General features: G+C 46.6%; 29 protein-coding genes. 17 read left to right on the top strand and 12 right to left on the bottom strand.

Annotated features, from left to right (window positions below):
- The first annotated feature begins 449 nt into the window (after positions 1-449).
- The 8 genes from BC792_RS17335 (at position 450) to BC792_RS17300 (ending at position 13,667) form a co-directional block, all read left to right on the top strand.
- Positions 450-1,667, top strand: a complete 1,218-nt coding sequence (locus tag BC792_RS17335) for an ATP-binding protein (protein WP_148910286.1) — start codon at positions 450-452, stop codon at positions 1,665-1,667.
- A gap of 1,108 nt (positions 1,668-2,775) precedes the next feature.
- The gene (locus BC792_RS17330; protein WP_148910285.1) at positions 2,776-3,975 is read left to right on the top strand and encodes a FecR family protein; all 1,200 of its coding nucleotides are present in this window, start codon (positions 2,776-2,778) and stop codon (positions 3,973-3,975) included.
- 179 nt (positions 3,976-4,154) lie between these two features.
- A complete protein-coding gene (locus BC792_RS17325) occupies positions 4,155-7,691 on the top strand; it encodes a SusC/RagA family TonB-linked outer membrane protein (protein ID WP_211357574.1) in 3,537 nt (1,178 codons plus the stop codon).
- Between the two features lie 21 nt (positions 7,692-7,712).
- Positions 7,713-9,734, top strand: a complete 2,022-nt coding sequence (locus tag BC792_RS17320; RefSeq protein ID WP_148910284.1) for a RagB/SusD family nutrient uptake outer membrane protein — start codon at positions 7,713-7,715, stop codon at positions 9,732-9,734.
- A 103-nt stretch (positions 9,735-9,837) separates the two neighbouring features.
- On the top strand, positions 9,838-11,181 hold the full coding sequence (locus BC792_RS17315) for a DUF5126 domain-containing protein (RefSeq protein WP_148910283.1): 1,344 nt from the start codon (positions 9,838-9,840) through the stop codon (positions 11,179-11,181).
- 22 nt (positions 11,182-11,203) lie between these two features.
- A complete protein-coding gene (locus BC792_RS17310; protein ID WP_170250074.1) occupies positions 11,204-11,905 on the top strand; it encodes a DUF4998 domain-containing protein in 702 nt (233 codons plus the stop codon).
- Positions 11,906-11,931: 26 nt separating this feature from the next.
- A complete protein-coding gene (locus BC792_RS17305) occupies positions 11,932-12,942 on the top strand; it encodes an MBL fold metallo-hydrolase (protein ID WP_148910281.1) in 1,011 nt (336 codons plus the stop codon).
- A gap of 116 nt (positions 12,943-13,058) precedes the next feature.
- Entirely contained in the window at positions 13,059-13,667 is a 609-nt protein-coding gene (locus BC792_RS17300) for an RNA polymerase sigma factor (RefSeq protein ID WP_148910280.1), read from the top strand.
- A gap of 1,424 nt (positions 13,668-15,091) precedes the next feature.
- Here the strand turns inward: BC792_RS17300 and BC792_RS17295 are convergent.
- The 8 genes from BC792_RS17295 to BC792_RS17260 form a co-directional block, all read right to left on the bottom strand.
- Positions 15,092-17,887: a hypothetical protein gene (locus BC792_RS17295; RefSeq protein WP_148910279.1), complete on the bottom strand. Its 2,796-nt coding sequence runs from the start codon at positions 17,885-17,887 to the stop codon at positions 15,092-15,094.
- A 38-nt stretch (positions 17,888-17,925) separates the two neighbouring features.
- Complete coding sequence (locus BC792_RS17290; RefSeq protein ID WP_148910278.1) at positions 17,926-18,996, bottom strand: hypothetical protein; 1,071 nt, start codon at positions 18,994-18,996, stop codon at positions 17,926-17,928.
- Positions 18,980-19,798, bottom strand: a complete 819-nt coding sequence (locus BC792_RS17285) for a fimbrial biogenesis chaperone (RefSeq protein WP_148910277.1) — start codon at positions 19,796-19,798, stop codon at positions 18,980-18,982. Before BC792_RS17285 ends, BC792_RS17290 begins: the two co-directional genes overlap by 17 nt.
- Before the next feature lie 197 nt (positions 19,799-19,995).
- Entirely contained in the window at positions 19,996-20,586 is a 591-nt protein-coding gene (locus BC792_RS17280; RefSeq protein ID WP_148910276.1) for a hypothetical protein, read from the bottom strand.
- A gap of 856 nt (positions 20,587-21,442) precedes the next feature.
- Positions 21,443-21,970 (bottom strand): hypothetical protein, encoded by a 528-nt coding sequence (locus tag BC792_RS17275; RefSeq protein WP_148910275.1) that lies wholly within the window; start codon positions 21,968-21,970, stop codon positions 21,443-21,445.
- A 91-nt stretch (positions 21,971-22,061) separates the two neighbouring features.
- Positions 22,062-22,892: a helix-turn-helix domain-containing protein gene (locus tag BC792_RS17270; protein WP_148910274.1), complete on the bottom strand. Its 831-nt coding sequence runs from the start codon at positions 22,890-22,892 to the stop codon at positions 22,062-22,064.
- An 871-nt stretch (positions 22,893-23,763) separates the two neighbouring features.
- Positions 23,764-24,387, bottom strand: coding sequence for a LuxR C-terminal-related transcriptional regulator (locus BC792_RS17265; protein WP_148910273.1), 624 nt, complete (start codon positions 24,385-24,387; stop codon positions 23,764-23,766).
- A 347-nt stretch (positions 24,388-24,734) separates the two neighbouring features.
- Entirely contained in the window at positions 24,735-25,334 is a 600-nt protein-coding gene (locus tag BC792_RS17260) for a helix-turn-helix domain-containing protein (protein ID WP_148910272.1), read from the bottom strand.
- Positions 25,335-26,081: 747 nt separating this feature from the next.
- Between BC792_RS17260 and BC792_RS17255 the strand changes: the two genes are divergently transcribed.
- The 3 genes from BC792_RS17255 to porM all read left to right on the top strand — a co-directional run bounded on the left by BC792_RS17255 (position 26,082) and on the right by porM (position 30,332).
- A complete protein-coding gene (locus tag BC792_RS17255; RefSeq protein WP_148910271.1) occupies positions 26,082-27,398 on the top strand; it encodes a glycoside hydrolase family 28 protein in 1,317 nt (438 codons plus the stop codon).
- Positions 27,399-27,953: 555 nt separating this feature from the next.
- Positions 27,954-28,769 (top strand): type IX secretion system motor protein PorL/GldL, encoded by an 816-nt coding sequence (gene porL, locus BC792_RS17250; protein ID WP_148910270.1) that lies wholly within the window; start codon positions 27,954-27,956, stop codon positions 28,767-28,769.
- A gap of 30 nt (positions 28,770-28,799) precedes the next feature.
- Positions 28,800-30,332 carry a type IX secretion system motor protein PorM/GldM gene (porM, locus tag BC792_RS17245; protein ID WP_148910269.1) on the top strand — a complete coding sequence of 511 codons (1,533 nt, stop codon included), beginning with the start codon at positions 28,800-28,802 and terminating at the stop codon, positions 30,330-30,332.
- A 942-nt stretch (positions 30,333-31,274) separates the two neighbouring features.
- Here porM and porN read toward each other — a convergent pair.
- The 3 genes from porN to BC792_RS17230 are packed head-to-tail and all read right to left on the bottom strand — an operon-like array spanning position 31,275 to position 34,455.
- Positions 31,275-32,387: a type IX secretion system ring subunit PorN/GldN gene (porN, locus tag BC792_RS17240; protein ID WP_148910268.1), complete on the bottom strand. Its 1,113-nt coding sequence runs from the start codon at positions 32,385-32,387 to the stop codon at positions 31,275-31,277.
- A gap of 53 nt (positions 32,388-32,440) precedes the next feature.
- Positions 32,441-33,727: a T9SS ring complex lipoprotein PorK/GldK gene (porK, locus tag BC792_RS17235; protein ID WP_170250073.1), complete on the bottom strand. Its 1,287-nt coding sequence runs from the start codon at positions 33,725-33,727 to the stop codon at positions 32,441-32,443.
- 44 nt (positions 33,728-33,771) lie between these two features.
- Positions 33,772-34,455, bottom strand: a complete 684-nt coding sequence (locus BC792_RS17230) for an outer membrane beta-barrel protein (RefSeq protein ID WP_148910266.1) — start codon at positions 34,453-34,455, stop codon at positions 33,772-33,774.
- Between the two features lie 573 nt (positions 34,456-35,028).
- Here BC792_RS17230 and BC792_RS17225 point away from each other — a divergent pair.
- Positions 35,029-36,216: a glycoside hydrolase family 76 protein gene (locus BC792_RS17225; protein WP_148910265.1), complete on the top strand. Its 1,188-nt coding sequence runs from the start codon at positions 35,029-35,031 to the stop codon at positions 36,214-36,216.
- A gap of 1,163 nt (positions 36,217-37,379) precedes the next feature.
- On the opposite strand, the gene BC792_RS17220 is transcribed toward BC792_RS17225, so the two are convergent.
- The gene (locus BC792_RS17220; RefSeq protein WP_148910264.1) at positions 37,380-39,782 is read right to left on the bottom strand and encodes a TonB-dependent receptor; all 2,403 of its coding nucleotides are present in this window, start codon (positions 39,780-39,782) and stop codon (positions 37,380-37,382) included.
- 250 nt (positions 39,783-40,032) lie between these two features.
- Between BC792_RS17220 and BC792_RS17215 the strand changes: the two genes are divergently transcribed.
- The 5 genes from BC792_RS17215 to BC792_RS17195 all read left to right on the top strand — a co-directional run bounded on the left by BC792_RS17215 (position 40,033) and on the right by BC792_RS17195 (position 43,288).
- Positions 40,033-40,467, top strand: a complete 435-nt coding sequence (locus BC792_RS17215; RefSeq protein WP_170250072.1) for a TlpA family protein disulfide reductase — start codon at positions 40,033-40,035, stop codon at positions 40,465-40,467.
- A 142-nt stretch (positions 40,468-40,609) separates the two neighbouring features.
- On the top strand, positions 40,610-41,074 hold the full coding sequence (locus BC792_RS17210) for a S24/S26 family peptidase (RefSeq protein WP_148910262.1): 465 nt from the start codon (positions 40,610-40,612) through the stop codon (positions 41,072-41,074).
- 7 nt (positions 41,075-41,081) lie between these two features.
- Positions 41,082-41,351 carry a PqqD family protein gene (locus BC792_RS17205; protein ID WP_148910261.1) on the top strand — a complete coding sequence of 90 codons (270 nt, stop codon included), beginning with the start codon at positions 41,082-41,084 and terminating at the stop codon, positions 41,349-41,351.
- A complete protein-coding gene (locus BC792_RS17200; protein WP_148910260.1) occupies positions 41,351-42,460 on the top strand; it encodes a nucleotidyltransferase domain-containing protein in 1,110 nt (369 codons plus the stop codon). Before BC792_RS17205 ends, BC792_RS17200 begins: the two co-directional genes overlap by 1 nt.
- Positions 42,461-42,469: 9 nt before the next feature.
- On the top strand, positions 42,470-43,288 hold the full coding sequence (locus BC792_RS17195) for an ABC transporter transmembrane domain-containing protein (protein WP_148910259.1): 819 nt from the start codon (positions 42,470-42,472) through the stop codon (positions 43,286-43,288).
- Positions 43,289-43,352 lie beyond the last annotated feature (64 nt).

Genomic DNA, 43,352 nt, shown 5'->3' with positions numbered 1-43,352 from the left:
TCCTCTTTGAAGCGTTCAAAATCAAATTCCTCTTTTTCCATTTGCTGTGTCTAATATAAAAATTCTTTATTTGACACAGTTTACTTTACACCCTCAAGTTAAGATCTAACACCTAACCTAACTCCTAACTCCTAATTTCTGACTTCTAACTTCTCACTTCTAAAATGTAAAGTCGTTGATTTGTAAAGTCGCATATTCGCAAAGTTGCAAATCCGCAAAGTCGCAAATAGCGAATAGCCGATGACTATTAGCCGTGGGTCTAAGTATCCCTAACCCCTAATTTCTCACTTCTGACTTCTGACTTCTAACTTCTCACTTCTCAAATACTCACTACTACCCCTAACCCTACCCTCTAATTATAGCTATAATATTCTTTCAAATATTAAAAAGTTGTAGGTATGTTTATAATTTGCTAAATTTGCTAGGAAAGTTCAACGTATAACTATAAAATGAAATCGTCACAAACGGATATTATTTCCAGGCCGATATATCTCAACCGAATCAAACCTTTTATCGGAAAAAACCTAATTAAGGTCTTGACTGGACAAAGACGCGTCGGAAAGAGTTACCTTTTGTTTCAGCTCATGGACGAGATTAAAGCCACGAATGCCGATGCCCACATCATATATATTAATAAAGAAGATTTAGCCTTTTCGGATATTAAAACCGCTAAAGACTTGAATGACTATGTTTTGCAAAATAAGTCATCAGTAGGAATGACGCACCTATTTATCGATGAAATTCAAGATATAGAAAACTTTGAGGTTGCACTACGGTCTTTACTGCTGGACAAAAACTTGGATATCTACTGCACGGGGAGCAATGCCAATATACTCTCGGGGGATATTGCAGGTCAGCTTAGCGGAAGATCAATAGAATTTACGGTATACAGCTTGAGTTATCGGGAATTCTTAACGTTTCATCAATTAGAAGATTCCGGTGAGGTACTCGAGAAGTATCTTCAATATGGAGGACTACCTTATTTGAAACATCTTCCTTTTCAGGAAGACATCGTTTTCGAATATCTTAAAAATATCTATTCGACCATTGTTTTCCGGGATGTCATCAATCGGTATGGCGTACGAAATACAGCTTTTTTAGAGCAATTGGTGTTTTTTTTGGCGTCTAACACAGGAAGTATTTTTTCGGCTAAAAAAATCAGTGATTTTTTAAAGTCTCAAAGAATAAATATTCCGCCGAATCAAGTTCAAACGTATATTCAGCATTTGGTCAATGCCTTTTTAATCCACCAGGTAAAACGATATGATTTGGAAGGAAAGCGTCTTTTTGAGATTGGTGAGAAATATTATTTTGAAAACCTAGGGATACGTAATGCCTTATGGGGATACCGTTTGCAGGATCGTGGTAAAATTATGGAAAATGTTGTTTATAACCATCTTTTAATAAAGGGATATACCGTTTACGTAGGCATCATGGGACCAAATGAGATTGATTTTGTCGCTGAAAAGCGGGGCGAGAAACTGTATGTCCAGGTGGCATTGACACTTAATGAGGAAAAGACGATAGAGAGAGAGTTTGGTAATTTGTTGAAGATTAAAGACAACTACCCTAAAATGCTCATTACGATGGATTCCTTTTCGGGGAATACAGTAGAAGGGATTATCGCATTAGATTTAAGAAGTTTTTTAAATGATAAATGGGGGTAGTACTTAAAGTCGTCGATTTATGAAGTCGTGAAGTGAGTGGCTAATAGCGGATGGCTAATGACAGATGGCTATTAGCCGTAAAGTTGTTGATTTGTAAAGTCGTGAGGTGAGTGGCTAATAGCTATTGGCAGATAGCAAATGGCTAATGGCATACTAGGTTGGCTAATAGCCGTAAAAGCAACAATTGACCTCGTAGAGGTCATATTTCAATAGAAAACCGTGTGCCCAATTACACGACCCTGAAGGGGTCGAATATATAGGAAGTGAGTCGTAAAGTCGTTGATTTGTGAAGTCGTGAAGTGAGAGGCTAATGGCTAATAGCAGGTGGCAGATAGATAATAGCAAATGGCAGGTGGCATATAGCAGCTATAAGCGATACTCGCTACTCAAATCTCACTTCTAATGTCTGATCTCTCACTTCTTTATAGCCCCTCAACCCGGGGCGGGGTTTTACTTGGAAGGTCGGAAAAAGTAAAAATTAAAATGTAAAAATTAAAAAGGAAGTTGGAAATTAATTTGTGAAGTCTCTAATCACGATCTACCCCCTAACTCCCAACTACCAATCAGTAGAAATGCTGACGCAGTCGAACCAATGCTGGTCCTTTCCCAAGCACAAGGCCGTGGAATCGTGAAGACTACTTCGTAGTTAGATGAGGTTAGATGAGTGAGTAAAGTCGTGGCTCTAAGCGTAAAGATTGACCCCGTAGGGGTCATATATCCATAGAAAAATGTGACATCCATCAGACGACCCCGACGGGGTCGAATATATTCGCGATAAGAAGCGAGTCGTAAAGTCGTTGATTTGTGAAGTCGTGAAGTTAATAGCTAGTGGCAGATGGCTAATGGCGGATGGCTATAAGCCGTAAAGTCGTTGATTTGCAAAGTCGCATATTCGCAAAGTCGCTAATAGCGAATAGCCGATGACTATTAGCCGTGGGGCTAAGTATCCCTAACCCCTAACCCCTACTCCTAACCCCTAACTCCTAACCCCTAACTCCTAACACCTAATCACGAAAAAATTTTCATTTTCTTTCTAAGATTTGTTTTGGTCGTCCGTATATATGCTAACAAGTTTGGAGAAATAGTATAAGTAGAACCCAAGGCAGGCATGGACAATAACGCTGAGATAGTATCTTTAATCAGGAAGAAGATGGATCGAACCATCAGCGATCAGGAGCTGTACTTGCTGCAAAAGTGGGTAGCAGAGGATCCGCTACATGCGGAGCTGTTGAGGAAGGTGGAAGATGATGAAGCTGTATTGGCCGATATAAAAAGTTGGCTGACCCTCCGGTCCGGTCGAACGAAAGAGAGCTGGATGCAGGCTTTTGAAGAAAAGACCATGGCGAAGATATACGGCTCCGATTATCATGCAACGTCCGTGGATAGACCTCCCTTACGACGGTATTTGCCGTATATATCCTACGCCGCCGTGTTCTTGTCGGTTTTGGGTATTACGTTATTTTTATACCTCCGCCAACAGCAGGCGGAACAACCAACCGTTATTAGCGATCTGGCGCCGGGGCGGAATAAGGCTCGGATAACGCTCGGCGACGGCCGCATCATCGAGCTTCGTGAAGACCAAGACGGCATCGTCCTGGGAGAACAGCTACAATACGAAGACGGCACACTGATTCATTCGTTGGAGGGTGACAAAATCGTAGATGCTACTATCTCCACGCCCAGGGGTGGGGAATATCAGATTACCCTATCCGATGGGACAAAAGTGTGGCTGAATGCCGCTTCCAAACTGAAGTATCCTACGTCCTTTAAGGACGATATGCGTATCGTGGAGCTCGAAGGAGAAGCATACTTCGAGGTTGCCACCATGACAAGGCTCGGTAAGAAAATCCCCTTCCGGGTGAAAACGGCGAAACAGGAGGTCGATGTGCTGGGCACACAATTTAACCTGACGGCCTATGCCGACGACGAGAACGACACGCGTACCACGTTGGTAGAAGGATCGGTGTTGCTGCACGCGGACGGCGCATCCCTCCCGCTGGCGCCTGGCGAACAAGGGTTCATCGACGAAGATGGGCTGAACAAAAAGAAGGTGGATGTCAACCCCTACATAGCGTGGAAAGATAACGGATTTGTATTTGAAGAGCTTGAACTGCGGGAAGCACTGAAAATGCTGAGCCGCTGGTATGATTTCGATTTTCAGATTGAGCCAACGGTAAAGCCTACCTATCTCTATGCCAGCATCAGCCGTGGCAAAAGTCTCAAAGAGGTGCTCGCCATCATAGAAAGCAGCGGGATCAGGTTTAGGTTGGAACGCTTTGGAGAAAGAAACAAACTAACAATTTTTTAACGAATAACAGGGGAAGAATTATGAATTAAGACGTATCACAGACAAAAGATAGATCAACATAAAACGGACAGTGCGCCAACACTGCCCGTCATGGTATAGTGGTCTATCGTAATTTTTTATCTCTAGGCAAAGAGAATCTTTATTAACAAATTACAATATGATCTAAACCGTACAAATGTATGAATTTTAGCACAAAACCCGAAGACCCGGAAGGGACTTCCGTAAACCGTTTTCTCCTTATTATGAAATGGACCGTAGTACTTATCTTGGTCAACATGACCGCCGTCATGGCCGATGGGATTGCGCAGAACGTCACCCTGAAAGCCGAAGGGATGTCTTTGGTGCAGGCGATGAAAACCATTCAGCGGCAAACAGGATATGAGTTTTTCATCAAAAGCAGAGAGCTGGCCAAGATTAAGGTCCATGCCGACATTGATGAGCAGCCTATTGGGCCGACGATGAATAGGCTGCTGCAGGGCAAGCCGGCGGCCTGGCTCCTGGAAGGCAACACGATCGTCATTAAGCCTCAGTCCCGTACGAAGGAAACCCGACCGCTGCCCCGAGAGGCGGCAGCAATTGTTAACGAACTTCCCGTCATCCAGCAAAATAAGATCACCGGTAAAGTCACGGACGCCTTTGACGACACGCCTATAGCTGGCGTTTCGATCGTGGTTAAGGGCAACAATGTAGGTACGATGACAGACGCTGATGGTATTTATGAACTCGGGGCTAATCAAGGCGATTCGTTGATCTTTTCGGCTGTTGGCTATCTGGCAGATACCGTGGCCGTCGGTCGGGTTCGGTTGATTAACGCGCGTCTTTCTAAAGATACGGAGGAGCTCGAGGAAACGGTAGTTGTTGCCTTTGGTAAACAAAAGAAGGAAAGTGTGGTTTCTTCTATTACCACTGTAAATGTTAAGGACCTCCGAATGCCTTCAAGTAATTTGACGACTGCCCTTGCAGGTCGAATGGCCGGATTGGTCGCTTATCAGTCGACAGGTGCACCAGGGGAAGAGGATGCACAGTTCTTTGTGCGTAGTGTTACTTCTTTTGGTAGCGGATTGACCGCACCACTTATTTTGATAGACAATATCGAAATGACATCCAGAGACTTGGCCAGGCTCAATCCTGACGATATCGCCAGTTTTTCGATTTTGAAAGATGCATCCGCAACAGCATTGTACGGAGCGAGAGGGGCTAATGGTGTAGTTTTAGTAACGACGAAAGAGGGAGAACGGGGAACAGTGAAGGTTTCCTTCCGGCACGAAAGCTCTCTTTCTACGCCAACAACGAAGGTTGATATGGCTGACCCGATTAGTTATATGGAGTATGCGAATATTGCGAGCATGACGCGTCATGGCGAACTGACGTATCCTCAAAGTAAGATTAATTTTACAAGAGACCCAAATAGAAATCCCAATGTATATCCGGCTGTAGACTGGAAAGATATGCTGACTCGGGATTATTCCCTGAATCACCGTGCTAATTTGAATCTGACGGGAGGCGGGAATGCTGCCACCTACTACCTTGCGGGTTCTTTTTCGCAGGATAACGGTATTCTTAAGGTGGATAAAAAGAACCCATTTAACTCGAATATTAACCTTAAAAAATATTCCGTACGTTCTAATGTGAATCTGAATCTTACCAAAAACCTAGAGGCGAAGGTACGCTTGAGTGCGAATTTCGATGACTATACTGGTCCTATCGGGGAGTCGGGGAGTGGAGGTGCCAACACCTATGGTAAAACCTTATTGGCAAATCCGGTGCTGTTCCCGGCGTATTATGAACCAGATTATAACACACAGCATACAGATAGGATCTTGTTTGGTAATTACGCCGGTAATGATTTTGCGGAAGGTGCGCCCACTTATATCAACCCCTATGCCGATGTGATGCGCGGCTACGAGGACGTACGGAACAATACGCTGCTCACCCAGCTGGAGCTACATCAGGATTTAGGTTCTTTCACGAAAGGTTTAAAGGCTCGGTTTATCGGTAGCATTACGCGTTACTCCGGATTTAACATCAGGCGGAGTTACGAACCTTTTTATTATCAATATATACGAGGAACCTATGATCCTCACAATACGTTTCCTTATCAACTAGGGGTGTTAAATCCAGAAGGAGGCTATGATTTTATTGATTATGAGGCAGGCAACAAATTTGTAGAAGCTAGAGGGTATGCTGAGGGCGCCCTATTATACAATCGTAGCTTTGACGCACATGATGTGGGTGCGCTATTGGTCGGATCCATAAAAGATCGTATGGATGGGAGTCCGAGCAACCTCGACTCATCGCTGCCTTCCAGAAACGTGGCTTTGGCGGGGCGTTTCACCTACGGTTATTCAAACAAATATTTTGCGGAGATCAATTTTGGCGTCAACGGATCTGAACGGTTTGACCCACGCTTTCGATGGGGCTTTTTCCCATCAATAGGGCTTGGCTGGCAAGTTTCGGATGAACCCTTTTGGGACAACTTACGAAATGCCGTGCCTAAATTGAAGCTTCGTGGTACCTATGGGTTGGTCGGTAACGATGTTATTGTGTCGGATCTTGATCGTTTTTTCTTTACTTCCAACATCAACCTTAACGGGCCAAACGCAGGCTATTTCGGGAATAATGTTAACTCGCTTACGAGTCGACCAACGATAGAAGTGTTGCGTTACGCCAATCCGAATATCACGTGGGAGGTTTCTTACAAGACGAATTTAGCTTTAGAGCTAGGTTTATTCAATAACGACTTAGAATTGATTGCGGAAGTGTATCACGAAAACCGGACGAATATTGTGCAGGTACGACAAGATATACCATCGATTGTGGGGCTGACGTCCAGTGTGCGGACTAACTATGGGGAAGCGATAGGGAAGGGGCTTGATTTGACCTTAAATTATAATAAATCCTTGTTCAATGGGATGTGGTATATCCTGCGGGGTAATTTTACCTATGGAACCTCGGAAATCACGGTGTATGATGAATTGGATTACTCCGGTGTTGCACCTTGGCGCTCCGTTGTAGGACGAAAGGTGGGGCAATCCCAAGGATATGTTGCAGAACGTCTATTTATCGATGACAACGAGGTGTTGAATTCACCGGTGCAGATGGTGAATGGCAGCAATGCCTTATATCAGGCGGGCGATATAAAATATAGAGATATCAATAACGACGGCGTTATCGACCAGTTTGATATTGTCCCCATGGGTTATCCAACGAATCCGGAAATCCAATATGGTATAGGTGGGTCTTTCGGTTTCAAAAATTTTGATATATCGGCCTTCGTGCAGGGTTCTTCCCATTTTTCCTTTTTTATGAATGCCCAAGCGATGGCTCCCTTTGTAGCTGTTACATCGGATGGAAATATGGGAAACCGGGCGATGTTGAATTTCATTAAAGAGAGCTTATGGACAGAGACAAATAGAGATCTCTATGCGCAATGGCCGCGCTTATCTCCAGACGCCGGAAGTGACGCGATTGGTAACGCGAATAATTTTGTGAATAGTAACTACTGGCTTCGCTCGGCCAGCTATATTCGCTTGAAATCTGTTGAAATGGGATACAAATTAAACAATATTTATGGCGTGAATCCTCGTATATATGCTAGCGGGACGAATCTATTTACACTTTCTGATTTTAAGCTATGGGATCCAGAAATGCGGGGAAACGGACTTTCCTATCCATTGCAGAAGGTATTTAATTTAGGCATTCAGGTTAATTTTTAAGGACAGATTAGAACGATAGATATGATGATCAAAAATATAATATATGCATCGGCAGTGGTACTGTTAATGACTGTCGCCGGATGTAATAAATACTTGGATATATTGCCGGACGATAAGCCGGTGCTGGAGGACGCGTTTAAGGACCGGTATAACGCGGAGAAATACCTCTTTACTTGCTATGGAAGTATGCCTGCGGTCGCTAATCCCACCAATACTTTGGGGCTTTCTGGCGGTGGCGATGTGGTGTACGATCCGTTGAATGCGCCGGGCGGCAATACCGCACACATAACCAACACCACTTTGATGTTCTTTAATGGCAATAACGCCGCTCAACCTCATATGAATTTCTGGGATGGCGAGAATGGTGCAACGGCCAATATCTGGCAAGGGATAAGGCATTGCAATGTTTTTTTAGAGCATATCGGTCTGGAAGATGGGGGGCCTCGGGATATGGATGAAATGGAGCGGGAGCGGTGGATTGCAGAGGTGAAAACGATTAAGGCTTATCTGAATTTCTATTTGTTTCAGCTCTATGGGCCTATCCCGATTGTGGATAAGGTCATCCCTATTGCGGCGAAGGGAGAGGAACTCGCCCTCTATCGGGAGCCGGTTGATCGGGTGGCCGACTACATCGTTGGCCTGCTGGATGAAGCTATCGAAACATTGCCTGCGTCGGCAGAACTAGACGCCGCCACCGAATTCGGACGATTTACCAAGACCATCGCCCGGTGTATCAAAGCAAAGACGCTGGTTCTTGCTGCCAGCCCTCTTTTTAATAACAACAACTATTACGCCGGATTTAAGGATAAACGAGGTGTCGACCTATTTCCGGCGGGCGACAGCAGGCAGCGATGGCAGCGTGCCTTGGAGGCTGCTGATGAAGCTGTGCGATCCGCAGAGGAAGAGGGGTATAGCATATTCATAAGTACAGATGCTGGATCTGGAGCTATTCCTGATGTGAACAGTACCAATATTAACGATACAACCAAGGCTATGATCAGTCTGCGTCAAGCGGTTACGGAGCCTTGGAATCCGGAAATTATTTGGGGCACGAACGAGAATACACGGCAGCTGCAACGGTTTGCCAGCATGTTAAGCAACTCCGAATGGGAGAATATAGCGGGATCGGGTGCTCCTGATATCGGACAGCGGCATTCGCCGACCCTGAATATGGTCGAATCGTTTTACTCGTCCAACGGCGTGCCAATCGAAGAAGACGCTGAATGGGAGGCAAACGGCTGGTATACGAATCGGTATACGACGAAGTTACCGGAGGCAGACCACACCAAGTTTTTGATAAGAAGTGGACAGGAAACCGCATTATTACATCACAATCGTTCCTTGCGATTTTACGCTTCGGTAGGTTTTGATGGCGGCATCTGGGAGGGAAGATCCCAACAGCTGTCTAATCCGGCCTTCCCCAATTTTATACGCCACATGGGAAGCGGATTTAAGTACGGCGTGGAATACGGCTTTTATCCTTTGTCCGGTTATTTAGCGAAAAAGTTGGTGCATCTCAAAACGACCTATACCGCTACACGGGTAGAACTGATTTACGAGCCTTACACGTTCCCGATTATCCGGCTGGCCGATATGTACCTCCTCTTAGCGGAGTGTCTCAATGAAGTGGACGGACCGAATACGACGGATTCGCAAGGGAATAATGCCTATCATTATTTGGATGCCATCCGTGCCCGGTCAGGGATGGAGGGTGTAGTAGAGAGCTGGCAAAAATACGCTTCAGGTCCGTATAAATCTAAACCGGACAACCAGAACGGACTGCGACAGATTATCCGTCAGGAACGTATCAATGAACTGGCTTTTGAAGGCCATTATTATTATGACGTACGCCGCTGGCTGATGGCCGAGGAGGTATACAACCAGCCCATTCTAGGCTGGAATAAAGAAGGGGAGAATAAAGCAGATTTTTATGTGTTAAAAGTGCTTGTGCAACCAAGGTTTTCGATGAGGGATTATCTCATGCCCATCAAAACCAACACCTTACTTCAGAATAGAAATCTTATACAAAATCCAGGGTGGTAATTAATTGATAAAGACAATGAAACCATCATGATTTATTCAAGCCACACAGGGGAATGAATAAATCTGATAGCTTCATCACCATTAAAAGACAAATTATATACAGATGAAAAAGAATATAATATACGCGATCCTAATACTGGTATGTAGTATGATGGCGGTGTCATGCATGGATTCCTATTTAGGAATCGAACAGCCCGATTTCGGTACGGGCACGCCCGAAAAATTGACAGTGAATAAGGTGGTTCCGATGGCCGGAGCTTTAGAAATACATTTTAGTTTGCCAGCCGGAAATCCAAATCAAGCGCAGGTTGTTGCTAGCTATATCAACAAAGCAGGTGATGAGGTAGAGTTTAAGGTGTCGCGTTATAGCAATACGATCTTGGTGGAAGGTTTTACCGGGACAGACGAAGTAACGGTGGATTTGGCTGTGGTGGATGAAAGTGGCAACAGATCGGATATTACGCAAGTACACGATAGACCATTGTTGTCGCCGGTAGAAATTGCTCGGGAAAGTCTGTTGGCTACGCCGGCATTTGGTGGTGTAAAATTGGAATGGGAAAACAAAGAGGCCTTGCCTTTTGCCATCCATGTGCTGACAGAGGACGAAATACAACTCGGCGTAAAAACGCTGATTGAAGATCCTTCTAAAACCATTTATAGTTCTGACTCCCTCAATACGAGTACCTATTTAAGGCAGTATGATAATGTGGAGCAAATCTTTGGGTTCGTGTTGACGGATAAATGGGGAAATCGGACGGACACCTTAATTGAAAGGATTACGCCTTATAAAGAGGAACTTATCGACCGTACGCTGATAGAAGCTGTTCCTTATTTTAACCCAACTTATGGAACATCGGGTAAGGACTATGCGCAATTTGGCTTTGATCCCGTAACCGGTATTCAGAACGACGGAATCGCGCATAGTGCCAACTTTGCTCCCCATACGATGTTCAACGGCGTGACGACCGGAAACCACTTTCTGGCTTATAAGTTCTTTCGTGAGGAGGCCGGGCAGCGTACGTACGTGCACGATCTTTACGTGACGTTCGACCTGCATCAGGACTTGCGGCTTAGCCGTGTCCAAATCTATCCGCGGACGGGGTCAAGCTATACTTACGCCCGGTCAAGCGTTAAACGGTTTAGAATCTGGGGGACAAATGATGCTAACACCACGCGTTGGTCGAAATTCCCGGAGGGTTGGACCTTAATCGGTGAATATCAAGGCAAGATGCCTGCCAATCCAGCAAGTATTACGCAGGAAGAGATTGATTATTTCAATAACAGGCAGGAATACGCGATCGCAGAAGATAACGTAAACCCAGAAGCTAACCCAACGGAGTCATTCCGTTATATGCGGCTTCAGCTCATGGAAACTTACACACCAACGGAGACTTTCCATACCATCAATGAATTCAGAATGTTTGGAGAAGTTCTTCAAACCTATTAACGAACTGTATTTGACCACAACGATGAAAAATAAGATATTATATGTGATGGGGGCGGTTCTTTCTGTCATGCAGGTAGGCTGCGACAACGCCGACGACCTATTAAACCAATATATTGAAGACGGACCTATTGTATATGCCGGACGAATAGAGGTGCTCGATATTAAGTCAGGCTACCAGAAAGTGGGCGTACGTATTGTTCCGGCCGAAGACGTGAATAGAGCCTACTGTATGTTGCGCTGGAATACGGCATCTGGCGCGGCCGACTCGGTGAAGGTCGACTATACACCCGCCAACTACCACGACGATTTTGAGGGCTATTATACCGTCGTAGACATGCCTGATATTGAAGGTAACGTGTTGATCGAGGCGTGGAATGTGGATGCTTTTGGAAACAAGTCGCTACTGACAGATCAAGGAGGATTTGTGTATGGCCCGAACTATGTACGTACACTGTTGCCTTCTTCGGTTGGTTTTACGGCTGGTAACCAAGCTGTCGAATTTGATAACAGAGTTGGCGCTGTAGATAATTTAGTGAGCTATGAACAGCAAGACGGTCAATTTACCGAGGAAGTGACGGTTGTCGAAAGCCTCGAATTGATTAATCCCAAAAGTGGAGGCGTCGTTCGGAGCAAAACGCGCTACCTGATCAACGAAAACGATATAGACACGCTGGTGACACCCGACTATCTGGAGACGGTGATTCCTCAAGTGGGAGAAAGATGATAAAAGTAACAACAAAAAGTTTCAAGATGAAGAAGATATATATAGTATGGATGGCTCTGCTCGTGGTTATGTTGGCGGGTCATCGTGGGTTTGCGCAAACGGGTGAACAGGATATACGCGATGCAGTTCAAACCATGGAACAGTTTAGAAAAACATCGCCGTTCCGGTTGGATGAGGAAAGATTGATGTTATTAAACAAGTTTCAGGTTTATGCCGATAAGCTGGAGGCGACGACTTTTAAAGCTTATCTGAGCAAGCCGGAAGAGGAAGCGAGGCAAATGGAAAGTACTATTCCCATGATCTATTGCTATCGCGAAGCGTTCGATAAGGTGCTGGAAGAGGTGAAAAATACAAAGGTAAAGAAGGGCACGGCGTTGGTATGGCTACTTTATAACATGGGTTTTATCGTGAAGACGCCTTCGGGTTGTTTTGGTATTGATGTGGAACATCGATTGGCAGAGCAATTAGCTCCCTATCTGGACTTTCTAGCTATCACCCATAATCACGGCGACCATGCGCATGTGAAGCTGATGGAAGCGATGACCAAGGCGGGGAAGCCGGTAATTACAAACTTTTATAAAGCGTGTGCAGACTATATGTCGACAACGGCAACGAGCTATAGAATTGGTGCATTTACCATCCGTACGGATATCTCGAGTCACCTGAGAAGCCCTAAGTTTCCTAACTTCGTGATGTCCTTGCGGATAGATTGTGGCGAGGATGCCGGAAACTTTTCGTTGCTGTCGTGTGGCGATTCGGGCTTTGAAGCGGATCGCTTTGCAAACGTGCAGGGCGATGTTGACATGTTGATACTTCGTTGGGGAGCCCCAAGGGAAAATGATATTATCGGAACGTCGCCGGGACTTGTCAATCCGAGCTATGCGGTATTATCTCATCTCATAGAATTGCGGCACGAGCCTTCGGGCCAAGCCTCGATAACCCAGACACTGAAGCATCTACCGGGGGTAAATTGCAAGAATACCATTCTTCCCTTTTGGGGGGAGAAGTTCGTTTGGAGAAATGGGAAACTACGGTAGGTAAGATACTGGCATAGAGTGTAAAAGGCGAGCGGTTTCGCTACAAAATCTTAACAAAAACATAACGGCACTATGCCACAATGTTCGTATATTAATGGCTACTTTTATGCCATATTGTGAAACAGCCCGAAAGACAGTCTACCCGAGTGGAACAATACCTCCAAATGCTGCAGCTTGGCAATGAGCTGGGGCTACGGTATTTTATGAGGGAGTTTGCCGAGCAGCTCGTATTCTTCGCCTGCGGGATCACCAAAAATAAAGAAGTGGCGGAAGAGATCGTTTCTGAATCCTTTTGTAAGCTATGGCTTGGCCGCACCAAGGCGGTGTCGGTGCAGGCTGTTAAATCCTACTTGTATCTCGTAACCCGGAATGCTTGTTTAGATTATGTGGATTCGGCCTATCATAAGTCGGTAGACCTCGGCGAAGATCAATTGTGGGACAAGATAGAGAGCCGCTCGGATATACTGACACAGATGATCTATACGGAACTCATAGAGCAAATTATGGCAGAGCTCGACCGGCTGCCGGCGTATCAGGCAAAGGTGTTCCGGATGGCTTATCTCGAAGGCATGGATACTCAAGAGATTTGTACAGTACTGGGGACAACGGCCAACAACATCTATTTTGCACGGTCCAAAGCCCTGTCCGCATTAAAGTTGGTCTTTAAAAAGAAAGACATCAGCCTATATGGAGCACTGTTAATGCTTAGTACGGTTTTCTCGTAAAGTTGTTGATTTGTGAAGTCGTGAAGTGAGAGGCTAATAGCAGATGGCAGATAGCTAATGGCAAATGGCAAATGGCCAACACATAAAGTTGTAAAGTCGTTGATTTGTAAAGTCGCGAGGAGGTACGACGAAGCGATCTAACCTGCTAACTATTCTAACTTCTCATTTCTAACTTCTCACTTCTCCATACTCGCTACTCAAATCTCACTTCTAATGTCTGATCTCTCACTTCTTTATAGCCCCTCAACCCGGGGCGGGGTTTTACTTGGAAGGACCCAAGTAAACAAGGTCCTCCGGCCGAGGTTCTTGGTGCTACCGTGCCTTATCCTAGCCTAAACCGTTCCAAACTCACTGCGTTCAGACAAGGAACGGTTCTTAACGGCTAGTATGGCGGCCCGCTGACGCAGTCGAACCGATGCCGGTCCTTTCCTCCGCACAAGGCTGCCTTGGAATAGGGTTTAGGCGTAAAAGTCGTGAAGTGAGAGGCAAATAGCTATAAGCTGTAAAGGTGCTAATTCGTAAAGTCGTAAAGTAAGAGGCGAATGGCAGGTGACAGTTATAACCTATGAAGCAACAGCCATAAGCCTAGGCTACTCAATACTCACTTCTAATGTCTCACATCTAACTTCTCACATCTTTATAGCCCCTCAACCCGGGGCGGGGGTTTTACTTGGAAGGTCGGGAAAAGTAAAAATTAAAAAGTAAAAATTAAAAAGGAAGTTGGAAATTAATTTGTGAAGTCTCTAATCACGACCTAATCCCTAACTCCCAACTACCAATCAGTAGAAATGCTGACGCAGTCGAACCAATGCTGGTCCTTTCCCAAGCACAAGGCCGTGGAATCGTGAAGACTACTTCGTAGTTAGAGGAGGTTAGATGAGTGAGGTAAAGTTAGATAGGTTGTTCGTAAAGTCGTGGCTCTAAGCGTATTAATTGACCTCGTAGAGGTCATATTTCAATAGAAAACCGTGTACCCAATTACACGACCCTGACGGGGTCGAATATATTCGCGATAGGGGGAGAATCGTAAGGTTGTTGATTTGTGAAGTCGTGAAGTTAATAGCTAGTGGCAGATGGCTAATGGCGGATGGCTATAAGCCGTAAAGTCGTTGATTTGCAAAGTCGCAAAGTCGCATATTCGCAAAGTCGCTAATAGCTAATAGCCGATGACTATTAGCCGTGGGGCTAAGTATCCCTAACCCCTAACCCCTAGTTTCTAACGGACGGCTATAAGCCGTAAAGTCGTTGAGTTGCTGATTCGTAAAGTTAAGATCTAACACCTAACCTAACCCTTAACTCCTAATTTCTGACTTCTAACTTCTCACTTCTCCATACTCACTACTCAAATCTCACGTCTGATATCTGACTTCTCACTTCTCACTTCTGACTTCTAATCACGAGTCACCAACCACAAGAAACAACGACTATTTACCGAACCGCTTAACTTCAATTTTCTTCGTTTTGACGTGCAAGACGAACGGTGCAAGATTAAGCGTTTCGCCGATTTCAACTGTTCCGGTTTGTGCTTCTTGATCAATCGTTATTTGTTGCGGGAACTTGGCTACATCAAGATAAAAGCTATATGTTCCCACCGGTAGGCCAAGTTCAAAACGTCCATGTTTGTCTGTCCGGGCTTCTACCGTCGTTCCACTTGCGTCTTTGGCGATTACCGTATAGCGATCTAGACTAAGATCTGTCTCTAGACTTAACCCTGGCGTATAATCCAGCCGGATGCTTCCGCGGACGAGGCCTCCTTTACGGAGGGCTACATGGACGTCTGTGCGCGAGCGCGAAATTTCGACCTCCATCGTCGATCCTAGATATGGTCCGCGCCGCGGAACAAAAACTGTATAGCGGCCGTAGGGGAGCTTCTTAAAGGTGGCCCATCCTTCCTGATCAGTTACGAAGAGGACATCCCGGACAGCAAAGCTGTAGTTGTCCGCAGCCTCGTCGCCTTCGTCGAAGACACCGTTGCTATTGTGATCATAGAAGCAGCGTACCCGAAGGTCGCCGGTTTTTGTACGTGGGCGGTCGATGTTCTGTGCTTTTAAATTCTGTCGGATTCCTATCCTTAGGTTATTAAACTGGTAGCTATTACCCGCCTGGCTAACGTTATAGTGGTATTGTAGCAGGCCGTTAATAATGGTGTTCTTTAATACGCGATAGTTGAAGCTTGCCGTACCGCTGACTCCCCTTCCATATCCGCTATTGTAGTTGGCAGCCGTGTTGACTGTCCAATATAGCTTCTCGTGAAGGAGGTTTCCGTTTAACCTTGCGCCTACGGAGAGGCGGTTGCCAAAAGAGCGCCCCACCAAAGAACCCGCGAGCACGTCCGACACCTGAAATGCACCCCGTTGAAAGGATCCATACAGCCCAGCGCGCCGATAGTTATAATTGACGTCGGTGCGGATGGCCATGTTGTCTTTGCTGTGGCCGTCAATCGAAACGATTCCTGCCTCCATTGTCCAGTTTAAGGTATGTCGCAGGCTGCGGGACCGGTAGCTCGTTGTACTGAGAAGGCGCCACGAGGCTGTAGCCAGTTCGTCCAGACCTGACGGGAGTGCGAAGCTCCCTCTGTCCCGGTTGTAGCTCGGCATAACGGATATATTTATCCGCTGGTTGATCGGCGCGTAAAGATTTAAATCCCAGCGGGAAGACTGGCTGGAATAGCTGAAAAAATGTTCACTGAAATAGCTCGGCTCGTAACGGAAAAACGTATAGCCTAGCCCAGCTGACATTTTGCCCCATGAACGGTTAACGCGTTCGGTAAACTGTAACGCTCCTCGACGGTTTCCGGTATAATAGGGGGTACTGACAAAGTTATCGCTGGTAAATGTCCATTTTGCCCAACGTTGATCGAATCGCAATCCAAGGGCGGCAGAGGGAACAATAGAATCGGTAATAGCCAGCTGACCGTCGTACTGTTGCAGCCCGGCGGCAGCGAAAAGCCGAAGTTGCATTTTGTCCGCGTACTTTTGTTTCAATAGATCGAAGCTGTTGCTCCACAGGAAGCTTTTCGTACTATCGATGTTGTTTCTGTCGTAAAAAAGCTGACTTTCGTATCGGTGCCGTTCCGCCCTGCCTTCGCCCAATACCATGTGGGCAAACGCGGTATATCCCGGATTGAAGGGCGTATGATATCCCAAAAGGTCGGTCGAACGCTGCACGGCTCCCACCATAATAAAACGGGCAGCAGACGTGTCTTGATGGGTAAACTTTGCCCCTCGGCCGTAAAGGGGGGCTTCCATACTTTCCTGAATGTTGCCGATCGTGTACGTGTTCTTGCCTTTGTTAAATTCGGCAAAGGTATTGCTTAACGTCGGGCGGTGTGCGTTGCCTATCTGTGTGAGATAAGATGTATAGCGGAACCGTCCTTCGGCCACTCTATATTCTCCCTCCGCGCGAAGATAATATGTTTGCTGCTCTCCCAACATATTGTCGATCTGTACGTCAATAAAATTCCGGGAATACGCTGCTAGGTTGCCGTCGTTCATGAACATCTGCTGGTAGTTGCGGTTAGCTGTTATGTTGGGCAGAAGAATCGTTGCGTTCCCGAAGACATCGCCGTTTTGAAAAATCCCAGTGACCCGTATGGTATATTGTGCGCGCACGAGCATATACTTTTCGGTGGCGAAACGTAGCGTGATGAGTGTATCCGCTCCTGATGGCAGGAAGAGTGGATGTTCTTGAAACGTTGTATTTCCGACCCTATCGGGCGAAGAAAAAAGTACTTTAATCGGCTCATCTGTGGTGCCTTGGTTGGTTGCCCGGACGCGGATGGCGATTGAATCGCCCACGTGCTTGAGGTACTGCTGGTCCGACACATCTTGTAAGATCACCGCGCGTTTGTCGGGAACATCAATATTAACGTGTCGTGTATGTAGCAATCGACCGTCGCTAGCCGTAAGCTGTATCTGGAGCTGCTGTCCGCGCATAGAAGAGAGCGCCTGGCTTTGAAGCCTGATAGCGACAAAGCGTTTTTTGCCAGGGGCGATGCGAAGCGTGATACGTTCATTTCCGAGGACGGAAAGGCCTGTCGGCAGCGTAAGATGTATTTCTCCTTCGAAACTTTCTGCTGAGTTATTGCCGATTTCAATGTCGAACGTGTGGAGAGCAGCGTCCAAAGTTATCGCCTCGGGCGTTTGTAATGTAATATGCGGATCCGTCGGCTGAGCCATCTGACCCTTGGCTAGTTGGAGATGGGATAAAAAAAGAACCATCCAGATAAACTTCCATATTTGTATAGTAGGACGAGGCACTAGCGTGGCATCAATAAATAGAGCAGAGAAACCGAATAGTCGCCCGGCTTGGCTTGAAGCACCTGGTCGCGGCTAAGGCTGGCTTTGTATTCGGCATTAAAATACTGTGTCTGCGTTTTATCTTTTGACGTTGATGCCACGGCGACCTGTTCGCGTGTGGACAATACAACCGTGGGACTCGATTTCAAGGCAACTACGCCGCTTGCGGGCGATAACTGTACCGACAGGATCGAAAGTGGCAGCGCTCCGCCACCCTCTCGCAATATCTCGCTGTCGACAGATTTAATATGTAGTTCGAAATCGGTTATGGAGTTTACCTGTACCGCGTTCGGTATCTGTAGGCTGACCCCTTGGGTGTAATCGTTTCGCGTATGAAACTGTAAATTAGGGCTCTCCGCAGAGACTTCAAGTTTATAATCTGGCTCGGCATCGACCAAGTGCCCGTCGGTAAGACTGGGAGGAAACTGCATTTCGTAATTGACCTGCTGCGTGCCGATAACATTCCGGAGCTCGTCGTATAGCGTAAAGAGGAGCGGGATTCGATATTTTAGATAAGTATACTGGTTGGGGCTGAGGTAGTCGTCTAAGTATTTCCCGGGGGCGACCGTCACAGCGCCGTACAGGTGATATTGCGAATAATGACTGCCCTGCGAGCTGATGGGCTGCTTGCTGCGCTCGACGAGCAGAACATCGTTGCTGTTCTGCAGAATGATGGGGCTGCGGCTGGCTCCGATGGCATCCAATCGGAAGGCCGGATTATTGTTGTCTGACGTCCACTGAAAAGAGATTTTATCTGGTGGTAATGGCTTACCGCTACGATTGGGCCCGCCAGCAATGGTTTGTATAGGAGCTAATAGGCGTACTGCTAAAGACCAGTTGGGATGGTGTATATATTGTCCATGTAAATCAAACTGAAACGTGTTGAAGCGATCCGATGTCGTATGACCTAAGTAGGAAGTCACTTCGAAATAATTGTCTGACCATACGGAAAAGCGGAGCTGGGCCCTTGAAGATATGGCATACAGCAGCAGGCCGATAAATAATCCGATAGTCCTAGCCTTTTGCCACATAGTCAAACTCCAGTTCTGCAACTTTAACAACTTCCTGATCGCCGTAAAAAACCAAGACCGAAGCAAGGTACTGGCCCGTCGTCAACGTGTCTGGGACAGCAATATACTGTTTGCGTTTGTCGCCAGGCAGGCAGTAAAACGTAAGGTTGTCGACAATCGTCTTTTCGCCGGTCTCCTGATTGAGAAACTCGGCCCGCGCCCGACCTTCCAGCCAGATGTTTCCCGTCACGTCGTAGCTTAGCTCCAAAAATGTGCCTACACTATCGATATGGTGGTACTGTAAGTTTGTGATATCGAGGTCGGGTTGCTCCCGTCCATTGAAGCGGTGGTATATTTTGATGCCTGATCGTACAGCTAGTCTGATATTCGCTCCCTCGCGCTCCTCTCGCGCTCTCGGGTTTAGCTGCGTGACGAACAACATCGTGGTATGAATAGGAAAGTCACTCGTAAATTTGGCATCCGAGGGCACCTGCATATTTAGCTGTAAACGTTTAGATTCTCCAGGTTTTAGCGAGAAATAGGTCTCCGATACGGATATCCAGTCGGCACAACTTGTTGGCAACGAGCCCTTTTCACTAAGCACGTTGTCTCCATACTCCGAGTACGACCAGTCTTCGAAGGAGATGCCTAGCTCTAGTGTATAATCTTTGCTTGGATTAGTGACGTCGATATACTGGGTTTGCCCCTGTTCGGCGTCGGCTACAAAATATACGCGGGGAGGGCCAACCGTAAGGCCTGTTTGTGCTATAGCCGTCGTGATCGCGGCGAGTGCCAATAGGCTTAATAATAAAACTTTCTTCATGATAGACGTAATGTAGATAGAGTGGCTTTAGAAGGGCCATGGCATTGTGGAGAGAAGGATGAGGCTGTCGAAACCGGTAGGTGCGTCTGTTCGCCCAGCAGGGTCTTGATCAACCGAATGTTTTTGAAGGATGTCGAAAAAGCAAGTGCCAACCATCGACACTTGCTTCTTTATCTGGTATGAAATCGTGCGATCTGCTAGTTGGCCGCAATGGTGTATACCACGTCGACGGTATAAACAGCTTTCGAATCTTTGCCTCCGTTGCCCAATAGTTTTTTGACAGTATCCTCGTTAAGTGGCTTACCGATGTATTTTACGTCGAGCTCTTGATCCAATACCGACGATCCGGCGTCGCTTGTTTGCCCAAAAGGACCGAAGTCTAGATTTGCTGCAGCTGTTTGTGATGCTTTGCCCCCTACGGCAATCTCCAGTAACTGGCTAGCGTCGTAGTCGGCTTGACCATTTCCTAGCTCTTTTATAAATTTACCGCCAGAGGAAAGAGCGGCCTTAACACGATACCCCGAACCTACAGATGATACCTTGAGTTGTCTTTGAACCAAAGTGTCTACACCATGCTTATAGTCGGCGGCTGTTTTATAACGTAGCGTCACCGCATCATCATAGCCAGCAGGAGCCGCTCCCGGAACTACGCCACTACCGATTTCGATAGATTGAAATGGGTTTAGCTCAACATTTACTTTTACTTTTACTCCGCTAGTACTGGTTTGTGCTTGTGCTACTGAAAAGGTAATAACCAATGCTACAGCAGCTAAAATCAATTTTTTCATTTTATTATCTTAATGGTTTGTTAATATATGGTGTTGATATTTACAATCTATATGTCTTTTAAGACACTGCAAAGTTATAGCGGGTGTCTTGACAAAAAATATGATTTTCTTTCCATAAGGTATGAAAAAAGGCGATTAAAAATATTTGTAGATATTCCGCCACAAGCATCTATATCAAGGTTTTCGATTGAAAAAGGCTAATTGATCGACGTTCGGCGATAAAGGCAGGCTCAGCATCTCAACGGCTAGCTCGCATATGGTAAGGGGTTGATTTTGTTTGTTAAAAGTTGTTGAATTAATTTATGGGCGATACCATAATTTGTGAAATCGTTGATTCGTAAAGTCGCAAAGTTGCGAATCTGCAAAGTCGCTAGCAGATGACCTATAGCTAACTAATTTCTCACTTCTGACTTCTAATCACGATCTATCCCCTAACCCCTAGTTTCTAACTTCTCACTTCTAAAATGTAAAGCCGTTGATTTGTAAAGTCGCATATTCGCAAAGTTGCAAATCCGCAAAGTCGCAAATAGCCGATGACTATTAGCCGTGGGTCTAAGTATCCCTAACCCCTAATTCCTAACTCCTAACTCCTAACCCCTAATTTCTAACTTCTCACTTCTAACTTCTAAAATGTAAAGCCGTTGATTTGTGACGTGAAGTTAGATAAGGTTGATAGGGTTAATAAGGTTGGTATGGTTAGTAAATGAGAAATTAAAGATGGAAAGTCGTTGAGTTGCTGACTCGTAAAGCTAACAGCTAACACCTAATTTCTGACTTCTAATCACGAGAAACGAATCGCGATCTATCCCCTAACTACTAACCCCTAACATCTCACTTCTAACATCTCACTTCTCATTTATTTCGTTTCGATGCTATAAAGTATATCGTTTGTAAATGCGACGGTATTGTTTTTTTCTGCGTATTTTACCAGTTCATCGCCTCCAGGCCCTTGGTAGGTGACATCGAAGAGCCCTTCAAAAGCAGGGCCGCCGGAGGAAATAATCGTTTCATTATACGGCGTGAGGAAGGCCGGCCTGAGTTCCTCGGAAAATCCGCCAGAGGGGGCTGTCGCCTTAACTTTGATCGGCGGGATGGAGACGTGTTCCGCATCAGGTGTGCCTATCTTAACAAACTCTTGGTTGGTAAGCCTGACCTTCACTTCGTATGCAGATGTACTGAAAACGGTTAAATGTCCTTTTTGAACCAATTCGACCCCGTTCCTGTAGTCTTCCGCTGTATGGTAAGCCAGCGTGACTTCCGATTGATCGGGATGAATGGTCAGGTTTTGTACGTGATGCAGTACGAGGTTTACCTTGACACTGCTTTGTGCGTATACGCTCATGCCCGCTAACCCAAGTACTAAAGCTAATGCTGTTCTCTTCATAGGTATCTTCCTGATACCATAAATATAGCTTTTTATTCTTTATAAGAATCGCGTACCGAAAAAAAAAATCGTGCAAAAGCAAGTGCTTTGTTTAACGCTGCCATCGGTTCCGGTAGGCTTTTGGACTAGCTCCACAAGCCTTAGAGAAGAAAGAACTAAAGTTGTTTTCATTGGTATACCCTAATTCCCAAGCTATCTGCTTGATACTCATGGACGACTCTGCTAATAGTTTTTTTGCACTGCGGATGAGTTCCTCGGTAATAACGTCCTTAGGCCTCATACCTAATACAGACTTCGAAAGTTCTGTAAGCTTCTTACTACTAACACACAAGGCGTCAGCATAGTAGGTCACTTGCTTTTCACGTTTGACGTGACGCGAAACAAGATCCTGGAAACGGCGTATTAGCCGCGTGTCGGCATTTTGGTTGAGGAGGCCGCCCGAGCGGTTCTCTTCCAGGTAAATTGCGGCCAGCAGCATGATCTGTTTGATCATATTGTGCGCTAAATCCCGATAGATAGCTTCGTCGTAATGTTGTTTTGCACGTTCAAGATGCAACCCGATAAATTCGTAATAAGAGGCATACTGTGGGGAGACAGGCAAAAGCCGATAGCTATATTCCTGCCTTCTGAACGATTTAAGGTTCTGCAAAAAAGCCTTATCCGCATCTGTTCTGCTGAAGAATTGTTCGGAAAAATAGATCAAGAAAAAGGGCCTAATTTCGTCTTCGTTGCTTTTGATTTGGACGTCCTGGGCAACGAGGACCAAATTATAGGCTTCGACTTCGATAAGACTCCCATCAATCAGAAGGCTACATCCCTCGTCTGGTATGAAAAGAAGCATATAATCGCGCATGGCCGTCGGATAATCTGTCCGTACAAACGTGTATTCTTTACCTACTACGCGGTGAATGCCGAACTCCATAATGCCGTATTATTTGTTTTCCAATAGCAGAAGCAGGGTCCCTGTCGACGCGCTAAGTGCTGGCAGTAAAATCTTAACCTAAGCTAAGAAAGAATGTAGTAATGAGGAAAAAAGTTTGGAAAGTTGTAGATATTCTACTACAAGGCGTGAATTCGTGACCTGCGTAGGGAGGTGAAGTTGGAAGTAAGAAGTTAATAGCTAATGGCGGGTGGCTGTAAGCCGTAAAGGCGTTGATTTTTGAAATGGAGTTAAATGAGGTTGATAGGTGAGAGAATCGTGAAGGTGTAAAGTCGTTGATTCGTAAAGGTCCGAGCTCCTACTATGAATCGCAAAGCAACGTCATCGCGCAGAGGAACGACGACCGCCGAAGGCAGCTGCGAAGCAAACCGATCTAACCGCTAGCCTCTCACTTCTGATTTCTCACTTCTAACTTCCGATCACGAATAATATAACATCTTTATGTGACGGGGCTAACTTGTTTCTTTCGGAAAGAAAGCGGAATTTTGATAATGAAGATAGGGGTGGAAGTTATGAAATTTAGAATGCCAACGCGATTCTACGAGGGCACGAAGGCTTTAAAAACTAAATCCATAATATAGAAGATAGTATACTCCTGTCTGTTATGAACCGAGAAGCTAATTTAACAACGGTAGCTTAAACAGCGACATGCTGGAGGTGTAAACCCGACGTGAACTTTTTTACCTATGAAATTTTACGTCGTACTATTTTTACGGATATAGTTCGACTACCCTGGCCAACGGCCGGGGTATTTCATTACAATCGTATTATGTTTAGGGATCTGCCTGAATCGTAGTCATTATGTGAATTCGACGGAGGATATTACTCCGCTTCCAATACCGGTACATGTTTCTTAGACTGTTGCTGCCGAGAAATGAGACATCAGCTCTCCTTTGCTGTTAATATTGAGCTTTCTGTATACCCGTTTAATGTAAACCCGCACGGTGTCCAGCGATATCTTGTATTGATCTGCTATCATCTTATAGCTCAGCCCGGCAGCGATGCCATTTGCTACCTGCAGTTCCCGCGCGGTCAGCATATCTTCAAACTTCCTGAAGGCGGCAGCTTGATTGATCAAAGCCCGGTTAATGCGTGGGCTAATGAAAGAGCCCTGATTAAGAGTCACGTCGATGGCCAAGGGCAGATATGGAAAGCCCGTCTGTTTGGTTAAGAAGCTGACCGCACCTTGGCGAAAGCACGAGCGGACAACATTCAGGTCTTGCTGACTTGTTAGGATAATGATTTCAGACGACGGGAATATGCTCTTTACCTGTTCTATAATGCGTGGCTGCTGCTGTTCGATGTCCAGAATCAGGATGTCGGGTTGGCGGAGCTTCGGATCCGGTCCGTTGTCTATCGTGCTCCAATCAAATATAATGTGTACCACTTGTTTTGCGTCGGTACCGTTTTCGGCCAGGTACTGTTTGGTCGTCGTCCTAGCCCGCTCATCCCTATCGATTATTCCTACAGTAATCATGGTAGCTTAATTATATTCATAAAACAGTGTTCCATTTGTGCGAGGGCCCGTCCGGAAGAGTATCCATTGTTGATGACGGCGCTACTGTTACAACAAGTAGCGCGCAATTATGTTTTGTTTTATTTCAGGACCGATAGAACTGGTTAGCTTTTAACAATTTGTTCCAAGTCTTGCAATGTATAATGTGCACTCCCTACAAATGTGCTGAATAAGGCGGAAAATTAATAACCGTCGATTTTTACAGGCGAAAATAGAAAAGTAAAACGTCTCTTCAAATATGCAGGTGAAAGCAAACGATTGGGTAACCTTACTGGAAAGAGCAAGCTCTGGTAGCACGCGGCCGTGAGCTACGCTTTACTATAAAGGAAGATTGTCCGCTTGGATGTTGATTCGTCGTTTTTGACACGGAGGACGGGGCGACGTTTTAATGCCGTGCCAACATACTTCTTCAAGAGCTCGTATAGCCGGCCCGATTCCAGGTGCAGGTCATGCTCGTGGGCAAAGTCGGTCAGCATCTGTGCGACGGTGCGTGGCGTGGCAAAATAATCTGTGTGAAAAATAATGTAAGCGATGTAATCGCGCTCGCGTTTCCTGCCCGTACTGGTTGGTTTGGAGACAAAATGCTTTTTTTCTTCCTGAAAATAACCTGATGATGCCGATAGAGACTGGCTCCTGAATGTCTGGAGTTTGGTGAGTTTGTCGACGTCGATGCGGAGCGGCTGGTGGAAGTCAAAGAAGTCGGTCAGCGGGATAGCGAGGGGCGTGCAGATTTTGAAAACGGTTTCCACGGAGATGGGCAGGGAGCCGCGCTGATAGCTACGGAGTGAGCTGGCGCCGACCTTCGTGAAAGCAGCTAGTCCGGCAACAGTCATTCCTGTTTTCTGCAAGATTTCATCAATACGGTTTGCAATATTTTTGGCGAGTGTCCGGTCCGTCGCTTTGCCCATTTCTTGTATCTGTATGAAAAATTTGATAAAACTTTTTTGTTATATTCTTACAACTTGTTATATTTGTAGCACCGTATGGCGACGTATTGCCCGGATGATAGGGGCGCAGGCAAACGCCTAAAAGCCCTTTAGAGCTATGTTATGGCGTGCTGATGTATTGCCGGTTTGTCCGTTCGTCGGTGCGAGCCGGAAACAATAAACAGGCGACGTGCTACCTCTTGTAAGTATGCCTCGTGTGGCTGGAAGAGCAGTATTGCGTAATCCAGTCTTTGAAGGCTTATGCTCAGCTTAAAAGAAAGTAGCTTAAAATGCCTGCTACCGGCCTATCGATAACAATTGCTACGCAGTATGCTACAGAATTGACCAGTTATTTTAATCTCCACCCCAAAATTAAGGACAATTTCTGAAGCTTCCTAGTTAGCGATTGAAGTATTATCGTGGATCGATAAGATGCGATAGGTCGGTTTTTTAGCGGATGGCAGATAGCTAATAGCCGTAAAGTTGTTGATTTGTGAAGTCGTGAAGTGAGAGGCTAATAGCCGATGGCATATAGCAAATGGCATATAGCAGCTATAAGCCTACGTTACTCACTACCCAATACTCACTACTCAAATCTCACTTCTAACATCTAACTTCTAATAATTTTCTTAACTTCGTATTGTTGCTAACAATAAACCGAACGTTCCTATGGAGGGCCATCTAACAAGATTCTACTTTTTTGTTTTTTCGCTGAGTATCTTTTTATTAATGGGATGTAACAACATACAAAAAGAAAATGGTAGCCGGGAAGAGAAGATCGCAGAAATTCTGACACATATCCGGGTTCCGCAGATTCCAGGTAACGTCCTGACGCTGACCGATTATGGCGCAGTGGGAGACTCGCTCACGGATAATAAAGCGGTATTCGACAGCGTGCTGCAGCTATGCAAGGAACAAAGAGGAGGGAGGATTGTCGTGCCGCCGGGCATCTATGTCGTCAATGGGCCGATACACTTGGTCAGCAATGTATGTTTAGACCTGCAGAAGGGCGCTAAGATCGTGTTCGGTACGAATCCAGCAGACTACCTGCCGGTTGTCCCAACGAGTTGGGAGGGAACTTTACTGTACAACTACAGCCCCTTAATCTACGCCTACCAGCAGGAGAACATCTCCATTATAGGCGAAGGCACTATCGACGGCAATGGAGAGGCAGGCTTCAGTCGATGGTATGACAAGCAAAAGCCAAGCCAACAGCTCAGCCGGAAGATGAATCATGAGGGTGTTCCGGTAGAGGACCGTATTTTTGGGGAGGGACATTACCTTCGCCCTCAGCTTATTCAGTTTTTCGAATGCCGGAACATTCTTATAGAAGGGATAACCATCCGAAATTCGCCGTTCTGGTGTGTGCACCTGTTGAAGTCGGAGAATATCACAGCCAGAAAGGTTAAATTCGATGCCTTCAACAAGAACAATGACGGCTTTGACCCCGAATATGCTAAAAACGTGTTAATCGAAGATATCGACTTCAATAACGCAGACGATAATGTCGCCATAAAGGCGGGGCGCGACCACGAAGGCCGTAAGGTCGGCACCGCTTCTGAAAATATCATTATCCGGAACTGCCGGTTTAAAGGGCTTCACGGTGTTGTGATTGGCAGCGAGATGTCCGCGGGCGTACAACACGTTTACGTCGAAAATTGCGTGGCATCCGGATACTGCAAGCGGGGCGTTTATCTTAAATCCAACCCGGATCGGGGCGGCTATATCCGCGATATATACGTGAACAACGTAGCATTTCAAGGTGTTGAAGACCTGCTCTTCATTACGTCACACTATCATGGTGAAGGGGAGGGCTTCGAAACCGATATCCGGGACATCCATATCGATAGCCTAACCTGCCGGTCTGCTAGCCATGCTGGTCTCGTCATCCAGGGATACCCCACGAAAAAAGTTCGGGATGTGCATCTGTCGCGCGTTTACATCGACTCATGTACGACGGCGCTCAGTTTCCGCAACGCTGAACATGTTGTGTTCAATGATGTCATCATCGGCGACGAAGTAAAAGTTCCTACTGCCGTCAGGTGATATCTGGATACCCCTTCCCCGCCGTCTGTCAGCGAGGGTGCAGGGTGTGTCCGGGTTTTTAATGGAGGAGCAGCTGCTGTGGGGTGCCGCCTATTTACCCTCCGGCAATGTTGGGCTGAGCACTTCGGCGGGCTCAGTACAGGCTCAGTCGAAGCCTAGGACGACAGCGAAGAAGGCGTTATACATTTCGTATATATAGAGATTTGTGCGTTCTGAGCTCGTACCGACAGGGAGCGTATAAAAAAGAGAAAATATCCGTATTCCATAAACATCCGACATCTAGGGTTTCTTTACTCGACCTGGGATTAATACCGTTGTTGCCTGCTTTCCAAAATTGTAGCAAAGGCATTTTACCTTTTTTTTATCTGGTTCAGCCTCGGGGTCCCTTTGCGGCTTGAATTTCAGTTGTTAACGAAAGCTTAAACCTAATTGTAACAAATCTAATATATATTCGGCGTAGTTTTTGCTTCACCCATACAAGTTTCTAAACATTACATCGTTAATGAACTAAACATTAATGGAAAACAACTTAAACATCATCTTTGAAATTAAATTATGAGTACGAAAAAAGACAATTCTAGGTGGCTTCATGTTGCTATCTCCTGGGGAGCTAGTATCGTAATTGTTGGTGTATTATTTAAGATCCTGCACATCGGGGGAACTACGGCTAACTACATGATCGGGATAGGACTTGCGGTCGAAGCTTTCTTATTCTTTTTGATGGGATTCAACCCGCCGCCCAAGGAGCCGGACTGGAGCCGGGTGTATCCGGAACTGGACGACAGTTATCAGGGAGAGCTGCCTAACCGGTCTATGCAGGTCGTAAAAGATGTACAGACCGGGCCTTCGGCTACTGCTGCGCTGGACAAGATGTTTGCCGACGCACACATCGAAGCATCGTCGATTGAACGGCTGGGACAAGGACTCCGCGATTTTGGCGAAAAGGTGTCTGCTATTAACAAGCTGTCGGATGTGTCGGTCGCTACCGACGAATTCACGCAGAAGTTGCGTATTGCTACATCTAAATTTGATACGCTCAGCGCGGAGTTTGAGAAGGCATCAGCAAACCTCGTGGCGTTGTCGCGTTCTAATGCCGACGTGCCCAACTACCACGAACAGGTTCACCAGCTTACAGGAAATCTGCAGCGACTCAATACGATGTACGAGCGTGAATTGCAGGACTCTGCGGCACATTTGCAGTCGATGAACAGATTTTACGAAAATCTGAGCAGTACCATGCAGAACTTCAACGAGTCGTTAGATGATTCGAGAGCATTTAAAGAAGAGGTCGGTAAACTGGCTAAAAATCTGAACGCGTTGAATGCTGTTTATGGTAATATGTTGAGTGCAATGAACCAGCCTCGTGTGTAATTCATCCATGTTAAACTTTAATTGAACGAAATGGCATTAGGAAGAGAGACACCAAGGCAACGGATGATCAATATTCTGTATCTGGTGTTGCTGGCCTTGCTGGCCTTAAATGTACCGGACTCTATATTGGACGCTTTTAAAAATATTAATAACAGTTTAGAAACATCGAAATCGAACGTCAACAATTCCGTGCAGCAATTGTTTACAGCGTTTGAGAGTACGAAGCTCAAAGATGAGCCCGCACGTGCACGACCTATATACGAAAAAGCAAAACAGGCACAGGCGATTATTGCGGAACTCAACCAATATATCGATGGTATTAAAGAGGAGTTTGTCGAACAGGGCGGCGGAATTGATGAGAAGACGGGCGACCTGAAAATGCGGGAGAACGAAGACATCGCCCCCAATATGATGATTAATGGGAAGAAAGGCGAAGAACTAAAGAAAAAAATAAACGGTACCCGGCAGAAATTGCTTGCTTTATTGACACCAGAGGAGCAAAAGTCGGTTTCTTTCTCGCTGGAGGCTAACGATCCGGACAAGGCGGTGAACGGTAAGCGCCGGTGGGAGGAGATTAACTTCGGCAGTGGGACACCCCTGACCGCAGCGATGACCATTCTGACGAAAATACAGACCGATGCACAGAATGCCGAATCGGATGTCGTGAAGCTGATATTGGGAAAGATGGATCAGGCAGTGGTCAACCTGGACAGGTTTTCGGCGGTTGCCGTGGCGCCTACATCGTATTTAATACAGGGACAGCCGTATAGTGCCGAAGTATTCCTGACGGCATCGGACTCTAAGTCGCAGCCCGCGATCAGTGTCAATGGTACCAATCTGGAGGTCGTCGACGGCAAAGGGATATACCGCGTGCCAACCAATAGAGAAGGTATTTTTAAATGGTCAGGGATTATCCGCGTAAAACAGACTGATGGATCCTACAAGGAATATCGAACCCCCGAACAAACCTATCAGGTGGCAAGACCTTCGGCGGTGGTGTCGCCGGACAAGATGAATGTGTTGTATATCGGCGTTAACAATCCTATATCGGTATCTGCGCCGGGTACGCCAACGGACAAAATAAAGGTAAGTATGAGCGGCGGAAGCATCAGTGGGTCGGGCGGGAAGTATAATGTCCGGGTGAGCTCGCCGGGCACTGCACGTATTTCCGTAGCGGCCGAAGTGGCGCCGGGTAAAACACAGACCTTGAGTACAACCGAGTTCCGCGTGAAGCGTATTCCCGATCCGATAGCCCAGTTTGGAGGAAAGACCGGCGGATCGATGGCTACTGTGGCTCTGAAAGCGCAGAACGCGGTATTTGCAAAGCTGGAAAACTTTGACTTTGAAGCTTCTTTTAAGGTGACGAAGTTTTCGATGATCGTCGCGAAACCCCGGGCGGACGCAATTGTCCTGTCTACTTCCGGTGGACAGCTTAGCTCGGCCATGAAGGCCGCACTGAACGGTATTGGTCCGGGAACCCGTGTGATTTTTGATAATATCATTGCCGTTGGCCCTGATGGTTCGCCCCGGCAGCTTAACGCGGTAGCGCTGACGGCAAATTAAGTTAGTATTGAGAAGTGAGATATTAGAAGTGAGATGTGAGTAGTTAGAAGTTAGGGGATAGATCGCGATTCGTTTCTCGTGATTAGAAGTCAGAAATTAGGTGTTAGCTGTTAGCTTTACGAATCAGCAACTCAACGGCTTTACGGCTACTATTAGGAGTTAGGGGTTAGGAGTTAGAATAGTTAGATGGGGTTAGAATAGTTAGATGACGCTCGTTGCTATCAAAAACCACTTCACGATTTATAGCCATCTGCCATCCGCCATCTGCCATTCGCCTTTCACTTTACGACTTCACAAATCAACGACTGTACGGCTTTTAGCTTATGGCTGTTGGCGTATAGCTTTTAGCTATCTGCCAATAGCCATCTGCCATTAGAAATCAGAAGTGAGATTTGAGAAGTGAGATGTTAGGGGTTAGTAGTTAGGGGATAGATCGCGATTCGTTTCTCGTGATTAGAAGTCAGAAATTAGGTGTTAGCTGTTAGCTTTACGAATCAGCAACTCAACGGCTTTACGGCTACTATTAGGAGTTAGGGGTTAGGAGTTAGAATAGTTAGATGGGGTTAGAATAGTTAGATGACGCTCGTTGCTATCAAAAACCACTTCACGATTTATAGCCATCTGCCATCCGCCATCTGCCATTCGCCTTTCACTTTACGACTTCACAAATCAACGACAGTACGGCTTTTAGCTTATGGCTGTTGGCGTATAGCTTTAGCTATCTGCCAATAGCCATCTGCCATTAGCTATCAGGATATGACCTCTACGAGGTCAATCTTTACGCTTAGACCCACGGTTAATAGTCATCGGCTAATCGCTATTAGCGACTTTGCGGATTTGCAACTTTGCGAATATGCGACTTCACATATCAACGACTGTACGGCTTTTAGCTTACGGCTGTTGGCCTATAGCTTTTAGCTATCTGCCAATAGCCATCTGCCATTAGCTATCGGTCTCTGTACCTTCTTCCATGGTTCCAGTACCTTGCTCCAGTTCTTGCGATTCCTGCTGATTTTGCATGCGTTGCGACTCTTCAATCTCCTGACGCCGGCGGCGTTCTTCTTCTTCGGCCTGTTTTACGTCCTGCTCGTACCCCTCAAGCGTTTTTTCGTTCACCCCTTTGGGAGCTGTCCAGAGCCGCTTTTTGTAAGCTTCAAGCTTGTCTTCAAGTTCTTGGGAGTTGTCCGTCTGCAAGGCACCTTCTTCCGCTAATTTGGCCTGCTGTAGCATTCCCGGCGATGATTCCCGGACAATTTTGCTTGCGAACTTACGTTGGACAAACAGATCGTCCATGGTCATATCGTAGAGTCCCCGGTCCGGATCGGATATATCCACCTTTACGAGGCTGTAGCGCAGCTGCGGAAAGTATAACCAAAAGGCAGGGGTGGATCCGACGGAAGCCGCCAGTTCGGACGACGTCGTAATATCCATCAAGGGGGCTACACCGATAATCCTCGTTTCCAGTCGGCCACGTTGTTTGTCAAAGAAAATATCTTCTTTGATGCGGAATTTCGTAACGCGCTCTGGGTTGAATTCATTCAGCGCCATCCTGGAATCGATCTGATTTCCTTCGTCGTCAAAGATCGGAACCAGCACGCTGTCCGCAAAACGGGCCATACCGTCCTTAGCCGACAATTTGCCCTTAAAGGAATCGTCCTCAGGACTATATGGCGTCAGCTTTCCGGCTTGTATGCCCTTCATAATGACCTCCATCAACGAGTTTCCGGGGATAGCGTAGATGTAGTTGCGTTCGTCTTTAAGGTCAATGTCCCGCCAAACGCGCTTATAGAACCGGATATTCTTGAGGTTGACCTCGGGATAAGCGAAAGGTACTGCGTCTTCCAGATTGTTAACCTGATAGAAGCCGTCCATGGTCGGGATGGTGTCCATCAAAATTTCGCCCTGCTGCTGCGGGATGCGGGCTGCCTGACCAGTGGTCGTGTCCAGTTGTTGTAGTGCGGTGTCAATCTGCGTCCGCACCGGTATCGTATCTATCTGGGCGGCAACCGGTAAGGTGCCGAAAGCGATGGCCGCCACTATCATCCATGTCTTCATTGCTCTAATGTTTAAAGTAAGCACACTATCTTTCTTTGTCTTGTTTTGTTAAATCAATATTTACGTGTCTTGCTCTGTGCCGTAGGAAGCTCAAAGGCCGACATAACGCAACGGAAGCCTACATAAGAATGTGGCTCGTAATCTACTGCATAGCCCCTGGTTTCACTGTTCAGCTGCTCTCCGTTACCACTCCACGAGCCGCCGCGGATCACCTTGCGCTTCAGGGCATCCGCATCGCGCTCGTCGGCATCATATAAGAGCACAGGGTTGAGGTCGTTGACAAATGCAACAGCCGATGGGCTATACGCATCCAGCGTCCACTCGGCCACGTTTCCGGCCATATTGTAGATACCGAAAGCGTTTGGGGTATAGGATTTAACCGGAACGGTAAACGTTGCGCCGTCCCGCGAGTACGTTCCTTCGCCCTGCTTATAGTTAACGGCCAGCTTCTGTTTTCCCTCCTCTGCATCGATGGTCAGCTTGCTGCCGGCTATGGTGTCGCGCGGATCGAGTTTCCCCTCTGCAGCATATTGCCATTGCGCTTCTGTGGGAAGACTAAATGTGAGCTGGTAGCCACTGAGGTAAGAATTTTTCATCAGATTAGCCATCATTTCTTTACCCCGCCAGTCCGCGTAACCCCTTGCCTGCCGCCAGGTGACCCCCACCACAGGGTAGTGGTCGAACGACTCGTGGGTGAAGTAGTTGGCGTCTAGGGAGGTTAGCTGGGCGTTGGGAAAATCTTTTGACCAAATGTCTTCTGTCGGCATTACCGGAACGGTATCCGTCACATATTCCTGTTTCAGGTTGCCCTTCGTCTTCAGGTAGGAAAAACGGTATTTGACAACTTCGGGGTTAAGCGCTCTCCGCGATCCTCTCGTTGTAATCATTGGGCCGAGCTTCTCGACAATAGCGGGATCTTTGCTTTGCCAGATTGGGGAGATTTTCTTTACCTTTTTCCAGTTGATCCGCCGGCCTTCACCGTCTTCGCTGGCAACATCAAGGAAAAACTGATCGTCGTTTAAAAAGTCGGTTATGGCTACCGAATCAGCTACCCAATTGACAAATGCCCGGTACTGCTTGTTCGTGACTTCGGTCTCGTCGATAAAAAAGGCGCTTAGACTGATATTTTTTCCCACGTTACCGCTGTCTAAGGAACCTTTGAATAAGATGGTTCCCGACGGTACGTATACCATTCCCGGCGGAGGAGGAAGCTTGCCGCCGCGGAAGGCAGATACTTTGGGGGCCTTATATAGATTTTCGGATGAGTTGCAACCGACAAAGCTAATCAGAATAGCCATGCAGATTGCATTATGTATTAACTTTAGGAGCTGTCTTTTCATTATGATCGTCGTTATGTTATGCATATTGTTACCTGGTATGTCGATTATCTCCGTTGGAATAGGCCATACTTCACGCCTAGCGAGATATAACCGTAGTGATCGTTGTTGCGGTTGATTACACCGTCTAGATTGTCGTTGGTGGTAAGATTGTGCTGATAGTTGAGATTAATCGCCCACTTCGGACCATACAAGGTGCGTCCAAAAGGTATATCGAGACCTATATTGATGGGGATAAGCAATTCGAAGCCGTCTAATTTCTGTTCGATCTCACCGCCTTGACTTGCTATGGCATCGCGATAGTCTGGCGCAATAGTATGTTGGATGTCGTTTTTTATAGCGCCGATACCAGCACCTACGTATACATTGGATAGTATCTTGTGAAAGGTGTTGGCTTGTAAATTATAATAGCTGTAGTTATCAGGTATTGCTAAGAATTGGCCTAGTCGTACCTTTGCGTTTCCGTTGAAAGTGAAGTAGCTGTTCTCGAAGTCGCTTTCCATCCGATAGCCACTGAGCGTGCCTTTTTGCACGTGTAGACCAGCCGATATAAACGGGGTAATAAGATAATCTACGTCGATATGCGCTCCAAAGCGGTAGTCTACCGTAGCAAGGTCCGTTAGGTTGAATGCGGTGCCTGCACCGACCCCCACACTTACAGGGCGTGAGAACTGCGCAAACGTGACGTGATAACTACACAGTGTCAGGACTAAAAGAAGGATTTTTTTCATTTTTTTAGCGTTATTTTTCTGCAAATACATGTTTATTGTCGTAGATATTTTACGGTTGATTGTTGATGTCTTTCTAAACCTTTCTGTGTGTAACAAGAATCTTACCAAAAAGTGTTAAAGCAACCGTTTAATGAAGAGATTCGCTGTAAAGTGGTGACGTATATCCGACTTATTCCCGGAAAGGGTTGCGATATCAACAGGGTTGACAGGATGAAACTTTGATGGAGTTTTTGTTTAATATCTGCTTTAATAATGTGGTAAGTTTGTTTTTTTTATTATTATTGCGGCAGTAAGGTAACTAACCGACATTTTTTATTGCGAATTTCTATAGAATCCGCAAAACTAAAACAGATAGTCGGACGGAAAGAAAGAGAGCGTGGCTTTAGATACCACGCTCTTTTTTTGTGATAGCACGCTAAGTCGTACACTTTTCAACCTGTTGCGTGACGTTTTGCTCGCACTAACCCGGAAACCCAAATGATGCAGTGAACAATCTCACGGAAAATATGTATTTTGGTTGAAGTTATTTATTGATCGTATGTCAGTAAATGGAATTGACAACAACCTGATACCATGAAAAATATAGTAATAAAAGCAATAGGACTGAGCGCGGCACTATTGCTGGCGACGGGAACCTTCGCTCAAAAACGGACAGCAAACTACCAGCGCGCCGAGGAAAGCCTTGGTACAATAGCGAAGCTGTATGGCGTGCCGGACGGCAAGAACCTCTTCCGGGAGACTTACCCGTATGACGACACGTATAGCGCCAATTACCTTGGCGGAGGGGAGAATGAAAAAAAGTCTAACCCTTACTCGTACCTATGGCCGTTTTCGGGGAGCCTTTCAGCATATGTCGCGTTGTTTGAGCAGTCGGGAGACCCCGCGATCAGAAAGCACATTGACGACGTTGTACTGCCGGGTCTTGAAAACTATTACGACACGCGGCAACCTGCGGCTTATGCATCTTATGTTAACAGCGCGCCGCTATCCGACCGATTTTACGATGATAACATCTGGTTGGGCATCGATTTCGTAGACCTCTTCCTGAGCACGAAGGACCAAGCCTATCTGGATAAGGCTGTAGAAATATGGTCGTTTGTAGCCAGCGGTATGGACGATAAGCTTGGCGGCGGCATTTACTGGTGTGAACAACGCAAGGAATCGAAGAATACCTGTTCAAATGCACCCGCCGTTGTGTATTTGCTCAAGCTCTTCCAGGCGACCGGTAACAAAGATTATCTGTCGGAGGCAATAGCTTTATACGATTGGACGAAGAAGCATCTGCAGGATCCGGACGATTATCTGTATTGGGACAATATCAATCTGGCCGGAAAGGTTCAGGAAGCAAAATACCCGTACAATACGGGGCAGATGGTGCAGGCAGGAGCCCTGCTTTATAAGCTGACAAAGGAAAAAAAGTACCTGAAGGACGCGCAGGAATCTGCGGCAGCTGGATTAGCTTATTTTTTTGAACGTGATGGAGGTGGCAAAGCCAAATCAAGCTATCCAAGATTAAAGAGAAGCGACAACTGGTTTATAGCCATTATGCTCCGTGGCTACATAGAATTATACCACCAGGATAAGGATAGACGCTATATTGATGCGTTTAAAGCTAATTTAGATTATGCATGGGATGATATGCGCGATAACAGCGGTCTATTCGGAAGAGATTGGACCAAGTCGGTGGAATCGTCGGGCAAGCGATGGCTATTGGATCAGTTTGCCATGGCAGAGATGTTTGCGCGCTTAGCTAAGTATTGAGTAGTTAGTATTGAGATCTTAGAAGTTAGAAGTTAGAAATTAGATTTGAGAAGTGAGAAATTAGACGTGAGATGGGAGAAACTAGGATTAGGAGTTAGGTCTTAGCTTTACGAATCAGCAACTCAACGGCTTTACGGCTACTATTAGGAGTTAGGGGTTAGGAGTTAGAATAGTTAGATGGATTAGAATGGTTGGATGACGGTCGTTGCTATCAAAAACAACAGGCTTTTTATTCGACCCCGTCAGGGTCGTGTAATTGGATACACGGTTTTCTATTGAAATATGACCTCTACGAGGTCAATTGTTGTGCTTAGGCCCACGACTTTACATCTTCACAACTTCACAAATCAACGACTTTACGTCTAATAGCCATCTGCCATTAGCTAACTGCCATCTGCTATCTGCCATCTGCCATCAGCTATTAGCCTCTCACTTCACGACTTCACAAATCAACGACTTTACATTTTAGAAGTGAGAAGTAAGATATTAGAAGTGAGTATTGAGTAGTGAGTATTGAGTAGTGTAGGCTTGTGGCTGTTGACTTATAGCCATCAGCTATCTGCCATCTGCCATCAGCTATTAGCCTCTCACTTCTCGACTTCACAAATCAACGACTTTGCGACTTTGCAAATCAACGACTTCACAAATCAACGACTTTACGTCTAATAGCCATCTGCCATTAGCCATCAGCTATTAGCCTCTCACTTCACGACTTCACAAATCAACGACTTTGCGACTTTGCAAATCAACGACTTCACAAATCAACGACTTTACGTCTAATAGCCATCTGCCATCAGCTATTAGCCTCTCACTTCTCGACTTCACAAATCAACGACTTTGCGACTTTGCAAATCAACGACTTCACCAATTAACGACTTTACAAGTCTGTTTCTCTACGGTAGCGCTGATAACGAGATACGAAGAAGGTACGGGCTCAGTCTGCGCCCGTACCTCTCCAGTACCTCTCCAGTACCTCTTTAGTACCTCTCTAGTACCTCTCCAGTACCTTTTTAGTACCTTTTCCGTACACTCCCCGTACACTCCCGGTACACTCGCTGTACCTTCAACATGTCTAGGTTATATCGATTTGTCCGTTTTTGTAAAGCAAACCTTAAGCCTCGTGGGGATGTCATTACCGCTGTGGGTGTCGCGTCGTCATGTGCTTAAAACCGATAAGCGATGCTGCCCAATATGTTGCGCGGCATCATCGGATTAACCGTGCTCCACCCTTTAAAGTATGTTCGATCCGTCAGATTATTTCCCTTGATGGCTAGCTCATAGTTTTTGTACGTGTAGGATATGCTTGCATTCAGCAAGGTGTAAGAGGGCAACGTAAAGATGCCGGTCGGTACACTGTTTGTGATGATGTTTTCTCCGGCATGGTTAACCCCTATACCGAGGCCGAGACCTTTGATCGCGCTACGCTGTAGGGTATAGTGTAGCCATGCATTGAATAAATTCTTCGGCCCGGCCTCTGTAGGACGTAAATTATTAACGCTTGGCGCTGCTTTTGTGGTTTTACTGTAGTTGTGGCTGTAGCTTAAAAGAATGTTCAGGCCATCAACCGGAGCTGCAGTAAGATCTAGTTCCACGCCGCGGCTCAGCCGTGTTCCATCCTGAACCGTGATGTTGTAGGTTTGCCCATCGTGCTCAATAGACTCGGGGCGGGTCATATTGCTAACCGTGATATCGTAATAGCTAGCCGTCAGATCAAGGCGGTTGTTGAGCAGGCTGGTTTTAATACCCGCCTCCCATTGTTCGGCCTGCTGTGGCTTGAAGTCGCCCGAGACATCCGGCAGCGGCTGGACCACCGGAGCGACATTTCTAAATCCATTTTGGTAGTTGGCAAAAAGTGAGATCTTGTTTTTGACCGCTTCATAAACCAACCCTACGCGGGGAGAGAACGCCGTTTGGCTAAATGTTCCGGTCGTGGTGTCGCGGTCGAAGTCGCGGGTACCCTTATTGTCGAAATAGTCCATGCGAAGGGCCAGGTGTGCGTGAAGGCTAGGTGTTATATCCAGTACGTTTGAGACGTAAGCACCAAAGACCTGCGAGCGGCTACGGTTGTTTGTTTCAGCCCCGTTGGATGCTGCAATGGCAGCGTCGATGCTCGCTGCGTTGAATTTATAATAATCGGGGTCGTCGTAAGAGGTGTTGATCTGATCGACGAGGACGTACGGCGAATTGTGTGTTTCTGCCTGCTGGAAGAGATAATCAGCGCCGATCAATATGCGGTTGCGCATATTGCCGAGCCGGAAGTCGCCGACAAAATTTTGCTGTGCATTGACGGTTTTAGCCACATAATCCTGGTCGGCGGCAAAGCGGTTGATTAAGGTATCATTGCCGGGCTGCAGGAACATCACATATTGGAAATAGCCGTCGGACTTACGGCGGTTGTAATTAAGCGTAGTATTCGATGTCCAGCTGCTGTTGATCCGGTATGTGGCCGTCCCACGGAGATTGGTGGCAGGCGTTTGAAAAGTGACATCGCTGTTGGTATACGACTTGTTAAAATCAAACTGCAGCTCGTCGGGGGTTCGGGCGTAGAGCTGACGTGCGCGGTTTAGGAATACCATCAGCGGATTGGTGGCCTTGCTCTGGAATATCTCGGCCTCCAGATGGAGGTTCAGACGCTCATTGGGTCTGTATAACAAGGAAGGGGCTACAAAAAAAGATTTGTTAAATCCTGCGTCCTGCCAGGTTCCGGTGTGCGTATATGCGGCGTTTACACGGCCAAGGAGCTTGTTGTTACCAGCCAAGGGCCCATGGACATCAGCCGTTAGGCGGTGTTGGCCGAACGTTCCGAAGATATAATTTATGCGTCCGCCTAGCGTGTCTACCGGTTTTTTCGTTACATTGTTGATTAATCCGCCGAAGCCAATGGCTGCGCCACCGTAAAGCGACCCGGAGGGGCCTTTGATGACTTCAATCGTTTCGAGATTGGCGGGATCCGGACTCGTACTGCTGATACTGACGACCCCGTTTACCATAGACGCCTGGGTGGAAAATCCGCGGAGCGTATAATAGGAAACGCCGTCGCCGGGACGGCCTGTGGCCCCCCAGAGCTTATCAACACCCGACACGTTGGCTAAAGCATCATCAAAGTTTGTGTTTACCTGGCTTTGCAACAGCTCCTTCGTGACTACGGTATACGACTGTGGATTTTCAAGGTTCTTGAGCGGCATTTTCGCAACGTAGGGACTACTTTTTCGAGTATATTTATTGATGTTACCAATAACCACGATTTCTTCTAGCGCGGCACTGCTTTCGGAGAGGTGGATATCTGGAAGCATTGTTTTGTTCCCCGCTACTTCAACTGTGCTGTTTCTGGCCTGTAAACCCACGGCGGAGACAGAGAGTGTATGAGATCCTTCGGTGACGTCCTTAAAGACGTAACGGCCGTTGGTGTTGGTGAACGAGGTTTGTCCATGAGGCATTAGTCTGACGGTGATCCCTTCAGCAGGTCGTCCATCGGAAGTGAGCACTCTTCCCGAAACCTCGGTCTTTTGTTGGGCAAGCGTGGCCAGCGGAAGAAGCAGGCAGAGGATGTATAGTATATTTCGCATAAAAGTTATGTTTTTTTTTTATCTTACTCTTATTTGGACTTATTTTAAATTAGTGTAAATGTATCGCTCCGCTGTTACAAATCCAAAAGAAATTTTTCAGGAAAAGTAAGCCTTGATGAAAAGCCGCTCTGAAAGTGGGACGGGTATCTAAAGGGATGTTATGGAATTTTGGATGAGAAGGTACAGATTGATTTGTCCTTCTTTTTTTTAAGCGCTCCTGCTAGCTAAATGGATTTAACCACCCGTTCTGGTGCGTAAAAACCAGCCCGGGACAACGGCGACGGACTTTTCCTATGTCAGCGCCAAGGGCGAACGGCGTCAGCTGCATGAAGGAAAGGCCGACTACAAAATGTTGCTGTTTTACGATCCGACCTGCTCCCATTGCGCAGCGGTGCTGAAAGATCTGATCAGCTCGCGTGATGCGAATATGCTGGTGGAACGTGGCCAACTGGAGGTGGTAGCAATCTGTCCGCAGGGCGATCGGAGCCAATGGGAGGATTACGAGTCTAATATTCCTGCAAACTGGACTAATGGTTTTGATGACAAAGGCGAAGTAATCCGTAAGGGGCTATATAATATACAGGCTTATCCGACAGTCTTCTTGCTGGATAAGCATAATAAGGTGCTGCTCAAGGACGCGCCGCTCGATGTTACATTGCGTTATCTGCTCCAGCGTGTGTCGTAGCACCTTCATAATTCTCACAACGCCGGCGATAGAAAGGATGGGAATTATAAATCTAGACGGGGACTTGTCGCTATGAACTTTCGTAAGTATTTAGTAAATTCAGCAAAATAAACGGAACACGGCTATAAAGGTCGGTACGACTATGAAAAGACATGTGAGGGATACGCTGAAACTGGATAACGAATCGTTTTTTGATGCCGTTAAGGAGTCTCTTCGTGCGGGGAACCGTGTGAAAATCCGTGTCATTGGCGGCAGCATGTCACCTTTCCTAAAACACGGGGAGGAGGTGGTCATCGAGCCAATGGAAGATAGCCATATAAAGGCGGGCGCGGTGGTGTTGGGCGAGTGGAAAAATGGCTGCGTACTTCATCGGATTGTCGGCGTTGGAAACGGTGTGGTCCGTCTGGCCGGGGATAATAATCTCGGACAGGTGGAGTACGTCCGATTCGATCAGTTGCTTGGCCTTGCCACAGGTGTAGCGAGGGATTCTGAGGTGTCGGCTATTGGAACGCCATGGCGTCGGAGGCTGGCACTCACCTGGTATTACGTGCGCCCATTGCGCCGTGTCTGGGCGGGGATATTCAATTTACTGAGTAGAAAGAAATAAACGAAATATGAAGCTACGAAATGATGTGACCCTTAGAAAGGTCGGAAATGAACATATTATTGTGGAACCAAGCCAGGGAATGGTCGACCTATCGACTGTGTTTACCTTAAACGATACGGCGGCTTTTTTATGGAAAGAACTGGATGGCCGGGAGTTTGACAACGATACGGTTGTGGATCTGCTCATTGACAACTATGAGGTAGAAAGAGAAGTGGCTGAGAAAGATGCCGCGGCATTGCTGCAGCATTTCCGTGGTCAGGGACTGATAGTGGATTGATGAGAGAAGAGCGTTCGTTGAACCACGCGATCACGCGTGCATTTTTTGAAGCGCTGCAGAGTGGTTTGTGGAGCCGTAAGCCTGATCCTACGCTGTTTAAGCCACTAACGTCCGACGACTGGGCGAAGTTGTATAAGATGTCGGCTCTCCAGACGGTAGAAGGTGTCGTGTGTGACGGACTGCAGCAGCTGCCCGCCGAAGCATTGCCTCCGAAAGGCTTTCTGATGAAGTGGATAGCCCGTCTGCAGCAAATTGAGGAGCGGAACGCATGGATGAATGGTATCATCGCCGATCAGGTGACCTTCTTTACACAACACGGGCTGCATCCGATATTGCAGAAAGGGCAGGGGGTAGCACAGTTTTACGATCGGCCCTCGAGCAGATGCTGCGGCGACATCGACTGGTACTTTGGCGGTAAGGACGAATATAAAAAGGCGGCGCTGTTGATGCAGCAACATGGGCAGGAGTTTAAATTCGGACATGGCTATAGTTCATCGTACAAATGGAAAGGATGCGAAGTGGAGCACCATCAGGCGCTTATCGAGCTGCGCAATCCGTTGGTGCAGCGTTTTTTGACGAATTTGTCCCAGCGGAGAGCTTATGCTCCCCAACAGGTAATTTTTCAGGGTGTTCCTACTTCCGTGCCCCATCCCTTTCAGAATATTATTTTGATTAATGCCCATATTTTAAAGCATATGGTGGTGTACGGGGTCGGTGTCCGGCAGCTATGTGATGCAGCACGGCTGTATGATGCTGTAGGCCAGCAGCTGGATCCCGTGACACTGAAGGACACGTACCGAAAATTAGGAATGTTGAAATGGATTTATAGTTTACATGATGTCCTGGTAAATTATATAGGACTCGATCGGGGAAAGCTCCCGTTCGACCATCAGCCCGCCGACAGCCGGGCGGATTGGATGATGGAGGATATTTTACGGGGCGGGAATTTCGGTATGTATGATACAGACGACGAAAAGAAAGTCGGTCATCTTAAGAAAAGTGAGCGTGTACGTAAATTTTTTCACCGTTCCAGCAGCATGTTCCGGCTGGCGCCGGGAGAGACGTTCTGGTCTCCCTTTACGATTTGTTTTTCGAAAATACACCGTTAGTACCGCACGTTGGAAGGAACATTCACATATCACACGAAATGGGCCTGGCGGTTTGCAAAGCCCTATCGTGCACAACTGTTTTTGTATTTCGTGCTCGAACTGCTGACGCTTGCCTTAGGACTGTTATTTATCTGGTGGTCGAAAAGAACCATAGATTATGCCGTTGCAAATGATACGGCCGCCATGAAAGGGGCTTTAGTGTATGCAGTCTGCAGCGTGGCATTGGGTATGGGGATCAGTCTATACGCGGCCTGGCTGAACGAGCGGACGCGCGCGCGCATGTTGATCAACCTTCAGGATCAAGTGGTGTACACACAGATGCGGGCTACCTGGGGACTGACAAAAAATTGGCATACAGGCGACATCATGGTACGGGTGCAGACCGACTGTCAAGACGTGGTGCAGGTTGTCGGAAACTCGGCAATAGCTGCCTTGGTTACGGTCTTGCGGATTCTGGCAGCTACCGGTTTCCTGTGGTGGATGGATCCGATGCTGGCTGTTTTGCTGTTGGCTATTTCTCCGCTGATGGTTTTCTCCAAACTCTATTTCCGCCGGTTCAGGAGATTAAATCAAGCGCTGAAGCAGGCGGAGAGCAAGCTGGGAAATGTCATTCAGGAAAATCTCCGGTTCCGCCTCTCGATCCGGGCACTCAATCTGGATGCCCTGCGCTGGCAGAAGATAGAGGAAAGCCAAGAGGGGATATATGCCATGAAAATGAGCGTTCTTAATTTCTCTACGGTGTCCAAAACCCTGATGAATATTGTTGTGAATACCGGCTTCCTGGTAACTTTTGCATGGGGTGTCTTCTATGTTGAAAAACAATGGTAGCCCTTAATTATTTCACATTTTTATATCTATAGGCACAAAAAGGTGTCTGTATGTCAAAAATAGG

It is taken from the genome of Sphingobacterium allocomposti (genome assembly GCF_008124885.1).
GTDB classification, from domain to species: domain Bacteria; phylum Bacteroidota; class Bacteroidia; order Sphingobacteriales; family Sphingobacteriaceae; genus Sphingobacterium; species Sphingobacterium allocomposti.
Note: the sequence above shows the minus strand (reverse complement) of the source record. Positions and strands in the feature narration are given on the sequence as shown.

Bases quoted from the DNA above. Each gene is read 5' to 3' on its own strand.
- BC792_RS17335 (WP_148910286.1), top strand. From the start codon at position 450: ATGAAATCGTCACAAACGGATATTATTTCCAGGCCGATATATCTCAAC.
- BC792_RS17330 (WP_148910285.1), top strand. From the start codon at position 2,776: ATGGACAATAACGCTGAGATAGTATCTTTAATCAGGAAGAAGATGGAT.
- BC792_RS17325 (WP_211357574.1), top strand. From the start codon at position 4,155: ATGAATTTTAGCACAAAACCCGAAGACCCGGAAGGGACTTCCGTAAAC.
- BC792_RS17320 (WP_148910284.1), top strand. From the start codon at position 7,713: ATGATGATCAAAAATATAATATATGCATCGGCAGTGGTACTGTTAATG.
- BC792_RS17315 (WP_148910283.1), top strand. From the start codon at position 9,838: ATGAAAAAGAATATAATATACGCGATCCTAATACTGGTATGTAGTATG.
- BC792_RS17310 (WP_170250074.1), top strand. From the start codon at position 11,204: ATGAAAAATAAGATATTATATGTGATGGGGGCGGTTCTTTCTGTCATG.
- BC792_RS17305 (WP_148910281.1), top strand. From the start codon at position 11,932: ATGAAGAAGATATATATAGTATGGATGGCTCTGCTCGTGGTTATGTTG.
- BC792_RS17295 (WP_148910279.1), bottom strand. From the start codon at position 17,887: ATGGTTCTTTTTTTATCCCATCTCCAACTAGCCAAGGGTCAGATGGCT.
- BC792_RS17290 (WP_148910278.1), bottom strand. From the start codon at position 18,996: ATGTGGCAAAAGGCTAGGACTATCGGATTATTTATCGGCCTGCTGCTG.
- BC792_RS17285 (WP_148910277.1), bottom strand. From the start codon at position 19,798: ATGAAGAAAGTTTTATTATTAAGCCTATTGGCACTCGCCGCGATCACG.
- BC792_RS17280 (WP_148910276.1), bottom strand. From the start codon at position 20,586: ATGAAAAAATTGATTTTAGCTGCTGTAGCATTGGTTATTACCTTTTCA.
- BC792_RS17275 (WP_148910275.1), bottom strand. From the start codon at position 21,970: ATGAAGAGAACAGCATTAGCTTTAGTACTTGGGTTAGCGGGCATGAGC.
- BC792_RS17270 (WP_148910274.1), bottom strand. From the start codon at position 22,892: ATGGAGTTCGGCATTCACCGCGTAGTAGGTAAAGAATACACGTTTGTA.
- BC792_RS17265 (WP_148910273.1), bottom strand. From the start codon at position 24,387: ATGATTACTGTAGGAATAATCGATAGGGATGAGCGGGCTAGGACGACG.
- BC792_RS17260 (WP_148910272.1), bottom strand. From the start codon at position 25,334: ATGGGCAAAGCGACGGACCGGACACTCGCCAAAAATATTGCAAACCGT.
- BC792_RS17255 (WP_148910271.1), top strand. From the start codon at position 26,082: ATGGGATGTAACAACATACAAAAAGAAAATGGTAGCCGGGAAGAGAAG.
- porL (WP_148910270.1), top strand. From the start codon at position 27,954: ATGAGTACGAAAAAAGACAATTCTAGGTGGCTTCATGTTGCTATCTCC.
- porM (WP_148910269.1), top strand. From the start codon at position 28,800: ATGGCATTAGGAAGAGAGACACCAAGGCAACGGATGATCAATATTCTG.
- porN (WP_148910268.1), bottom strand. From the start codon at position 32,387: ATGAAGACATGGATGATAGTGGCGGCCATCGCTTTCGGCACCTTACCG.
- porK (WP_170250073.1), bottom strand. From the start codon at position 33,727: ATGAAAAGACAGCTCCTAAAGTTAATACATAATGCAATCTGCATGGCT.
- BC792_RS17230 (WP_148910266.1), bottom strand. From the start codon at position 34,455: ATGAAAAAAATCCTTCTTTTAGTCCTGACACTGTGTAGTTATCACGTC.
- BC792_RS17225 (WP_148910265.1), top strand. From the start codon at position 35,029: ATGAAAAATATAGTAATAAAAGCAATAGGACTGAGCGCGGCACTATTG.
- BC792_RS17220 (WP_148910264.1), bottom strand. From the start codon at position 39,782: ATGCGAAATATACTATACATCCTCTGCCTGCTTCTTCCGCTGGCCACG.
- BC792_RS17210 (WP_148910262.1), top strand. From the start codon at position 40,610: ATGAAAAGACATGTGAGGGATACGCTGAAACTGGATAACGAATCGTTT.
- BC792_RS17205 (WP_148910261.1), top strand. From the start codon at position 41,082: ATGAAGCTACGAAATGATGTGACCCTTAGAAAGGTCGGAAATGAACAT.
- BC792_RS17200 (WP_148910260.1), top strand. From the start codon at position 41,351: ATGAGAGAAGAGCGTTCGTTGAACCACGCGATCACGCGTGCATTTTTT.